The sequence below is a fragment of the Effusibacillus lacus genome (assembly GCF_002335525.1).
Classification (GTDB): domain Bacteria; phylum Bacillota; class Bacilli; order Tumebacillales; family Effusibacillaceae; genus Effusibacillus; species Effusibacillus lacus.
In genome coordinates this window covers 57,672-104,674 of record NZ_BDUF01000003.1, presented here as the reverse complement: position 1 = coordinate 104,674, position 47,003 = coordinate 57,672, and the positions used below count along the sequence as shown (strand labels likewise).

The following is a 47,003-nucleotide window of genomic DNA, read 5'->3' as shown; positions in this document are numbered from 1 at the left end:
AAAATCAGCGTACAGGAATTTGGTGTAGGGGTGGTCAACTTTTTGGTTGTCAATGTGCCTCCACGTGGTCAACTTTTATGTTATCAATCACAACAGCTTGATCTTTGATTGGAGCCTGGATGTTGGGGGATACCGATAGTCCCAATTGCCAAGCACGCCATATGCCTCCCCGATAGGGGACAGTACTTCATCTATCAGGGGTTCCGCCTCCGGTTTCGAGGTCAGGTCTCCCGCAACAATTACCAGGTCAGAGGAAAGGTCCGCCAACATCATGGCGGCCTTTTTCACTCTTTCAAACGATCCCCAGGTTCCCAAGTGCAAATCGGAGATGACCCCTATGGTGAATCCGTCCAAATGAGCGGGCAGGGATTGGATAGGAATGGCAGCGTGCACAAGGTGGATATGTTCCGGCTTGTATTGAATCCATTTTGAATGATCAAGTATGCTCACCTTAAATTCAATTTTATTTTATAATGAGAGGTGACCGCAAATTCCCAGAACCAGGGATTCGTGTCAGTCTTAGATTCGTAGAAATGTGAGGACAGCACTTATGAAATTGACGAAATATTTGCCATTTATCCTGATAGCTTTATTCTGTATTACCGTTCAAACGTTCATGCTGACCCGGCAGCAGTTTTTGCCCTTTCCCGAACCTTTCGGAAGGGAGTCGAAGCTTCCGCCCGCTTCTGTCAAACAAAGTGTCCAACCTGTAGACAGCAATCAATTTGCCTACAAGTCCGGGGCAGCCATCACTTATGTCACTCTGGATGAACATGGAAACAGCCAGGTGTTCAATCGCCCACTGCCTGATCAAGACATGCTTTATCCCAGATGGGCAAAAGAGAGGGCCTACTGGATAGGCAGCGACAACCATCTGTATGGAAGTCCATGGTCTCAGGACAAATGGGGCCCCAGGCAAATGATTGTCAAACAACAGGTGACTGCGTTTGATGTGGTAGACCGAAAGAGCCAATTCCCCCTTCTGGTCTGGAGCAATAACGATTCGGTAGAAGTGGGACAACTGATGGAACAAGGGGCCGAGTCCATCGCTTCCCTGCCCATAGCGGGCGTGACCAATCTTAAAGCGATTCCCGACAGGCAGGGCAAACTGTCCATTGGCGTTTGGGCAAAAGGAAGTGACAGTTATGAAATTTGGTATGCGCAAGCGGACCCGGCAAGCGGGAAAATGGAACGGATACTGAAGGCCAAAACGGTGCGGCTTTCCGATTACTCCAAATTCCATGATTTCGATGCAGGACTGGACTCTACTTCTTTCTATCTTTTCTATGCCATTGAATCAACCAAAACATCCAAGGTGACGCTTACTTACGTCTCCATACCGTTGCACACTTTTTCTCCCGTTTCCGAAGGGAAAGTGTCGGTCAGTCTGGCTGACGGCAAAACTACCACCGATGTATACGGGGCCTATGTATTCCCGCAACAGTCCGATCGATTGCAACTCGCACTTGTATCATCCTTTGTGAAGGACCGGTTCGATCATCTGGAACCTTATCTGATCACCTTCGAAAATGGGACCCCGGTTTCCCAAGCGCTTGTGTCCGGTATGCGGGGCATCCCAATGGAACCGGTGTATGCCAAAAACGACCTTGGTCATACACAGGTTCTATGGCTTTCACTTAACGGACGTTCCTACGATGTGTTTTACACAACGGACAGTCCCAATTACCGGGAACGTATGAACGTGCTGAGCAAGGAGGATTACATCTGGTCGCTTAAGGCGTTGCCGCTGCTAATCGGGATATCGCTTGTGGCGGTGCTGATTACCTTTAAGTGGTTCCCGCTGTCCTATGCCTATCTGTTAGCGGTACTGTTTTTCAGGGAACACCATTTTATGGCGAAGGCGCGGGTTCATTTCTGGATCGCAACGGGCCTGTATCTTATCATGAAGATCCTCTTTATCGGGGACTTTTATAAACCGCATGCGGTGAAACTGATGCCCGCTTACATGACCCAATGGTATTCTCCGTATATATTGACAGGCATGATCTTCCTTATCAGTTACCTGTCGACCCGCCTGTGGAGAAAGAGACTGGAGGACAGACATCCGCTGATGGAGTTTTCCTATTTTGTGCTGGTTGACGTGTTTGCCACAACTTTGTGGTATTCCTACTTTTTGTCGACTGTAATTTTATGAACCATTTCAGACAATAATTTCGTCAAATAGGCAGGATCAAACATGAGGCCCAAAAAATCGGGAGACGGGAAAACGGAAATGAATGAACAAATCCTCGGACACAAACAGTATTATCACTCCGTATGGGAGGATCGTTACGCTCAATTGGAGGAGTTAATGTCGGAGTACGGCCAGGATGTAATCAATCTGGCCTATTCTTACGTCAAAGACCGGATGCAGGCGGAGGATATTGCTCAGGACGCATTTCTGAAAGCATTTGCCCACCTTGACCGGTTTCAGTATCAAAGTTCTCTGAAAACCTGGATTTATCGGATCACGATCAATTGCGCCAAAGATCATTTGCGATCCGCTCTGTTCCGCAAATTGCTTCCCAGTGCGGACCCGTTGTCCCTGCATTCGCAGGCATCCGCATCTGCTGAGGAACAGGTGATGGATTCCATCTTCAAAAAATTGATTTGGGATGCCGTCTTCCAATTGCCCGTCAAGTACAGAGAGGTTGTGGTTTTGTACTATCGCGAAGGATTCCCGATCTCTGAAATCTCCGAAATACTCGGGATAAAGGAAGAAACGGCGAGAACAAGATTGAAGCGCGCGAGGGAAAAGCTGGAGACACAAATTGGCAGGAAGGTGAACGATGACAATGGACCCGTTTGAGGATAAACTGCGGGACGCACTGCAAAGCGGCCCCGCCATGCCTTTTTCCAAAGAGCTGCATGACAAAATCCTGAACAAAGCAAAACGACAGAAGCGGAACAGGCAATTTCGAATCCTGGCGGGGGGCGGAACGTTTCTGGTTTCCACCGCGGCAATGATTGTCTTTCTGCTGACTCCGCTTATCGGAGGGAAATCCGATTCTGTGATAAACAACATGACGGAAAATCAAAAATCGGCGAAAGTAGCCGAAAAACGGGATGCACAGCCAATCATTGCCTGGCGGGTTGCCTCTGTGGAAGTGGAGAAAATCCAATCGGACGGCCGGACCGTATATGCAACCATAAGAAATATGGGTGCTTTCCCCTTAACCAATAACCAGGTTCAGGGAGTCCTGTTCTTTCCCTCCCAAACCGGCGAATCCAGAGGTTCTGACACTTGGTATTATTTTGTTGACGGACCCAATCAGCCTGTGGAACCCGGAAAGACTGTCAAATGGGAATTTCGTCCGACCCCTGTCCCTTCAGCAAACGGGTTGATTGACCGGCCTCCGCATCTGACGTTTGTTTACCGTCACAACGCCCAGTCCGATTTTCCCGGTTTGCCGGCTCTGACCTGGAAGCGGCCTGCCGTCTCCTGGAAAATTCAATCCGTCAATGTGAAAGGGGAACGGAAGCAATATTTCGATATCGAAGTCAAAGTAACGAACAAGCACTCTGCGGACTTGCAGCTTGCCGATGTGATGGCCATGGTGTTTTTTCCGAAAAATCCGGCGGATGAGGATATGGATCCTTTCACTTACAAGTATTTTGTTGATTTGCACAATGAAACCATCACCCGGATCAGACCGAAAGAGAGCGCAACAGTTCATCTGCGCCTGATTGCTCCACCCGATGTGGATCTAACCGGCCGTTCCATAAGAGTGGAAATCGTTGAAAAGAACTTGACGACGGTTCGGACTGACCGATAAACCACGTACAAGACTTAATTCCTCTCCCTGCGGAACCTCGCAGGGTTTTTATATTTAACGGAAAAGTTCTCAAAAATCATATTGATATAACCATATGGTTATGTTATTTTGAGTTCATGGAAAGAAGGTGATTCCGAATGGAATTCGACAAGATGGCCGAGTTGTTCAAGGCCCTCGGTGATCCGACCCGGCTGAAAATCGTGTCCCTGCTGAGAGTGCGGGATTGCTGCGTATGTGAACTGGTCCCGATTTTCAACATCTCTCAACCGGCTGTGTCCAAACACATGAGCCGGTTAAAATCAGTGGGTCTGGTCAAAGAAACAAGAAGGGGACAATGGGTGTTCTATTCCCTCAATCGTGATAAGATTCAGGACCTCGGAACCCTGTTGGACCGTTTGCCGGATATGTCGGAAGAGCTTAAGAAACTGGAAGAGAAGGGGATGTTGGTTGCTTGTGAATAAGAGATTGTCTTTCCTTGATCGGTACTTGACCCTTTGGATCTTTGCCGCGATGGTGGCTGGAATAGGTGCAGGGTATTTGTTTCCAGGGTTTGTGACGTACCTGAATCAGTTTCAGGCGGGCACCACTTCCATTCCGATTGCCATCGGCCTGATCTTGATGATGTACCCTCCACTTGCCAAAGTCCGGTATGAAGAATTGGGCCGGGTGTTTAAAGACGGCAGGGTATTGGGGCTGTCTCTTTTGCAAAACTGGGTGATCGGTCCCATCCTGATGTTTGTCCTGGCCATCGTGTTCCTGAACGGGTATCCCGAATACATGGCGGGACTGATCATGATTGGCCTGGCCCGCTGCATTGCCATGGTCATTGTGTGGAATGATCTTTCCAAAGGCGATACCGAATATGCCGCCGGATTGGTGGCTTTCAATTCCCTGTTTCAGGTGTTTTTCTACTCGTTCTACGCCTACCTCTTTGTGACCGTCCTGCCGGGCCTGTTCGGGCTGCAGGGGATGATCGTCAACATCACAATCGGAGAAGTGGCAAAGAGTGTGTTCGTCTATTTGGGGATCCCTTTTTTGGCCGGAATGATTACCCGTTACTCCCTCGTGAAGCTGAAAGGGCGTTCCTGGTATGAAACGGTGTTTATCCCCAGGATCAGCCCCCTCACTTTGATTTCACTGCTGTTCACGATCATCGTCATGTTCTCGCTCAAAGGAGAGGTCATTGTTCAGTTGCCGCTGGATGTGGTGCGGATTGCAATCCCGCTTCTCATTTACTTTATACTGATGTTCCTGATTTCTTTCTACATGGGGAAAAAAGCCGGTGCCGATTACCCGGTGACCACAACCCTTTCTTTCACGGCTGCCAGCAATAATTTTGAACTGGCGATTGCCGTAGCGGTCGGGGTGTTCGGGATTCACTCCGGGGCAGCGTTTGCCGCCGTAATCGGGCCGTTGGTGGAGGTGCCGGTGATGATCGCTCTGGTCAATGTGGCGCTCTGGTTTCAAAAGAAATTCTTTAAAACTCCGGAACTAAAGCGGATGAAAGGGTGACGACCATGGCGGACAGGAAAAAGATCGTTTATTTTCTGTGCACGGGAAACTCTTGCCGCAGCCAGATGGCGGAAGGGTGGGGCAAGCATTTCGGGGGTGACAGAGTGGAAGTCTACAGTGCCGGCATTGAGACCCATGGTCTCAATCCACGAGCTGTGGAGATTATGAAGGAGGCAGGCATCGACATCTCAAGCCAGACATCCGATCTGATTGATCCTGAAATTCTCAATAAAGCGGATTATGTGATCACCCTTTGCGGGGATGCCAATGACAAATGCCCCGTAACTCCCCCGCATGTCAAGCGGATGCATTGGGGGGTTGAAGACCCGGCAAAAGCCACGGGAACGGAAGAAGAGGTTCGGCAGAAGTTCCGCGAAGTGCGGGATGCGATTCGGGAACGGATTCAGTTGTTCATTGAAAAAGAGATTCGATAACAAAATGCTGTCTGACCCTTGGATTTCCCCAGGCCGTAATGAAACGGTCTGGGGTTTCTTCTAACCCTTCAACGACGCCAGCCACTCGGAATAACATTCCGGGCACAGAAGTTCATCGTGTTCCCGATCCTTTTCGTACAAGGTTACGTGATGCACCTTGTCGGTCTTGTGCTCGCAATAATAGCAGGTATACTCCATTTCCGATTCCTCCCGCAAGTTGGTTCCTTGTTCCTGTTTCGCCATTCCTAGTTTTTCCCAAGAGTGCGGTTTCATTCCGTACATTTGGTGTCGATTTATTTAATCTGCGGCAAAAGGACAGACTACAAACAGTCAAATTTGGAATCTGCAGACGGGAGTTGCTGGCAAGTGCCTACACATTCAGACAATTCACTTCCCTTTGTGCTGGTGATTTTCGGGGCAACGGGAGACCTGGCGAAACGCAAACTGTTTCCGGCCCTATATGGACTTTATCGTACCAACTTGTTGCAGCACCATTTTGCTGTGGTTGGAGTGGGTCGCTCACCGATCGGACAATCTGATTTTCACCAGATGGTCCATGATGCGGTTCGGACCCATTCCCGGATTTCTGTGGAAGAGCGGGAGTGGATGAGTTTTATCGGGCGGTTTGAGTATGTATCACTGGATGTAAAGAATGCGGAGGCGTACAAGGAACTGCTGTCCGTAGTCGGGAAGAAGGAACAGGAGCTTGGACGTGCCGGGAACCGCTTGTTTTATCTTGCGATTGCTCCCGATTTGTTCGGGCCGGTTACCAACCACCTCAAATCCTCAGGGGTGGCCAGCGCCCAAGTGGGGAAACGGCTGATCATCGAGAAGCCTTTTGGCCACGATTATCCCTCCGCCAAGGCGCTCAATGAGCAAATCCGGCAGTCCTTTGAGGAGGAGGAAATCTTCCGGATCGATCATTATTTGGGCAAGGAAATGATTCAGAACATTGAGGTCATCCGGTTTGCCAACTCCCTGTTTGAACCGCTTTGGAACAATCGTCACATTGACAACATTCAGATTACAGCCAGTGAAACGGTGGGGGTGGAAGACCGCGCATCCTACTACGAGCAGGCGGGAGCTCTTCGCGACATGGTGCAAAACCACATGCTGCAAATGGTCATGATGACTGCCATGGAGCCGCCCAGCCGTCTGAATACGGAAGCGATCCGCGACGAAAAAGTGAAGGTGCTGCGCTCCCTTCGCCGCTATACGGAAGAGGAGGTCCGTCACTATGTGGTGCGGGGGCAATATAGAGAGGGAACTGTGAATGGCAAACCGGTTCCGGGGTATCGCCAGGAACCGAATGTGAATTCCGAGTCTCTTACGGAGACCTATGTGGCGGCGCAATTGTATGTAGACAACTTCCGTTGGGCAGGTGTCCCATTTTACATACGGACTGGAAAACGAATGCCGAAAAAGGTGACAGAAATAGTGATCCGGTTCAAAGACATGCCCAATATCTATTTCAATAAAAAAGGGGATCTCGGCCCCAACCTGCTCATTATCCGGATCAACCCGGAGGAAGGCATCTATATGCTTCTGAACGCAAAAAAGCAGGGGACAGACCGGGACGTGATCCCAATTGCCATGGAGTTTTGCAACAACTGTGGCCAGGAATCGCCGGAAGCCTATGAACGGCTGCTGCTGGATGCGATTCAAGGGGATTCCACTTTCTTCACACGGTGGGATGAGGTATCGCTGGCCTGGAAGTTCGTCGATCCCATCAGAAAGGCCTGGGAGCGGTTCGATCTGCCCTTGTCTTTCTATGCAGCCGGTTCATGGGGGCCGGACGAGGCGGATCGATTATTGGCCCAGAACGGCGCCAAATGGCTTCCGGTCTATGACCCGCAAGCCCAGCCCTTGGTTCAGGCGGTTGAGCAAGCCCCGCACCTGGTCCATCCGGTTGAGCAGTTTCCCGTACTGACGAGGGGGTAGATTTGTGTACAAAGTGTACGATGTATCCATGCCGATCTTTGAAGGCATGCCCGTATACAAAAATAAGCCGGAGAAACAGCCGAAGATCCGGGTGGTGCAGGATTTCGACACAGCGACCGCCAGGGAATCGAGGATTGACATGGATGTCCACACGGGGACACATGCGGATGCGCCTCTCCATATGATGCCGAACGGGGATTCCATGCGGGTATTCCCCGTGGAGCGGTTTGTCGGTCCTTGCCGCGTATTAGATCTTACCAGGACTGAGGGGGGAATCGGACGCGGCGATTTGAAACCCTTCGACATTCGGGAAGGCGAATTCATCTTGCTCAAGACCCGCAATTCTCTGAAGGACGAATTTGACCCGGAGTTTGTCTACCTGGCGGAGGACGGTGCCCGTTTTCTTAGTGATTGCAGGGTCAGGGGTGTTGGCATTGACGCTTTGGGAGTTGAACGCAGCCAACCGGGCCATCCAACCCACAAGACATTGTTTGCAGCTGACATTGTGGTGATTGAGGGGTTGCGCTTGGGAGAAGTGCCTGAAGGGGGCTACTTTCTGGTGGGGGCTCCCATCAAATTGCTCAAGACGGAAGCGGCACCTGCGCGGGTCGTGCTGATTGAAGGACTCTTAGGTTGAACGTGTTATGTTTAGGGACCGTGACAACTTCATGTCGGCGCAGGAAGCTTTGGAGTATGGATTGATCGACAAGGTAATCGAGAAACTGTAGCCCGCCCTTCCTTGCGGAAGGTGCTTCGAGTCATGGCAAGGAAGTGCCGACACAATCTCATACAGACAACACACGCCCCAGCCTAAGATAAGTTACCTAAGGCTGGGGCGTATCACTACTCCTGCAAGACCGGTTTGGGACTCGGTTCGGGAACCGGGACATGGAAGCCGGGAACCGGATTCGCATCGCTGAATCTCTCCAGTTCGTTGTATGCGGGAATGCCATGTGCCACGATATCAAGGCCTTGTTCCTCTTCGGCAGCCGTCACCCGGATTCCGATGGTCCTCTTGATCAGTTGCCCCACCAGATATGCGGAACCGAATCCCCACACGGAAACGACCCCAACACCTAACAACTGAATCAGAAGCAGATCCGTATTGCCGGTTGTCAACAGACCCTCACTCAGGTCAAACAGACCCACCGCCAAAGTGCCAAAAACCCCGTTGAATCCATGTACCGCAACAGCCCCTACGGGGTCGTCCACTTTCAACTTGTCAATCCAACCAGTTGCCAGAATTACGAGAACCCCGCCAATCAGACCAATCAGAATGGCTGATTTGGGTCCCACAAACGCACATCCGGCGGTAATGGCCACCAACCCCGCCAGGGAGCCGTTGATCGCCATACTTGGGTCCGCCGCTTTAAAGCGAGCCATACTGAAGAGAATGGCGGAAGCTCCGCCTGCTGCTGCAGCCAGGAACGTATTAAGAGCAATGCTGGACAAGTTGGCGTCCAGTGCATTTAAAGTACTTCCCGCATTAAATCCAAACCAGCCGAACCAAAGGATAAAGCCGCCGGCGGAAGCCAAGGGAATATTGCTCGGCGCGAAGACATTCGCGCTGCCGTCTTTGTTGAAGCGATTCTTTCTTGGACCGAGAATCATGGCCAGGGCCAGTGCGGCGAAACCACCCATTGCATGTATGGCCGCTGACCCGGCGAAATCCTTCATGCCCAACTGCTGGAGCCATCCGCCGCCCCATACCCAATGGCCGGAAATTGGGTACAGCAGCCCACAAACCAGTATCACAATGACAATATAAGCCGGGAATTTCATCCGTTCCGCTACGGCCCCCGAGATGATGGAGGCTACAGCCATGGCAAAGGCGATCTGAAACAGGACAACCGCTGACAATGGCAAACCGTTAGGGGTTGTTCCTTCGCTGGTTGCGTTGAACTGAAGGCCGATCAGCCCCAGCCAATCCGCTCCAAACATGAGGGCGTAACCTATCGCATAGAATGCCAAGGCGCCGAATGTCAGGTCGACAAAGATTTTCATTGTGACATTGACAGCGTTTTTGGTTCGGACCAAACCCGCTTCCAGCAAACTGAACCCCCCCTCCATGAATATGATCATGGCAGCGGCAAGTATCACCCATATGGTATTTAAACCGGTTGTTACATCCATTGGAACAACCCCCTTTTTAGTGATCAATTAGTTCTAGTATACAATTAGTGTTATGTTTGTCAACATTATATGTTATATTATATGACATAAATTATAAAAAAAATATCCCTCTGCTGCCAGAGGGAAATCGTTACTTTAATTCGTCGATGGTTTCATCAATTTTTCCGGTACGAATGTTGTAGGCTTCCTGTACAGGGTAGACAAAAATTTTTCCGTCTCCCATTTCACCCGTTTGGGCAGCTTTGATTATGGCGTCAATGGCCGGTTTCACGAAGGAATCAGAGACGACAATCTCCATTTTGAGTTTTGGATGAAGGTTTATGGAGTAGGTGTGGCCACGGTACACCCCGGTAGAATTCTTTTGTTGGCCCCGTCCTTGTGCCTGAATCACGGTAAAACCGGTGATACCCACTTCACGCAGTTCCGATATCACATCCTGCAGTTTCTCCGGACGGATGATAGCCTCGATTTTCTTCATAAAGAATCACTCCGTAACAAAAACAGTTTGTCCCCTCACACTTCCAGATATTTTGCCAGCTGTTCCCCGTCAATCCGCGTTCCAACCAGGAATTCGCCGAATTCGCCGAAGCGGGCGCTGACTTCGTCGAAGCGCATCTCCGTTACAATCTTTTTGAATTCGAGCGGGTCGTCGGAGAAGAGCGTGACGCCCCATTCCCAGTCATCGAGGCCGGTGGAACCGGAGATGATCTGGACAATTTTGCCCGCATATTTGCGTCCGGTCAGACCGTGGGCCCGCATCAGATCGCGGCGTTGTTCGAGAGACAGCATGTACCAGTTGTCATTGCCTTCCCGCTTTTTGTTCATCGGGTAGAAACAAACATTTTTCATCTTGGGCAAAATGGGGTAGAGGCGGTTTTGAATGACCGGGTCCGCATAAGGATCGACCCCTTCTTTCGGAAGGTAGTTGCCCAGTTCCACAACGGATACATAAGAGTAGACCGGAATCAGGAACTCGGCAAACCGGGTTTTGTTCAGGGCTGTCTCCAGTTCGCCCAGTTCTTCCAAAGTGGGGCGGAGGTTCATGAACAGCAGATCCGCCTTTTGCCCGACGATGGTGAACGCAGCAGTACTTCCTTCTTTCTTCTCCTCAATCGATTGCCATCCGCGCATCAGGGTAAGCAATTCATCGACTGCAGCCTGCCGCTCTTCCCGTGGGAGGGCTTTCCAGCTTGCCCAGTCAACAGTTCTATAATCGTGGAGGACATACCATCCGTCCAGTGTATGTAAGAATTCACCCATGTCGGCTTTCACTCCTTCTATGTCATTCGGGAATTAGTATACCATACTGTGAAGACGCATCCAATGATTTGGGAGAAAGGTGTCTTCACAAGAAGTTCATTTGCCTCCGAAAGGTGATTTGCGGTATAACTGAAGTGATTCTAACAAGTGGTAAAGTGGTGAAACTATGGCATTTAATGATACTTTTTTGCGAGCATGCAGGAAACAGCCGGTGGAACACATCCCTGTCTGGTACATGCGGCAGGCGGGACGCTATCAACCCGAGTACCGTAAAGTCCGAGAGAAGTACAGTCTGATGGAAATCTGCGAGATTCCGGACGTATGTGCCGAAGTGACGATTTTGCCGGTCAAACAGTTGAACACAGATGCTGCCATCTTGTTTTCCGATATCATGATCCCTGTCAAAGCCATGGGGGTTGATGTGGATATTAAGGGCGGGTACGGTCCTGTCATCGCGAATCCGATCAAAGAAATGGCAGACGTTACCCGTCTCAGGGAACTGGATCCGGAAGGCGACCTGCCGAAGACCATGGAGACGATCCGCATTCTCAAACGGGAACTGGAAGTCCCGCTGATCGGCTTTGCAGGAGCGCCGTTTACCCTTGCCAGCTATATGATCGAAGGCGGTCCATCCAAGAACTATTACAAGACCAAGCAAATGATGTACTCAGCGCCTGAAGTATGGAACGCACTGATGGACAAGCTTGGAGACATGATCATTACATATATGAAGGGGCAAGTGGCGGCAGGAGCCCAGGCGGTCCAGATCTTTGACAGCTGGATCGGCAGCCTCTCGCCAAGTGACTACCGGCAGTATGTATTTCCAACCATGAAGAGAATCTTTGAAGCGCTCAAGGAAATCGATGCCCCGACCATCTACTTCGGCATCAACACCGGGGAACTGCTTACCGTTTGGAAGGAGCTTCCGGTCAGCGTAATTGGGGTCGATTGGAGAGTGCCGCTTGATTCGGCACGGGAACGTGTGGGAACCGGGTTTGCGCTGCAGGGCAATCTGGATCCGGCGCTGCTGTTGGCCCCCTGGCCTGTCATCGAACAGAAAGCAAAGGAAATACTGGATATGGGAATGGCCCATCCGGGATATATCTTTAACCTTGGACACGGCATCTTCCCGGAAGTGCAAGGGGAAACCCTGCGGAAGCTGACGGAATTCGTTCATCAATACAGCGTTTCCAAGTTGAAATAGAGGTGCAGGTGAGGATATGAGCAACCGCATTGTTGGAGTTCTGGCAATGGATTACGGTACTCCCCGCAACCTGGACCAGGTGGAAGAGTATTACACACACATCCGTCGCGGACGCAAGCCGGAGCCGGAACTGCTGCAGGATTTGATTGACCGCTATCAGGCCATCGGTGGCGTATCCCCGCTGAACAAGATTACGGATGACCAGATTGAAGGCCTGGGCCGGATTCTGAACGGCAATGGAGACGGCGTTACCTATCGTATGTATAGCGGGAAAAAGCACATCGCGCCGTTTGTGGAGGACGCAGTCAGGCAAATGGTGGAAGACGGTATCCGGGAAGCGGTCGGCTTTGTGTTTGCCCCGCACTATTCCACGATGAGCATTGCCAAATATATCGAAGCGGCGGAAAAAGGGGTTGAGCAGTACGGCGGACCCCGGATTCACTATGTACGTCAATGGCATCTGCAGCCACTGTATCTCGATGCCATGGAAAGGCGTTTGCGGGATGCACTGTCCCATTTTTCAGAAGCGGAAAGACCCGGGGTCAAAGTGCTTTTCACAGCCCACAGCTTGCCGGAACGAATCCTCAAGATGAATGACCCATACCCGGATCAGATCAGGGAATCGGCAGCAGCCATCGCGCAGCGGGCCGGACATTCCAACTGGGGAACTGCATGGCAGAGCGCAGGACGGACCCCGGAACCCTGGTTGGGTCCCGATATCCTGGATGTCTTACGGGAACTGGCAGAACAGGGAACAGACAATGTGGTGATATGTCCATTTGGATTTGTAGCAGATCATTTAGAGGTTCTGTACGACATTGACATCGAAGCCCAGGCCTTAGCGAAAGAGGTGGGAATCAAACTCGTGCGGACCGCCATGCTCAATGCAGACGAGGACTTCCTGCGGGCACTGGCAACTGTGGTGCGACAACATGCAGCAAAGGAATGATCGACATGACTGACAAAACGGTCATCGTGATCGGCGGCGGGATCACCGGTCTGACCACCGCTTATTATTTGCAAAAGCAAGCCCGTGAAAAGGGGATCCCTTTGCGGGTTCTTCTGTTTGAGAGGGACAACCGGCTCGGGGGCAAAATCTCGACAGAGATCCATGAAGGTTTTGTGATGGAGAAGGGGCCGGATGCTCTGTTGGCCCGCAAGGTGGCGGCATTGAACCTGTGCCGTGACCTGGGACTGACCGGTGATATTGTGGGGACGAATCCAAACAACAAAAAGACATACATTCTGCATGAGGGAAAACTGCATCGGATACCGGCGGGGCTCAACGTTGGAATCCCTACCCAGTTCGTTCCGTTTGCCACAACCGGGCTGCTTACGATATCAGGCAAAATCCGTGCAGCCATGGATCTGCTGATCCCCCGCAGCAAACCTTCCGGCGATCAATCGCTGGGAGGTTTTCTGGCCCGCAGGCTGGGGGATGAAGTGGTGGACCAGATGGCGGAACCGCTGCTGGCCGGCATCTATGCAGGCAGTACCCGGAATCTGAGCTTGCGTGCCACCTATCCGCAGTTTGAACAGATGGAGAAAAAATACGGCAGTTTGATTCTCGGCATGCTGGCCCAGGCAAAGCAGGCGAAAGCGGGCAGTGCCCCGGCGAAATCCGTTCCGCAACCGAAATCGGAAGAAGGCATAGCACCCTCTTCCTCCGGAACCGGTTCTCCCGATCGAAAGCCGCTGGTTACTACGATGTTTTTCGGGCTGCGCGGCGGCCTGGTGCAAATGGTCAACAAACTGGCGGATGAGATTGGCCGTGGATTGATCCATACTTCGACCGCGGTTCGCGAGATTAAAAAAGAAACGGATGAGGCTGCTGGCGGTACTGCATTGTATCGAGTCGTGACGGAGAACGGGGAAACGTTTCAGGCGGATGCGGTGATTGTGACCACTCCGGCTTACGATGCTGCCAGGGTTTTGCCCCAGTCGTTTCCGTCTTTGGTACTGTTGGAGAAGATCCCTTATGTTTCCGTCGGCAACGTCCTGTTGGCGTTTCATGCCGCCGACGTTCCGTATCCGCTTGATGGTACCGGGTTTGTGGTTCCCAAGAAAGAAGGCCGGAACATAACGGCCTGTACCTGGATTTCTTCCAAGTGGATGCATACCGCCCCGCCGGACAAAGTTCTGATGCGTTGTTATGTAGGCCGTGCGGGAGACGAAGATATCGTCGACGAACCGGATGAATCGATTCTGGAGAAGGTGAAGCGGGATCTGAAAGATTCGATGGGCATTGAAGCGGAACCGATTTTTGTGAGGATTACCCGCTGGCGAAAGGCAATGCCGCAGTATACGGTGGGTCATCTTGAACGGTTGGCCGCTTTCGAGAAGGAAGTTGCCAAAGAATACCCTGGCCTTTTTTTCACAGGCGCTGCCTACAAGGGACTCGGTGTGCCCGATTGCATTCAACAGGGGAAAGACACGGCGGAAACCGCTTTGGGGTATTTAATGCAATAAAAGTTTACATAATGCATCTATTGTGGAAATAAGGCTGAGTGTCAGCCTTATTTTTTATTTTTTGTTTGTCGCTTCAGAAATAGAGCTGATTTTCAGTCTTATTCAGGGGATTCTCAAGGTGAGTAAACCAGAAGTAGCATATAGGGCTGAAAAACAGTCCTATTTCTGGGAGTACCTTTGAATCCTCAAAAATAAGCCTGGAATACAGTGCTATTTTTGCTTACCTTTTGCAGGTGGCATCTAACTGAAGGCAGGGAATGAGTGGAGGGAGCGGCCGTTACCATAAATTGGATTGTCGTCAACGGTAGGAAAGAAGGGGTTGTTCTCGAATATCTGTAAAGCGACAAATAAGGCCGAATCCGACCCAGTCGGTACGGGGGATCATTTTTATGGGGTGAATTGCTTAGCTGGCATAGGGTACCTCTACCCGAACCCGTCAACTAACCTCGGAGGCTAAAGGAGGAACAGCTTGTGAATGCATCTTTGAAAATCCTCACGATTGCAGGGACCGTATCCGCTTTGACTTTCCTGTCTTCATCGGCGGAAGCGGCCGGTTCGACTTCCTCTCAACCGGACTACAACGTTCACATCCAAGTGGATGACCAGCTTGTCCAATTTCCCGACGCGCAGCCGTTTATTGACGAACACCAACGAACCCAGGTTCCGGTTCGTTTCATATCGGAAAAGTTGGGATACAAGGTTGATTGGGTTGAGGAAGGCGAAGAAATTAAAGTGACCCTGAAGAACAACGACATGGAGGTTGTCTTGCGGACGGGAGATGACCGTGCGAAGGTCAACGGAAAAACAGTGCGGCTCGATACAGATGCGGTATTGCTGCAGAACAGAACCTATGTGCCGCTTCGCTTTGTCTCAGAGACTGCTGGCATGAAAGTCAACTGGGACTCGAATACGGCGACTGCCCTGATTATTACGGGCAAACAGGGAAATACCCCGATTGCGCCCGTACTTGCCTCCCGTTCCGGCTTTCAGACAAAGCAAACCGCCGCTGTCTCCAGTGTCGTGGACATTGCAAAGAAATATGTAGGGGTTCCTTATGCTTGGGGCGGGACAAGCCCCAAGGGGTTCGATTGTTCGGGATTCGTAAACTATGTGTTTGCCCAAAACGGTGTTCAATTGCCTCGAACAGCTGCTGAGATCTATAAGCTGGGCACTCCTGTCACAGAGCTCCAACCTGGGGATCTGGTGTTTCATACCACCTATGCTCCTGGCGCTTCCCATGTGGGCATTTACGTAGGAGATAACCAGTTTATCTCGGCAACAAGCTCTTCCGGAGTCAAAATTGTACCGTTGAATAATCCATATTGGGGCCCACGATATATAGGAGCTAAACGTCTCTAACCGCATATCCGACATATTGAAACAGCAAACTTCATTCATCTTCAAACCGCCTGACCGAATCAGGCGGTTTTTTTGCGCCCTAACTTCCTGAATATGCTTCGAGAGAAGCTTTTTTAACGTTTTGTGTCTGCCTCTAATTATTCAACAAATTTCCATAATTGCTTTGAAATCTTGATTTTACAGGTTTTTTTTCGTATCAGGGAATTCCCCTATGGTTTTTTCAGGGAACTCCCCTATACCGCAATAATAATTCTAAACCTATACTCGAATTAAAGTTATATAAATTTGTTTGACAAATATTTGAACGGATAAGAGGGGAGGAAAAGACATGAGCGAAACCACACCGCGCATCACGAACCCGACTTCACCACAGTCCGGCACGGAGGAAAAAGAACCTTCGCTGAAAGGCACTTTTGCTTCGGTGATGCTGTTGGGCACTTTTATCGCACTGAGTTGGCTTGGTGTGTTCTTTCTTTTTCTGAGTCGGAATTAAAAACAGCCCAAGGAGTGGAAAGGAGGTTCCGGCATGCACATTCATCGCTATGAAAAGTATTGGTTGATGTTTGGCGGCGGAATAATTATTGCATTTATTGTTGCTCTTTTTGTTAACGCGTTTGCAATGGGAATGACTCCACCAAGTGATCTTCAAAGGGTAGATCCTAAAAAGGTGGAACAAACCGCTCCCTTCGACAAACCAGGTCTCAAACAGGTTGGACCCAATGAATATGAAGCTGTGATGGTTTCGTTTGCTTTCGGGTATAACCCCAATCAAATCGAAGTTCCGGTTGGATCGAAAGTAACTTTTATCAGCACCAGTAAAGACGTAGTGCATGGTTTTCAAATTCCTGGAACAAACGTCAACATGATGGTTGTACCGGGTCATGTCAACAAAGTTACCCATACGTTTGACAAGCCGGGCGAGTACTTGATCCTGTGTAACGAGTACTGCGGTGCGGCTCACCACATGATGATGGCAAAAGTTATCGTAAAGTAAGGGGAAAGGAGTGACACCACAAATGACACAAGAAGTAAGAGTGGACCAAAAAGCGGCGAAGCTGAGCCTTTCCTATATCTTGGTTGCATTTATCGGATTCGGTATTGCAGCGATTGCGGGATTGCTTCAGGGCTTGGATCGAGCTCAATTGATTACACTGCCCACCTGGCTTAACTATTATCAGATCTTGACCGCCCATGGTGTATTGATGGGTCTGGTGTTCACCACATTCTTTATCGAAGGTTTTCTGTTCTCTGGTATTGCAAGGGTTCAAAACGGCAAACTGACTCCGCTTGGATTAAAGCTTGGCTGGGTTGGTTTCTGGGTGATGTTGATTGGCACCGTAATGGGAGTCATTACCGTTCTTATGAATGATGCTTCCGTTCTGTTTACGTTCTATGCACCGATGAAAGCGTCGCCCTTCTTCTATATTGGAGCCGCACTGATAGTTGTGGGAAGCTGGATCGGCGGCTGGGGCATGTTTGCCGAATATCGCAACTGGAAACGGAATAACCCTGGCAAGTTTTCACCCCTTTTCCTCTTTACCGCAGTGGCAACCATGACATTGTGGCAAATTTGTACCCTTGGGGTTGCGGCTGAAGTGTTGTTCCAGTTGATTCCCTGGTCCTTGGGTATGGTAGACACCGTGAATGTCCTTCTCAGTCGCACGCTGTTGTGGTTCTTCGGACATCCGTTGGTGTACTTCTGGTTGATGCCGGCTTACATGACCTGGTATCTGATCATGCCAAAAATTATCGGCGGGAAAGTATTCAGTGATTCCATTACCCGTCTGGTGTTCGTCATCTTTGTTCTTTTGTCCACTCCGATCGGGTTCCACCATCAATTGATGGAACCGGGTATTGATCCGAAATGGAAGTTCCTGCATGTTGCGTTGACATTGTCCATTGCGATTCCTTCGCTGATTACTGCATTCACAATGTTTGCCACTTTTGAGCTGGCAGGACGTGCGAAAGGTGCCACCGGGCTGTTCGGCTGGTTCCGCAAGCTGCCTTGGAAGGACGCCCGTTTCTTCTCCCTGTTCCTGGCTATGCTTTGGTTTATTCCTGCCGGTGCGGGCGGTATCATTAACGCAAGTAACCAGTTAAACCAAGTGGTTCACAATACCATCTGGGTAACCGGTCACTTCCATCTCACCATAGGTACTGCGGTTGCATTGACTTTCTTCTGTGTAAGCTATTGGTTGATTCCGCACCTGACTGGCCGGAAGATGACCCGGACAACCAACGAGCTGGGCAGACTGCAAGCGGTTCTCTGGTCGATCGGTATGATCTTCATGTCCGGTTCAATGCATACCCTTGGTTTGTTGGGCGGACCGCGCCGTACTGCCGGTACCACTTACATGAATGATCCGACAGCTCTCAGTTGGATTCCTTTTCATAAACTCGCGGCTCTTGGCGGTGCGTTCCTGTTCTTTGCAGCCATGCTGCAGGTAGGTCTTGTGCTCTATCTTGCATTCAAAGCTCCGAAAGGTGAACAGGAATATCCGATGGGCGACGTTGCAGAAGATGCAGCCGAAACTCCGCGTATCCTCGAGCGTTGGCCGGTTTGGATCTCGGTTGCAGTTATCTTGATCCTGGTGGCATACGGATATCCGATTGCCGATATGATTCAGAATCCGCCACCTGGCGCACCGGGTGTAAGAACCTGGTAAACAGTTTTAAAGAAACGGCATGCTCAAAGGGCATGCCGTTTTTTGCATGGGGTGCTCCGAACATGGGAAAACTGGGAAAGTCGTACAGGTCTACAGTTCGGAGGTTAAGATGAATACGTTCTGGAACTTTATTGACACAATCAAGTTGGGCGTATGGCTGGTTCTGATTTTCTTGTTTCACATGCTCCTGTATCTGGCACTGGGCACCGATGCCTGGTTTGTCACAACACTGCTGGCCACTGCCACTTACGCTGTGGCAATCCTTTTGCTAAAAGCGATTGCAAAACGAAGAAGGCAAGAAATTTAAAATTTCCACCCAATTGCCGGGTGGATGTTTTTTTATGGTACAATGGTTTGCGGATTTAAAATTATTCCAACCAGGGAATGGGGGATTTTTACATGGTGTGGCTGCTGCTTGCTGGGGACATTCTGATGCTGATTTTGTTTGCTTTAATGGGTCAATCGGAACATAAGACGTATACGACGTTTCAAGGCACTTTGGAGACAGCGGCTCCATTCGTCATTGCCTGGCTGATTGTGGGACTGGTCCTGGGACTTTACAAATTGCAGCACTACCGCAGTTTTGCCAGCATGTTCAAACGAACGCTGATTGTATGGATCTTGGCCATTCCGTTTGGGATGATGCTCCGCAACCTGTACCTGAACTCTGCGCTAAAAATTCCATTCCTGATTGTGGCCTTGGTATCTACACTGATTTTGTTATCCATCTGGCGCATCATTTTTGTGTGGATCTACAATCGACGCAATGCCTAGGTAAGAGGCGCCCCAACAGGGGCGCTTTAAATGTGTATCCGTGAGAAGGGTTTTGTAAGGCAAACAGAGAAATAGTGGGCGGGAGCGGTAGAGCAGGGCTTTAGGCCGGAGATGCGAAGAAGCGGAACCGCATCGAAGCGGAAGACAGAAAATTGGGAACAGAAATAAAGTCAGTCGCGGCAGTTGATTGAAAACGGGTTGGCATTATTTGGAGGAGGAGATACAAAATGTACAAAACGATCTTGTTTGAGAAATCGAATCAGATGGCGATTATTGCTTTAAATCGCCCGGAAGTGATGAACGCGTTCAATGTGGAGATGCATGAAGAGGTTTATGACGCATTGAACAAGGCGGCGGAAGACGTAGATGTGCGCTGCATTGTCTTTCGCGGGAACGGAAAGGGCTTTAGCTCCGGGGCCGATCTGAAGAGCATCAGCAGGGAAGATGTGGCTTCTCTTGATCATGGCACCTATTTGAAGAATACTTACAACCGCTTGCTTCTCCGAATGGCGGAGATTGAGAAACCGATCATTGGGGCACTGCATGGCCCGGTGTTCGGTGCAGGACTTGGGGTAGCCCTGGCATGTGATTTGCGGATAGCGGCCGCAAGTTCTTCCTACTCCATGGCATTTATCAAGATTGGCCTGATCCCCGACGCGGGTAGCCATTTCTTCCTGCCGAGGATCGTGGGACTGAGCAGGGCAATGGAACTTGCCATGCTGGGAGATACCCTTACATCCGAAGAAGCTCTGCGGTTAGGCCTTGTTAACAAAGTGGTGCCGGATGAAGAATTTGAACAGGCGGCCCAAGCCTATGCTTTTCGATTGGCTCAATCCCCAACCCAGGCGCTGGGATTGATCAAGAAGAACATGTACATGAGTTTTGAGAGCGATCTGGCAACCGTACTGGAGGCGGAAGTCAGAGGCCAATCGATTTGCGGCAGATCCAGAGACCATCAGGAAGGCGTTACCGCTTTCTTTGAGAAACGGAGACCGAATTTTACAGGAAAATAGAATTATAATCTGCTTTATGGCATGCTTTAACGGCATGCCTTTTCTTTTGCCGGAATAAACACAAAACCGGATTGATTCTCGGATTTCAACATGCGGACAATAATTGATCTAACTGTTTGAAACAAATTTTTCATAAACTTAATCCAATTATTCATGTGGAATGACATATTTTTGAAGAGTATTAATTGTGTGATAAAAGTCACACTTGGGCTTCCGGTGCGGGAATACAAAAGAGATAGAAAGTGGTTTCCTGACTCCTGGATTAGTGGGGCCGGCGCTTCGAACCATTCAAATGGAGGGAATCGAAATGAAAATGAAAGCGCTTGCATTGTTGATTTTAACAGGAGCACTTTTGGCCGGTTGTTCAGCTCAAACAGGTGACACGAACGTTGCTCAAAGCAATCAGAACTCGAAACCTGCACCAACAAATATGAATTTGCACGAAGGGATTAACCAACCCCCAGTTCCGGTTATTGTAAAGCGTACCGGTGATCATGAAGTCTATGTGGAGATGACTTCCCAGATTACGGACCTTGAGATTGCTCCCGGGGTAAAGTACAAAGCCTGGACCTTTAACGGAACGGCTCCCGGACCGGTCATCAAAGTAAAAGAAGGGGACACCATCAAATTCAAAATGAAAAATCTGGACCCGAAAGTCCCCCACAGTATGGACTTTCATGCGGTACACGCATCTCCGAGCAAAGACTTTGCCGATATCCATCCGAATGAAGAAGGCGTATTCACTTATCCGGCTATGACACCGGGCGTATTTATGTACCATTGCGGAACCAAGCCCGTATTGCTGCATATTGCCAACGGCATGTACGGTACGATTATCGTTGAGCCAAAAGACGGATATCCCACCGACAAAGAAATCAATCGGGAATTCATCATTACCCAGTCTGAATTCTACAAAGAAAACGACCTGAATGACATGACGAATGGAGTTCCATCATACGTTCTCTTCAACGGAAAGCATCCGGATCTCAGCAAGCCGTTCTATGCCAAAGTGGGAGACAAGGTTCGAATCTACTTCAACAACGTGGGTCCGAACGAAGTCAGCAGTTTCCACGTGGTAGGAACCACTTTTGACACCGTATATGTGGACGGCAATCCGAAGAACGTGCTGAACGGCCTGCAAGCTTATACTGTACCTGCATCTGGCGGTCTGGTTGTTGAGTTCAGGGTGTTGAAGGAAGGAACTTATCCGATCGTAACCCACCAGTTTAACCATGTTCAAAAAGGTGCGCTGGCCAAACTGATTGTCACCGCAGACGGCAACCCGCCGCAAACCGCTGACAAGTCCAGTCATTAAATGAAAGATTTACACCTCTCCCGCAAGGGGGAGGTTTTTTGCTGATTTGACTATTCTGCCATTCCCATATGCCGGTTCTCTTTGCAGGAGAGTTCAAGTACACGCAGTTCGTAGCTTTCAGCTCCCGATTGTACAAACGGATCCGCTTCGGCGATTCGTTTTGCTTCTTCATAGGAGGCGGCCTTAATGATGATCATACCGCCTTTGGAATCGGCAAAAGGTCCGCAGAGCACCAATTGATCTTTTTCCTCCAGGGCCTGTAAGTGTTTCACATGTGCGCGAATCAGATTCTCTGTCAGACTTTGGCCCGGGTTCTTGGTAAGCAAAATTACATAGCGGATGAACTGATTGTCCGGGGTATTCATTCGGTCCAGCCCCTTTCCGGTTTTTTCCTCTTATCCACTATCTTGACATGTGCCCCGGTTTCATGCAAACTAAATTAAAATCCAAAATAGCAAGACTTCTATCCAGAGTGGCGGAGGGAACTGGCCCGATGATACCACAGCAACCGGTGCGCGGCACACGGTGCTAATTCCAGCAGATTGACATTCTGGAAGATAGGAGGAGCGGACACCGAAGTTTGGCCCTCTCTGACAGGAGAGGGTTTTTAGTTTGCAGGGGGCGACCCTCATTAGGTAAGGGGGAGAAGCATGACGGCACGCGGACAATTGTTGCGCGAACAAATGAAGAAGAAGATTCTGATCCTTGACGGTGCGATGGGGACGATGATCCAGCAGGCGGGACTTACGGCTGACGATTTTGGCGGGGAAGAATACGAAGGCTGCAATGAATACCTGAATCTGACACGTCCCGATGTGATTCAAGGAATTCACGAGCAGTACCTGGCAGCGGGGGCCGACATCATTGAAACCAACACCTTCGGTTCCACCCGGCTGGTGCTGGCTGAATACAACCTGCAGGACAAGGCTGACGAGATCAACCTGGCGGCTGCCCGTTTGGCGGTGGAAGCGGCCCGCAAATACTCGACGCCGGAATGGCCCCGCTTTGTTGCGGGGGCTATGGGCCCCACCACCAAGACGTTGTCTGTGACCGGCGGAACCACCTTTGAAGAGTTGATGGAAAACTATTACCGGCAAGCCAAAGTGTTGATTCAGGGCGGGGTGGACATGCTGCTGCTGGAAACGGCCCAGGATACTCTCAATGTCAAAGCGGGCAGTCTTGGAATCAGGAAAGCGTTTGAGGAGCTGGGCGAGGAACTTCCGCTGATGTTATCAGGAACCATCGAACCAATGGGAACCACGCTGGCAGGCCAGAATATCGAGTCGTTCTACATCTCGCTGGAACATTTGAAGCCGATCACCGTGGGACTTAACTGTGCAACGGGACCGGAGTTTATGCGGGACCATCTGCGAACTCTGTCCGAATTGGCCCAGTGTGGGGTCAGCTGCTATCCGAACGCAGGATTGCCTGATGAGAACGGACATTACCACGAATCTCCGCAAGCATTGGCGAAAAAAATGGCCGGGTTCGCAGAACTGGGCTGGCTGAACATTGCGGGGGGCTGTTGTGGCACGACACCCGAACATATCCGCGCCCTGGCGGAAGCATTGAAAGATTACAAGCCCAGACAGGAAGCCGGAGGACACCTGCCGGCCGTTTCCGGTATTGAGACAGTGTATCTGGAAGCGGACAACCGTCCTTTGATGGTCGGAGAGAGGACGAACGTTATCGGTTCCAAGAAGTTCCGAACACTGATTGCGGAGGGCTTGTATGAAGACGCGTCGGAAATTGCCCGCGCCCAGGTGAAGAAAGGGGCGCACATCATCGATATCTGTCTGGCCGATCCGGACCGGGACGAGTATGGCGACATGGAGAATTTTCTAAACTATGTCGTCAAGAAGGTGAAAGTGCCGTTGATGATTGACTCCACCGATGTGCGGGTGATGGAGCTTGGCTTGAAACATTCGCAAGGGAAAGCCATTCTCAACTCCATTAACCTTGAGGACGGAGAGAAGCGGTTTGAGGAAGTGGCCCCTCTGATTACCCGCTACGGGGCGGCGGTAGTAGTAGGAACCATCGATGAGACCGGAATGGCGGTTACCCGGGAACGCAAGCTGGAAGTGGCCAAGCGATCCTATGATCTGCTGGTAAACAAGTATGGCGTTAATCCGCAGGACATTATCTTCGATCCGCTGGTATTCCCGGTAGGCACAGGGGATGAGCAGTATATCGGGTCGGCGTTGGAGACGGTGGAAGGAATCCGTTTGATCAAGGAATCGATGCCGGAGTGCGGCAGTATTCTTGGAATCTCCAACGTGTCCTTTGGTCTTCCGCCTGCGGGCCGGGAAGTGCTCAATGCGGTGTTCCTGTATCACTGCACCAAAGCCGGGCTGGATTATGCAATCGTAAACACGGAGAAATTGGAGCGCTACGCGTCCATTCCGGAAGAAGAACGGCGGTTGGCAGAAGAACTGCTGTTCCGTACGAATGAACAGACACTCGCCGAATTTACCGCTTTTTATCGGGAAAAGAAAGTGGCCAAAGTGAAGGAAGTCTCCAGCCTGTCCCTTGAGGAGAGGTTGGCCAATTATGTGGTGGAAGGCAGCAAGGACGGCCTGATTGACGACCTGAACGAAGCATTGAAGAAATACGCTCCCCTTGACATTATTAACGGTCCGCTGATGAAAGGCATGGAAGAAGTCGGACGGCTGTTTAACGACAACGAATTGATTGTGGCGGAAGTGCTGCAAAGCGCGGAAGTAATGAAGGCGGCCGTGGCACATCTTGAACCGTTCATGGAGCGGACAGAAACGGCTGTCAAAGGCAAGATCCTGCTTGCCACCGTAAAAGGCGACGTTCATGACATCGGGAAGAACCTGGTGGAAATCATCCTATCCAACAACGGCTACCAGGTGGTCAATCTGGGCATCAAGGTTCCGCCTGAACAGTTGATTGCCGCATACCGGGAAGAGAAGCCGGATGCGATCGGACTGTCCGGACTCCTGGTAAAATCGGCCCAACAGATGGTGACCACTGCACAGGACTTGCGGGAGGCGGGGATTGAGGTTCCCATCCTGGTCGGTGGAGCAGCCTTGACCCGTAAATTTACCCATACGCGAATTGCTCCGGAGTATAATGGACTGGTGTTGTACGCAAAAGATGCCATGGATGGGCTGGATCTGGCCAACCGGTTAAGCGACGAGCAGCAGCGCAAAGCGTTGGTTCAGGAACTGAGGGACATCCAGAATTCTTATGTGATGGAATCGGGCAAAGGAGCCGGAGGATCGAACGAATCGACGCAGGTTGCGGACAGACGCTCCGATGTCGACCGCAATGCCCCGGTTTTCGTTCCACCCGATCTGGAGCGTCATATATTGCGGGACTACCCGGTTTCTCACCTGCAGCCCTACCTCAACCTGCGAATGCTGCTTGGCAAACACTTGGGAGTAAAGGGCAATGTGGAGAAGCTGCTGGAAGAGAAGGATCCAAAGACCACCGAACTGATGGACGTCATCAATCACCTGCTGAAAGAAGCGAAGGAAACGGGGCTGATCCGGGCACATGGCATGTACCGTTTCTTCCCGGCGCAATCAAGCGGCAATGACATCCTGATATACGATCCAAAGAATCCCGCCAAAATTCTTGAAAGGTTTACGTTCCCAAGGCAGCTGCAGGATCCGTATCTGTGCCTGGCCGATTTTTTGAAACCGGTGGAAAGCGGCGTCATGGATTATGTCGGATTTCTGGTGGTAACGGCGGGCGGAGGTGTGCGTGAACGGGCCAATGAATGGAAAGACAAAGGGGATTACCTGCGGTCTCATGCCATCCAGGCCCTCGCTCTGGAGTTGGCGGAAGCCTTCGCCGAGCGGATTCATCATATCATGCGGGATGTGTGGGGATTCCCCGATCCTGCTGACATGACGATGCAGGAGCGTTTCGGGGCCCGCTACCAGGGGATTCGGGTGTCCTTCGGGTATCCCGCCTGTCCAAATCTGGACGACCAGGCTCAATTGTTTCGCTTGATGCAGCCGGAGGATATCGGGGTGCATCTGACGGAAGGGTTCATGATGGATCCGGAGGCGTCCGTTTCGGCGATGGTGTTTGCCCATCCGGAAGCAAGGTATTTTAATGTGGAATAGTCGGTAAAATGATTCAAAACCTGAATTCGACACAGCTTGACAAAATCTTTACACAAAACTGTCAACTTGATGTCGAATTCAGGTTTAATTTGTATTTCAATCTTAGTTTTGTCTGATTATAATAATCTTGTAGGAAAAAGTATCTTGGAAAAACGATCTATGCTTTCCAAAAGGGGACAGGTATTTTTGTGGCTCAATTTCGGTATCAAGCAGTCAATCGGCTTGGGCAGAGTCTGAAGGGACAAATTGAAGCTGTCGACCTGAATGCGGCCGTGGAAGAACTGCGGAAGCAGGGGCTTTATCCGATGAAGGTCAAGGCCGGTTCCGGTGGAGGACTCCTGACGAAGGAGATCGAACTGGGGTTCCTGGCGGGACGAAAGGTAAAACTGCAGGACTTCGTACCTTTCTGCCGGCAGTTTGCCACATTGATCCGTGCAGGGGTTTCCGTGACGCGATCCCTTGAGATTCTGGCTTCCCAGACGGATCACCGGGGGCTCAAGAAAGCTTTGGTGGAAGTGCACAAGGAAGTTCGGCAGGGAGTGTCGCTGCAGGAAGCATTCGCCAATCACAAGGCGGTGTTCCCCGAGATGTTTGTCAACATGGTGGGGGCCGGCGAATATTCAGGGCAGCTGGAAACGATGCTGGAGCGGATGGCGGTCTACTTTGAACGGCAACGGGCCACCCAGCAGAAACTGGTTTCCGCTTTGACATATCCGATACTGGTGTTTTTCATTGCGATTGGGGTCAGTATCTTCCTGTTGACTACCGTCGTTCCTTCTTTTGCCAAAACTTTTGCCGAGCAGGGGGTGGAACTGCCGCTGCCGACGAGAATCACGCTGGGGATCAGCCAATTTTTGACCGATCAATGGTACATAGCCCTGGGGGGAGCGGCAGTTCTGGCAGTGGCTGTCACCGGCACCCTTCGCACCAAGCGGGGACGCTTGCTGTGGGACAAGCTCCGGCTTCGGATTCCGGTGTTTGGAAAACTGTATCAGAAGGGCTTAATGGCCCGCTTTACCCGCACTTTCTCAACGCTGGAAGCAAGTGCCGTCCCGATTCTCGACCAACTGGAACTGCTCAGGAAGGTCATCGGCAACAGTCTGTTTGATCGGGTGATAACAGAAGCCCAGCAAAAACTGCGCAAAGGGGAACGTCTTTCCGACGTGTTGGACAAGCACCTCGCCCTCTTTCCGCCGATGGTGACCCATATGGTGGCGATCGGGGAAGAAACCGGGACCCAGGAGCATCTGCTGGCGAATCTGGCCGATTTTTACGAAACGGAAGTGAACGAGATGTCCTCACGGCTCAGTTCGATCCTGGAGCCGATGATGATTGTGTTCCTGGCGGTGATCGTGGGGTTGATCATTATTTCCGTTTATCTGCCGATGTTCAAAATGATGAATTTTACTCAGTAATTTCCGCACGGCAGCATCCTGCCAGCGGATTACATACTTAGCAATGTGGAGAAGGGGAGAGCAACATGGTGGATCCAAAAGTGCAAGTGGGGATGGAAAAAATCAAGGAAGAACAGGAAAAGAAGGAAAAGCGCCGAAAGCGACAGGCTGGGGTCACGCTCATTGAATTGCTGGTCGTCGTAACAATTCTTGCGATTGTATCTGGGATCGGTTTCACATTGGTGGGAAACCAGATTGATCGTTCCAGGGATAGCGCAGACCTTGCAAACGTTCGATCAATAGCAGATGCTGTGCAGAGATATCTACTTGACAATCCAAATGGTACAGGGCTTCCAGCCGATGGGGCAAGTGCAAACATAACTAGTTCACATGTCTTGGTAACTGGCGGTTACTTAGGTCAGGCTCCAGCCAACCCTTATGGTGCAACTACACAATATTCAATTGAAAGATCAGGAAAAAATATTATTGTTCGTGACGTCGATAATAGCCCAGACGACGATATCACTCTTAATAACGTATTGCCCTAATAGCACAATGCCCCTTTCATAGGGGCCATTTCTTTAAGGAAGTACACTTAAAATGAATCAATTGAATTGGCTTTTAATTCTCTATGCTGTCTTATTTGGTCTGTTAGTAGGTTCATTCCTTAACGTCGTGTCCATCCGATTTCCCAAAGGGGAATCCATTGTGGTTCCCCCTTCCAGGTGCCCCCACTGCGGTACCCGTTTGGGGATTCTCGACCTTGTCCCCGTCTTTAGCTGGCTTTTTCTTAGGGGACGATGCAGAGCCTGCAAGGGGACCATCCACTGGCAATACCCTGTTGTAGAAGCGATTACCGCTTTGCTGTGGGGAGTGGTGGCATGGAGATTCGGGTGGTCTTGGGAAACAGTCTTGGGTCTTGCTTTTGTCAGCTTCCTGATTCCCTTGGCTGTTATTGACATTAAGGAGCTTCTGCTGCCAAATGTCTTAACTTATCCGCTCTTAGCAGTAGCGATCATAGGGAGATTTGCCATCGGGTCGGAATCTTTGTGGACTTATTTCTTGGGCGGAGTACTCGGTGCAGGTTTTCTCCTTTTTCTCTGGTGGATCAGCCCCTATCTGTTTGGAAAAGAAGGCATGGGCCTTGGGGACGTAAAGTTGATGGCTGGCATTGGAGTGATGACCGGACTGTCAGGTGCCATTTTGACAATGTTTCTGGCATCCCTGTCAGGTTTGGCGGTGGGGCTTTATTTGCAAAAATCGGGTCGCCTGCAAACCGGGCAGCACATGCCCTTTGGTCCGTTTCTTTGTGGTGGAGCCATGATTGCCTATTTGTTCGGTGAATCCATAGTTGCCTGGTATCTGAACTTTCTAAAGTAAGGTGCGGTGGGAAGGGAGGGGACATCATGCAGAACCGACTGTCTGAACGAGGATACTCCCTTGTGGAAGTGCTGGCTTCCATGGTCATTGTGATGGTTCTGCTCCTTCCGGTAATGGGGTATTTCACTGACGGGTACCGCGGAGTGAAGCAGTCCGGTGATCGAACTCAGGTTGTCACGGTTGCAGGACGGACAATGGAATCCCTTTACAACTGGATGAATGGACAGTGGAAGACCCTCAGTCTTGACAAAAGCGGAAATCCACAGGATGTGAATTTTGCTGCCTTAAACATCGACGACCCACCTCCTGGGGTTCAAATTACCGTATCCTACACTTATGATTCAGATCGAAATGGATGGAATACCCGTGTTGCTTGCCGGTGGAGGCCAAATGGTGCCGATCAGGATCAAACTTATGTCCTGACTTCGTTTTACGGAGATTATGACCATGATGATTAGGATGCACAGTGGGGAAAAGGGATTGACATTGGTTGAAATGATGGCTGCTTTGACCATAGCCTTACTGGTGATTGGGATTGCTTTTACGATTCGCCAATTCAGCGAAAGGACGGAAAGAGACATTCACATTCAATCGGGTTTGCAGGAGCAGGTTCGGCTATTGGAACAGTTAATAGTACCCTTAGTGCAGGACAGCCAAAGAATCACGCCGAACGCAGACGGAACTGAAATCGTGATTGAGCAAACCGACAGCACGGGTTTTGTTACCATTGCTGAACTGTCATGGGATCCTAATGGTCAAACATTATTGGTAAAGCGATTCAGTCCTCCCTTTCAAAAAACCTTTGAACATGTAAGCGAGTTTAGTTACCAAAATAACATTGGAGTTGCAGAATTCCACGTCACGTTTCAGGACCGAAACCATTCCTTTGACACGACTTTTTCCGCCACACCGCGAATGCAACCGTAAGACAAGGAGGGAAGAACCATGCCGCATACCAGACAGAGCCGGGAATCCGGATATACGCTTGTTCTTGTGCTCATGGTCTCCCTGATCCTGATGACTTTATTGGCTGCTGTCAGCACAAGGGTAGTCTCGGAAGCAAAGAGCACCGAGTCCCAAGGTGCAAGGAAACAGGCCTACTATTTGGCAGAAGAGGGAGCAGAACTTGTTCTCAGCAAGCTTCATCAAACGGCTGAAACTTCCGGGTACCCGGATAACCAAGCAGAATTGAACAGTCTGCTTTCGAGCCTCAATCTGCCGATATCAGTAGCGGAACCTGCTGGAACCATCGATATTACCAATGCAAGATTCCTAAGCAATGGAACGGTAGAGTTTACCGCAGTAGGCACTATACCCGCTTCCAATAAAGTACAGCAAATCGTGGTAACGGTAGATATGTTCACGCTTCCTGCTGTATTTCAATATTCGATGGCTTCAGAAGGGGACGTGGACTTTAAAGGAAACCCAAATGTGACAATGATAGGTAACATATATCTGGGTGGCACAACCAATCTGAAAAACGGTTTTAAGATTGAGAATGGAAGAATTGAGTTGGGGAAGGATTCAAACCTTAACGAGAAGGATCTGGACGATTATCCTGTTACAAAAAGAGATAGCAACTTGTCATTTCCTTCTTACACCCAACTGAAAAGTACTTTGCAAGGCAGATCTGACGCTGCCGAAATCCAGACCCAGTCCATATCTTTATCGACTTTGCTGACTACGAACAAGGATGTCTTTTTATTAAATGGTGAGAAGTGGGAGTATGACAATAAAAAAGATAAATGGGAACTGAAATCAAACGAAGTGACTTTAAAACTGGACACATGGACCGACAAGAAGCTGTTTATTGCAACAACCGGGGATCTTACCATCGAAGTGGATGAGGATTTCGACGACAAGCAGTTTCGTATTTTCTTCTATGCACCAAACGGTACACTAAAAATTGATAAAAAAAATGTTCTAAAATTAAAAGGCGGGATTAGTGGTTCCACGGTTGAGATAAATGGCGGAAAAGGCAACTCCAACGTGGTCATTGAATTCGACAGAGATTTATTTTCCGAAATCGGAATCGAAGATATGCCGGGGATTTCGACCCCCAATCCCGAAGTCATCAGTCGCCGTATTCGGTAAATTAGAAGATGGTTACAGGAGGCACTCATGCAGTTCTCGTTCAAACGCCATACAGGAGTTGGGATCAGTCTAAAAGCGGATCGGCTGGAAGTGGTGTATGCCCGGGGCGGGCATGGTGTGGTTGAAGTTCTGGCCCATGAGGTGATTCCGTTTTCCAATCAAATCTATGACAATGGTCGAATCCACGATTTTGATCGGTTTGCTTCTGATCTTAACAATACATTTCGTAAGTATAGACTCCCTATCCGAAAGGTTGTCCTGAATCTGCCCAGTGCAGCAGCTGTCATACGTATGGTTGCGATGCCCAAAGTGGGACGGAAACAGATGCAAGATCTGCTTCGGTTCCAGCTTCATGATCAGATTTGGCTTCCCATGAACGATCCTGTCTATGATTTTGACTTCTTTCCACCTGAGCTGCAGCCGAAAGAACAGGTGGATGAGCAAGGGGACCAAGCGATGATTCTGCTGGTGGCTGCTCCTGGTGAACTGATCAACGGACTGGTCCGTGCCTTCAAGGAGGCAGGTATTCGCCTCGCCGCTATTGAGGTAAAAGGCCTAAGCGCTCTTCGTGCGCTAAAAGCCTTGAACAAAAAACCGGATCAAGCGGCTCTCCTGGTAGATTTCGGGACCGAGGGCGTAACGGCCCATTTCTATCAGAAGGGAAGTTTGTTGATGACCCGTACCCTCGATATGCGAGCGGATGACTACATACTACCCCAGGGTCAGGGGGCATGGGGAGAGGTGGCTGTGACAGCGGCAGGTGAATCCGCATTACAAGCTTCTTTTGGGGGGAACACAGACAGCAAGTGGGACGTTTTCGATCAGGAGAACGAAGCCCTTTTGGATTCGTTGTGCCGAGACCTTAGCTATCAAATCCAGCGATCCATATCTTTCCTGCAATATTCTTTAAAACAACGTGATTTTGCTTTGGGTACCGTTTATTTAAACAATCATGTGCCAAGTCCTACAAAAATGGCAAACAGTTTGGCGGCACAGCTTGGTATAAGCACTGAGATTCTGCAAATCCCCATCATCCGTCAATCCGTTCGGACACCACACAAAGTAGTCAGTCTACCTGCAGCCGGTGCAGCGCTGAGGGGGGTAATTTCCGATGCAGATTAACCTTTTGCCTGTACAACCTCCGAGTGTTATCTATAAAACGATCGCACTGACAACACTAGCGGGTCTCCTGGCAATAGGAAATCTGTGGTTTGTCGTGAGGTGGATTCAGCATGGAAACGAGCAGATGCTGGCAGAACAGCTACTAACCAGTGAACGGGCAAAACTTCCCGACCTTCAAAGCAAAGCGTCTGAGATCCAGAAGTTACTGGATACCGCCAAGCAATCACAAGCCCTTGATTCCTGGTCGGGCAAGCGTCCTCAATTCCTGGAAGAACTGAGTCTGTTCTCATCCCTGCTTCCTGCCAAGAGTTATCTAACTTCTGTTCATTATGTAGGGACAGGGATCTACGATCTGGAAGCCGAGCTGCCGGATATGGAATCGGTGTCGACTTTTTTGCGTCACCTGCAGATTCATCCCAAGATCACCGGTTTAACAGTCAAGGCGGCAACTCGAATTGAAGGGGAACTGAAAGCATCTGTATCCATTCCTTTGGAGGAACTGCTTAAGCCCCAATCCACACCGGGGCAGTGGCAGCAGATTCCTTCACAACCCCCGGGGTCCGGCCAACAGGTTCCCCCTGTGCAACCATTGCCCAAGCAAACGATTCCGTCAACGCCAGTCCCTGGACAACAGCCAGGTTACCCATCTGACTACGGGCAGTCCAAAGGGGGCTCTTCTTCACTTTCAAAGGTGGGGGACAAGAACGGAACTTTTTGGGCAAAGCTCAATGCTTTCTTGCCGTGGCATGCCAAAAAAGCACATGCGGAAGCACCGACAGATAACTCACATTCGGAAAACAAGGCTGAAATTCAGGGACCCGCCAACATCAATGGAACGGTAGATATTTCATTAACTCTGAAACCTCCTGCCTATCAAAAGTATAAGCTGGAAGTCCAGATTACCTTGCCCCGATAATGCCCGTAGAAAGGAAGGACAGGATGTTATCGTCTCTCACATTTCCACAGAAAATCGTACTCCTGCTGTCGGGTTGCCTGTTCCTGTCTGGTGGGGCTTTTGGATATCTGTCCTGGCAGAAGGAAAAAGCTGCCTCAGAAATAAAAGGACAAGCGGACGCTGTATCCCAACAGGTTACCCGACTGCAGCAAAAGATCCAGCAGAAAGTGGAAACCCCGGATTGGAAAAAACTGGGGCGAGCGATCCCAAAGGATTGGGAAATGCCATTGTTTTTCGCTGATTTGACTTTGGCCGCCAAGGACAGCCAAGTGACGCTGGTGAGTGTAACCCCGGCGATAACGAAAGACGAACCCACCGACAAAAAATCTGAGACCAGCACCCAAAATGGGTCTGCCAATAATTCCAAGCAGGGGAACAAGAAAGAAACAGCCTTGGCCAGTCCCCCACCTGAACTAGCGGGGATTCAATCTTTGGAAATAACGGTTTCTGCAGAAGGGAAGCCGGAGGACCTGATACAGTTCCTGGACAGGCTTCAACAGATGCAGAGGTTGATCTGGATCAATGAGTATAACGTTTGTTTTTGTAAGGACCGTGCGGCCGGTGGGTCTAACAGCGGAGGGACTAAGCAATCGTCCGGTAAAGGGGCGATGCCCAAGCTTGATTTGAAGCTGTCACTTTATTCCCATTCCCCGTGGAACAACGATGAGGCAAATACGATTGAGTGGCCGCTCCCCATTGAACCGGCCGGTAATGAACGGGCATTTGGAAGACCCTAATGGAATTGGCTGCAAAGAGAGGGCATCGATATGACACGTAAACGTCTGGGAGACCTGTTGCTGGAGTTCGGTCTGGTCACGAAGGACCAACTGGATCAGGCCCTTGCGGAACAGAAAGTGACTGGCCAGCCCCTGGGGGAAGTGTTGATCCAGAGGGGCGCCATTTCGGAGGATCAATTGATTGAAGTCATGGAGTTTCAACTGGGTGTGCCCCATGTGAACCTGGAACAATATGAGGTGGATCGCTCCATCGTTGATCTTGTGCCGGAAGAATTGGCCCGCCGTTACAAGGTATTGCCTGTCAAACGCCGGGGCAATCGTTTGACATTGGCCATGATTGATCCGATGGACTATTACGCCATCGATGACATCCAAATGACTACCGGCTTGCAGATCGATCCGGTTATTGCGACAAGGGACAGCATACAAAAAGCGTTTACCCATTACTACAGTTTGAAGAAATCAATTTCCGAAGTACTGGAAGATATTCATCCGGAAGAAATCGACGAAAGCCAGGTTCGTGGGGAAGATGCGCCGATTGTACGCATGGTCAACCAGTTGATCGAAGATGCGGTGGACAAGCGGGCGAGCGATATCCATTTTGACTCGCAGCGGGCCGGTGTGGTGGTGCGTTTCCGGATTGACGGCATCCTGATGAACCAGATGCGGCTGCCCAAACACATGCAGCCGGTGCTTACCGCCAGGATCAAGATCATGGCCAACCTGAACATCGCGGAACGGCGGTTGCCGCAGGATGGCCGTATCCAATTGCAGGTTCGGGGACGCACCGTTGACGTTCGGGTTGCTACCCTGCCTACGATTTTCGGAGAGAAAATCGTGCTGCGGCTGCTTGATATGAAGAATGCCATCACGCGGATCGACAGGCTCGGGTTCTCGGAGATAAACGAAAAAACCTTCATGAGAATGGTCAATTCGGCTCATGGAATCGTGCTCGTGACAGGACCTACGGGAAGCGGGAAAACTTCGACCCTCTATGCGGCGCTTCATCACCTGAATACGGAAAGACAGAACCTGATCACGATCGAAGATCCGGTCGAGTACCAACTTGACGGGATCAACCAGGTGCAGGTGAATCCGGCCATCGGTCTCACCTTTGCCGCGGGTCTCCGCTCCATTCTCCGGGAAGACCCGAATATTATCATGATCGGGGAAATCCGGGACATGGAAACGGCGGAGATTGCATTTCGGGCAGCGTTGACAGGCCACCTGGTGCTGTCCACCCTGCATACCAATGATGCTGCCAGCGCCGTGACCCGACTGCTGGATATGGGCCTGGAATCCTACCTGATTGCTTCCACCATGCGGGGAGTGGTGGCGCAAAGATTGGTTCGCCGGATTTGTACCGACTGCAAGGTGTCCTATGTTCCCCATGCGGAAGAGGCGGCTGTGCTGGAGAAACACGGTGTGCATGCCGACAAACTGTGGCGGGGGAGCGGCTGCGCCCTGTGCAACCGGACCGGCTACCGGGGGCGGCTGGCCATCCAGGAAGTACTGCCGTTTGACGAGGAACTCCGCACCCTGGTTACCCAACATCATCCCATCGATACATACAGGAATTGGGCCAGGAAACAGGGTTTCAGAACCATGCTGGAAGACGGTTTGGACAAAGCGGTGCAAGGTCTCACAACAATGGAGGAAGTGTTCCAGGTTGTCATTTCGGATGAGTGAGAAAGCGGGGATCATATGAAGAAAATTGACTCATTGCTGCGGGAAACTGTAGAAAGGAAAGCTTCGGATCTGCACGTGTCCGTTGGGATTCCCCCTTATCTGAGAATTGACGGACGGCTGGTGCCGATGGGACATCCGGCATTGTCCGTGGAAGATTGCGCTTCCCTCGCGAAAGAGCTGCTGGGGGAAGAAGCGTGGATAACGTTTGCCGAGACGGGCGAATACGATACCTCTTATTCCGTTCCCGGATTGGCCCGCTTCCGGGTCAACGTGTTCAGGCAGCGGGGAACGGTCTCCATGGCCCTTCGCGTCATTGCATTCGGGATTCCCACCATGGACACTTTGGGGCTGCCGCCGGTAACGCATGAAATCATCAAACGGCCCTACGGCCTGATTCTGGTGACAGGGCCCACCGGCAGCGGAAAATCCACGACGCTGGCGGCGATGATCAATGAGATGAACCGGACCATGGAGCGTCATGTCATCACCTTGGAAGATCCCATCGAATACCTTCACAATCATAATCGAAGCATTGTAGTACAACGGGAGATCGGATTGGACACGGCCAGTTTTTCAACAGGGCTGCGGGCAGCCCTGCGGGAAGATCCCGATGTGATCCAAATCGGGGAAATGCGGGACCTGGAGACGATTTCCACAGCCATTACAGCGGCGGAGACCGGGCATCTGGTACTGGCCACGCTGCACACGCCGGATGCGGCCCAGACCATCGACCGGATCATTGATGCATTCCCGGCCAACCAGCATGCGCAAATCCGTCTTCAATTGTCCAATGTCCTGGTTGCCATCTACGCGCAGCGGTTGCTTAAACAAAGGAACGGCAACGGCCGGGTGGCCGCCATTGAGGTTCTTGTCAACATCCCGGCGGTGGCCAATCTCATCCGTCAAGAGAAGGTGCATCAGATCAAGAACATCATCCAAACCGGGGCCCGGTATGGGATGCAAACGATGGAGCAGGCTGTCGACAGGCTGATCCGGGAAGGGAAGGTAGATCCCCGGGATTGTGAAAGTCTGATGTTGGAGCTGCGCCAATCCAATATACCCTTCTAGCCGGAACCGGCATTCTTGACAAAATTCTTACAACAAACAGACAGTTTATTGAAAAATGTAAGATTATGTATTATTCCGGTTGACCCTCATTTATAATAAACGTCAGGTAAAGAGTGATACAAATTCTCTTGAGCCGTATACCATCGGCGGAAAGGGCATTTATTCAGTGAACCGGTCAACAGCCAATACACGACATTTTAAATGTAATATTGTCGACGCGGTTTTCAGCATTACCAACGAGGGAATTGTCATTACTGACAGTCAAACCCATATCCTGTCGGTCAACCGTGCTTTCACTTTGATTACCGGGTATCAGGCGGATGAAGTGATCGGGAAGAAGCCGAGCATCCTGAAGTCCGGCCTGCATAATGATCAATTCTACAGCAATATGTGGAATTCAATTACCCGTCACGGGTATTGGGAAGGCGAAATCTGGAACCGCCGGAAAAACGGGGAATTCTACCCGGAGTGGCTTGCTATTCAAGCCGTGTGGAATGACCGGAATGAGGTCGTCAACTATGTGGGTGTGCTGGGCGACATCAGCCATTTCATTTCGGTATTTTCCGATATCACCGAACAGAAGCAATATGAGAAACGTCTTGAGTATCTGGCTGATCATGATGCGCTCACCGGTCTGCCAAACCGGCACCTGTTTAACAAACAACTGAAGGACACGGTTCTGCTTGCCCGGGAATTGGACAGCATGTTTGCCATTCTGTTTCTCGATTTGGACAGATTCAAGTGGGTCAATGACACGCTGGGGCACCACGCAGGCGATCTGTTTCTGCGTGAAGTGGCAATACGGCTGGTCAAATCACTGCCGCACAACGACATGGTTGCTCGGCTTGGCGGGGACGAATTTGTTGTCATTCTAAATGACATTCAATCGGAACAGGACGCCGTTGGAGTGGCGCAAAATCTCCTGGAGGCACTCAGCCGGCCCTTTGTGCTTGAGGAGAATGAGATCCACATAACGGCCAGCATCGGCATCAGTATCTACCCAAAGGATGGACGGACAGAAGAGGTCCTGATCCGCAATGCGGACCGGGCCATGTACAATTCCAAGAAGATAGGAAATACCTGTCTCCTTTACAGCCCGGACATTGAAGAAGCCTATTCCCAGCGGATGCTGCTGGAGTACGAACTGTACAAAGCACTGGAACGGGAAGAGTTTGAGATTTACTACCAACCCCAGATCTGCCTGCAAACCGACATTCTTATCGGAGTGGAAGCGTTAATCCGCTGGAAGCATCCCGTCAAAGGGATGATTCCCCCGGGGGAGTTCATACCGGTTGCCGAAGAAACGGGACTCATTGTGCCCATCGGGGAATGGGTTCTCCGCAATGCGTGCAGGCAAGCCAAAGCCTGGCAGAATCAGGGTTTCCCGCCCATCTGCATGAAGGTCAATCTGTCGCTGAGACAGACCCGGCAGGAGGGTTTCGTTGAAACAGTTAAACAAATCCTGAATGAAACGCAACTGGACCCTAAGTTTCTGGAACTGGAACTAACGGAGAGCATCGCTTTGAACGATCCGCTTCAGGTTATACAACTGCTGCATAATCTCAAGGGGTTGGGCATCCGGGTCTCGATTGACGATTTCGGTACCGGCTATTCATCCTTATCGTATTTAAAACAGTTTCCCATAGATACAATCAAGGTGGACAAATCCTTTATCAAGGACGTCCCGCACGGATCCAAGGATTCCGCCCTGGTGAAAGCCATCATTGCAATGGCGCACGGTCTGGGGCTGGAAGTGGTGGCGGAGGGCGTTGAAACGGACAGCCAACTGGAGTTTCTCCGGCAACACAATGCCAATGTTGCTCAGGGCTTTCTTTTCAGCAAACCGGTTCATGCGGAAGAAATTGAAGGAGTCTGGCTGAGAAGAATGAAGACCGTTTTGGAATAAACGAGGAGACGGGGTGCTCAACGCACTCCTTTTTCAATTCATATTGAAAATTTCAACAATTAGACTAGAATAGAACCATGACATACCGTCCGATCAGTCGGGAACCATCCTCTGGCAGGCGGACGTGAAAAACGTTGGGGAGTGAGCGGAGATGGCAAGAGCATTGAAAGACACCATACCGGTGCGTCCCGGAGAGGAACTGGACATACAAGCGGTTGAGAGATTCCTGCGGGAGCGGATTGAAGATCTTCCGCATGCTCCTTTGGAAGTGGAGCAGTTTCCCTCGGGGCATTCCAATCTGACCTATCTGCTTCGCTGCGGCGAATGGGAAGCGGTGCTGCGGCGGCCTCCTTTTGGCCAGGTGGCGCCGAAGGCCCACGACATGGAGCGGGAAAGCCGGATTCTGTCGCTGGTTCATAACGTGTTTCCACTCGCTCCAAAGCCCTATGTGTTTTGCGATGACGTATCCGTTCTTGGCGCGCCATTCTATGTCATGGAACGGCGAAAGGGAATCGTTCTTGACAGCAAATGGCCGCAGGGAGTCGACAATTCGCCGGAGACTTGCCGACGTGTATCCGAGCTTGTTGTGGATACGCTTGTAGAGTTGCATTCCATTGATTGGAAAGCGTCAGGGCTTGCTTCCATCGGCAAACCGGACGGGTTCATGCAGCGTCAGGTGGAGGGGTGGGTTGGACGCTACGAACGTTCAAAGACGGATGACATACCGGTAGTGGAAACAACCGCCAGGTGGATGATGGACAACATCCCGGCATCGCCGCAGGCAACAATTGTGCATAATGATTTCAAGTTGAACAATATGATCTTCTCCGCTGACGGCCTGTCGAAGGTGGTGGCAGTACTGGACTGGGAGATGACAACGATCGGCGATCCTTTGTCAGACGTGGCCATTGCCGTAAGCTACTGGGATGAACCGGGTGACGCCGATTCCCTGCGCAGCGGTTTCACTTCTGTTACTTCCACTCCAGGTTTCATTACACGCCATGAGTTTATTGAGATGTATGCAGCGAAAAGCGGGCGGGACATTGCTTCCATGGATTTCTACCTTACCTACGCCTATTTCAAAGTGGCTGTCATTTGCCAGCAGATCTATTTTCGCTGGAAGAAAGGGCTGACACAAGACCCGCGTTTTGAGCGCCTTGGCAAGGTAACGGAAAGCTTGATGCATCATGCCTATCGAATTGCCACACAGGGTTTCTGAGGTGGCATCGATGCGGAAAATTCATGTGGTCCTCCGGAAAGAAGACATTGATGAAGAAAAAATCAGCCACTGCATTGCTGTAGTGTTTGATGTGCTATTTGCGACCTCCAGCATAGCGACAGCCCTTCACCACGGTGCCAGGGAAGTCATTCCGGCATTCAACAGTGAAGAAGCGTTGGAGAAGGCGGGCCAGCTGGAAGAGGGGACATTCATTCTGGCAGGGGAGAAGGATGGGTTCCCTATTGATGGGTTTCACCAGCCAAGCCCCATTGCCATGATGGACGATTGTATTAAAGGGAAGACGGTGATCTATTCCACTACCAACGGAACGGTGGCAGTACGGCGGTCGGAGAGGGCGAAGGCCTTGTATGCATCATCCCTGCTGAACGGGGAAGCGGTGGCGGAGCGGATTCTGGAGCATAAAGGTGAAGAGTCGGTGGTACTGGTCTGCTCCGGTTCGAAAGGGTCTTTTTGTTTGGAAGATTTCTACGGGGCGGGTTACCAGATCGACCAGCTGCTGCGCAAACAGGAAGAAGGATGGATCCTGACCGATGCGGCGAAAGCAGCCTATGGTTTCTATGTGAATTATCCCGGATCGGACGAAGAATGCCTGCAGGGCACAAGGGTAGGCAAATTCATTTCGATGCTGGGGATGGATGAGGCCACTTTTTTCGCGGCCCAAAAAGGAGTTCTACCGGTTGTGCCCCGTTTGGAAAACGGGAGACTGATTGCCGGATGACAGGAAAGCCCTAAGGGACGAACCGGGAGTTCTTTCCTTAGGGCTTTTGTGAAGTTATTGTGCAGCAGATGCCGGTGTGGATCCGGCCACGGTGATCCAGTAGGCGTCACGAGCCATGATGATTTCTTCGTTTGTCGGGATGACAAGCACTTTCACAGGGGAAAATTTGCTCGAGATCATGCGTTCTCCTTCACTTTCCCAGTTTGCTTTCGGGTCGAGGTAGACACCTGCGTATTCAAGTCCCAGGCAGATTTTCTCCCGGATTTCAGGACTGTTCTCGCCGATTCCAGCTGTAAAGATCAAGGCGTCGGCCCCGTTCAGCCGAGCCAGATAAAGTCCGATATATTTGTGCAATTTCACCACATACAGATCAAGTGCCAACTGGGCACGCCTGTCTCCTTCTTTCGCTTTTTTCAGCAGGACCCGCACATCGTTGCTGATTCCGGAAATTCCCAGCAAGCCGCTCTTGGTGTTGAGGATATCGATAACTTCTTCTGTTGTTTCCAGACCTTCAAGTTGCTGCATGTAGGGGATGATGCCCGGGTCGATATTGCCGCTTCGGGTGCCCATGGTCAGACCGGCCAGCGGGGTCATGCCCATGGAAGTGTCATAAGACTCTCCATTGCGGATAGCGGTGATACTGACGCCATTTCCGATGTGGCAACTGATTAACCGCAGTTTCTCTGCGGGGATCTCAAGGATCTGTTCCGCCCGTTCCATCACATACCTGTGGCTCATGCCGTGGAAGCCGTACTTCCGGATTTTGTGTTTCTCGTAATATTCATATGGAATGGCGTACAGATACGAGGTTGGCGGCATTGTCTGGTGAAAGCTGGTATCAAATACTGCAATTTGCGGTATTTCCGGATACTGTTCCAATGCTGCCTGTACACCCTCCAGATTGACCGGATTGTGCAAGGGAGCCAGATGGCCGATGCTTTCGACCTGGCGGATCACTTCATCCGTGATTTTGACAGAATGCGGGAACAGGTCAGCGCCGTGGACGATCCGGTGGGCGATAATATCGATTTGATTTCCCACTTGTGCAAAAATCGGGTCCAAGGTATCTTTTAGGGGCTGGTCTTTGGTACGTGTCAGATTTCCCTGCATTCTGATTTTTTCCGAAGGCATGTCAAACAGTTTGTACTTGACCGAACTGCTTCCGCAGTTAAGGACCAGCACCTTCTGCTGCTTAAAGGTGCCCAGTTCATGAGTTTCGTCCACCGAGATGACTTTGACAATATCTCCGGTACGCAATCCGGAAGCATTGGCCTCATCGGTGTCAATATGGAACTCCAGTCGGTAATTGGGATGCACACGACAAAGCACATTTTCCAGAATCACCTGGCGCTCTCCGCTAGTTCGAACAGCGACCAGATCTTTGTCTTTGACGCCCAATTCGTCGGCATCAGAGGGATGCAGATGCAAATGACGGTAGGGAAGGATCACGCCCTTGTCGAGGTTGATACTGCCTTTCGGACCCGTTACCACAATGCCGGGAGTGCCCTCAATGTCTCCGGAGTCCCGAACCGGCGGGTCAATGCCCAATACAAAAGAATCGGTCTTGGAAATTTCCAGTTGGGAGTAGGAACGAAGCGGACCCAGTACCCGGATGTTCGGAATGCTCCCTTTTGGTCCTGTAACTGTAACCGTTTCTTTATATGCAAATTGCCCCGGTTGACGCAGGGGTTTTAATTTTTCAAAGGAATGGCCCTTGCCAAACAGGATGTCTGCATGTTCTTGTGTCAAATGAATGTGACGGCCTGATACTCCAACAGGTACTCGCATGTTTGTTCACCCTTAGTAGTGTTGGTATTGTGCAACAATTTGATTCGTCGGGATGGAATCATTCTCCTCTCCCCATTATTATGGAAAATATAGGCGGGAGCAACAGGGGGGATCTTAAAAAAGTATGAAGATTTCCCGGTCGATCATTAAATCTTGAAATGCTTTTAAATCGGGCTTTTAAATCAGAAGTTGAGTTATGTAAACTTGTGTGGTAAACTGTTATCAGAAACCATTTTTGTTTCTTCTCCTCTTACTATGTGACGAACCGGATAACTCTCCGGTTTCTTTTTTTTGTTTATGGAGTGCAACAAAAAAACCCGTACCAAATGGTACGGGCAAACCAAACAAAATTAGAAAGAGAACTCTCCGGCGCCAATCAGTGTAACACCCAGTACAACCGCGATCAGAACGAGGTTGTACTCGTATCCATTGTTTGTTGCCCAAAGACCGTTGCTGCCATGCACCTTAAGAATGGCGACCAACATGGCGCCAATCAGCAGGACGGCCGCCACGGGAAGAAAGAGCCCGGCTGCAAACAACAGGCCTCCGACAAGTTCGGCCAGCCCCGCCAAAATAACCATCGGTACCCCCGGTTTAATACCGATCGACTCCATCCAACCGGCTGTCCCTTTGATTCCATAGCCGCCAAACCAGCCAAACAGCTTCTGCGCGCCATGGCCTGCAAACAATAGTCCCACTACCAACCGAATCACCAGTAAACCTGCATTCATTACGAATCCTCTCCTTTTCAAAAATGAATGATTAATACTTACTTTATAATAGTATATTACAATACGTTAGTATTATATGCAAGCCCCATGCAAAAAATGATTGAAAAAAGAATTTTTCTAAAGCGGGGAAACAATGTATGATGGAAAGAAAGACAATTGGAGTGGAGGAAAGACAGTGAGGTACACGACGGTATTGTTTGATGTGGACGGTGTTATGCTGGGAGAAGATACATATTTTAACGCCACTTCGCAAACCATTCATGAACTGATCGTTACAGAACGTTTCTTGGGCACTGCCGCCACGGAACCGAATCCGGATCGTGAACGGCTGGCGGAGATTCGCCGGCAGGTGCTGGGGCCAAGGGACGAAGTGCTTGATTTCCTGAAAGGGCGTGGGGTGAACAGCAACTGGGACATGGTGTATTTGATGGTTTCCCATTCCCTTTTGAAAAATTTGGCCCGTGCGGAAGACAAGAGTTGGGTGCAGGACTTGTTGACCCGGGGGATCACGCTGGCAGATTTTCCGGAGATCCGTCAAAGGGTTGGGGTGAAACCGGCGTTCGCCGACTTTACGAAAGATTTTCCCGAGCATCTGGAGAAGCATCAATTTTTGCAGTATTTGAACCGGTTTGCCCTCGAATGGGCGGGAGTGGAAACCGGATCCTTCGGACGCACCAGCCAGCTTTGGGAAGAGACAAGACAGATTTTTCAGGAATTCTATCTTGGAGACGGACACGCAAAACCCGGTTATCTGGACAGAGAAGAGCCTATTGTACCGGGTGAAGAACTGCAAGCACTGCTCGCCAGGCTGACGGACCTTGGGCTGGTGCTTGGAATTGGAACAGGACGGCCCCGGAAAGAAACGTTGATACCTTTGGGAGCGCTGGGAGTGTTGAAATATATTCCGGAGGAACGCATTGCCACCGCTTCCACCGTACTGGAAGCAGAGGCGGAAACATCGATTGCGCCACTGGCCAAGCCGCATCCTTTCTCTTATCTGCGGGCTTTGCGCGGGGCAGAGCCATCGCATGCAGAGATCCTGAAAGAGGTTCTTCCTTTGAACCGTCCCGATGTGCTGATCGTAGGGGATTCGCTGGCGGATCTGCTGGCGGCCCGTGCTCTTGGCGCTTCCTTTGCCGCAACTCTGACAGGCCATGAAAGAGAGCGTGCACGGGGGATGTTTGAAGCCCACGGAGCCGACCACATTTTGCGGGATGTTCGGGACTTGGCGGCGTTGTTTTGAATAAAGTTTCCGGACGTTATGGATTCGGACAGGAGGGTGTCTGGTGAGAGTAGCGTTTCTTTCGGATATTCACGGCAATGCGGTGGCCCTGGAGGCAGTGCTTGCCGATATTCAAAGCAAGAATGTTGACAGAATCGTTGTCCTCGGCGATATCGCCTATCGTGGGCCGGAACCCAAACGGTCGGTCGAGATGGTCAAAAATTTGAACACGGAAGTAATCAAAGGCAATGCGGATGAATGGACTGTCCGCGGCGTAAGGGAAGGGGAAGTCCCCGCCCCTATGCTGGAGATGATGAACCGGGAAAGGGAATGGGCAGTTCAACGTCTGGATCAGTCGGATCTGGATTATCTGAAGGAACTGCCTGCGGAACTGACATTCAACCTTACGGATGCCGTGAGGGTTCATGCGTTTCATGCAACTCCGGAAAGTTTGTTTGAAGTGGTGATGCCGGATCAACCGGCCAATCTGCTGCAGGACAAGCTGATGAAGCAAGAAAATTCTTCGTTGTATGTTTATGCTCACATCCACCTTCCCTACGTGCGTTATCTTAACGGGAAGTGTCTTGTGAACATTGGCAGCGTGGGGTTGCCCTTTGACGGTATGCCCAAGGCATCCTATGCTTTGGTGGAGGCCGCCGAAGACCGTTATTCGGTAACGATTGAACGGGTGCCGTACGATTTGGAGCGTGTGGTATCTCAATATAACGATGGAAACTATCCAAACCTGGAGACGATGGCAAGGGTGATCCGGCAGGCGGTGAGTCCGTTTACTCATGCTTCGGAGTCTCCTGTATCAGATGCTTCTTTCTTGCGCGGGGGCAAGGGCCCTAAGTATTGATACAGATGGCACTCAATCCGGCCATTGTAGAGCTTGCGGCGCTTATCCGCTTCTTTTTCAAAAAGCTTTTCAAAACCCTTGTGGGACGTCAGAACAAAGAACGACCAGGTATCGTGGAGACTGGCCACATATCCGAGATCGCTGTAGAGGTCTTCCACTTCCTGCCGTTCGCCGAGCCGTTCTCCGTAGGGGGGATTGGTGATCATACAGCCATACAATTCGTCCATCTGGAACTCTTCGGCAGGCGCGGCTCGAAACTCGATGACATCGCCGAAGCCAGCTTCCTTGGCGTGGAAACGGGCTGTCGGAATCACGCTTTTGTTGATGTCGGACCCGTAGATTTTAAGAGGCAGATCCCATTTTGCAAGCTCCCGGGCCTCGATTCTTGCTTGCCGCCAGATACCTTCCGACAGGGTAGGCCAGGATTCCGATGAAAATTCCCGGTTCAACCCGGGAGCAATATTTCGTCCGATAAGCGCAGCTTCAATCGGAATGGTACCTGAACCGCAGCAAGGATCCGCCAAGATGCGGTCGGGGTTCCATCTGCTGAGGAGAATGATGCCTGCAGCCAGTGTTTCCTTGATGGGAGCTTCCACCGGGAGGGTTCTATATCCCCGTTTGTGCAAGCCGGCTCCGCTGGTATCGATTGTCAGAGTGGCAATATCATTGCGCAGCGCAACTTCAATTGCGAATAAAGGACCGGTTTCCTCAAATCGTTCAACGCAGTAGGATTGTTTCAACCGTTCAACGACGGCTTTTTTTACGATTGACTGACAGGCGGGAACGCTCGCCAACTTTGATTTAACCGATCTTCCTTCAACCGGGAACACGGCATCTTCCGGCAGCCAATCGGCCCAAGGCAATGATTTGGTTTGTTCGAACAATTCCTCGAAAGTTGTGGCACGAAACTCCCCAATCTTCAACACGACCCGGTCGGCGGAACGGAGCCAGAGATTGCAACGGGCGATGGCCGCTTCGTCTGCTGCAAACGTTACTTTTCCGTTTTCCACCGTTAAATCTTCATACCCCAGCTGTTTCAGTTCCCTGGCCACAACCGATTCCAACCCCATGGGAGCAGTGGCGATCAATTCAATTCGACTCATATAGGTGCTCCGTTCCAAAAATGGTTTCCCTATGTATTCTAACCTAAACTTGCATTATTTTCACAACATCGTGAAGGGGATCAGGGTTTTTACGAAATAATAACAGATATAATTGGATAATTCTTCTAAAAATGAGCGATTATTGGCTAAAATGTGTCAAAAAAGTGACGTTTTGAAAAAACTGCCGGATAAGAATTCAACAAATTATGATGAAAAACTACTTCCATTATCGTAAAATAGGATGTAGCTTGCAGGATGCCGTCCTATTTCAGGGGATTCAGACGTATAATCGTCACAAACAAAACTCGATAGGGGTGCGAGAGGAGGAGAAAGGTTCCGGAGCCAGTCCCATTTCGGCAACAAAATTGTTGAAAAAAATTCAAATCTGATATAGGAGGGAAAAACGTGCCTACGAATTGGCTGCCAGAGTCCATTAATATTATCGGAAAACAGGTGGACTCGCTTTTTGTGCTTATTTTTGGCATATCCCTGGTTGCTTTCATTCTGGTAGAATTCTTGCTTATTTTCTTCCTGATCAAGTACAAGCGCACGAAGCAAAACCAGGAGGGTCTTGCCGTACACGGCAACACCAAGCTTGAAATCATTTGGACATTGGTTCCTGCACTGATTCTAGTTGGTCTTGGGATCTACAGTACTCAAATGACCTATGACATTCAGAAAGCTTCGGCTGCTGACGCTTATGAGATTGAGGTCATCGGTCGGAAATGGTCCTGGGAGTTCAAGTATCCCAATGGCGCTTCTACCATCAACAAGTTTATGGTTCCGGAAGGAAAGGACGTTGTACTGAAGGTGACTTCCGTTGACGTGATTCACAGTCTCTGGATTCCGGATGCCCGCCTCAAGCAGGATGCTGTTCCCGGAAGGGAGACGGTCATACCGCTTGGCAAACTGCAGGGCGGCAAAGAGTATCCGGTTATCTGTGCGGAATACTGCGGAACCGCCCACACCAAGATGCTTGCAACCATGACGGTTGGCAAGGAAGACGAGTTCAACAAGTTCCTGGCTGATGCAAAGAAGGCT

At 50.5% G+C, this 47,003-nt stretch carries 47 protein-coding genes, 1 pseudogene and 2 riboswitches (1 of these 50 only partly in view); of the genes and pseudogenes, 38 read left to right on the top strand and 10 right to left on the bottom strand.

Features of this window, described 5'->3' with window-relative positions; genetic code table 11:
* Positions 1-87 precede the first annotated feature (87 nt).
* On the bottom strand, positions 88-450 hold the full coding sequence (locus tag EFBL_RS00710; protein ID WP_165912568.1) for a metallophosphoesterase: 363 nt from the start codon (positions 448-450) through the stop codon (positions 88-90).
* A 100-nt stretch (positions 451-550) separates the two neighbouring features.
* Between EFBL_RS00710 and EFBL_RS00705 the strand changes: the two genes are divergently transcribed.
* From EFBL_RS00705 to arsC, 6 genes are all read left to right on the top strand, one after another.
* Positions 551-2,155 carry a hypothetical protein gene (locus EFBL_RS00705; RefSeq protein WP_096180217.1) on the top strand — a complete coding sequence of 535 codons (1,605 nt, stop codon included), beginning with the start codon at positions 551-553 and terminating at the stop codon, positions 2,153-2,155.
* A gap of 42 nt (positions 2,156-2,197) precedes the next feature.
* Entirely contained in the window at positions 2,198-2,809 is a 612-nt protein-coding gene (locus EFBL_RS00700; RefSeq protein WP_096180216.1) for a sigma-70 family RNA polymerase sigma factor, read from the top strand.
* Positions 2,790-3,776, top strand: coding sequence for a hypothetical protein (locus tag EFBL_RS00695; protein WP_096180215.1), 987 nt, complete (start codon positions 2,790-2,792; stop codon positions 3,774-3,776). The genes EFBL_RS00700 and EFBL_RS00695 overlap by 20 nt, the downstream gene beginning before the upstream one ends.
* Before the next feature lie 137 nt (positions 3,777-3,913).
* Positions 3,914-4,237, top strand: a complete 324-nt coding sequence (locus EFBL_RS00690; protein WP_096180214.1) for an ArsR/SmtB family transcription factor — start codon at positions 3,914-3,916, stop codon at positions 4,235-4,237.
* Positions 4,230-5,288: an ACR3 family arsenite efflux transporter gene (gene arsB, locus EFBL_RS00685; RefSeq protein ID WP_269432667.1), complete on the top strand. Its 1,059-nt coding sequence runs from the start codon at positions 4,230-4,232 to the stop codon at positions 5,286-5,288. Before EFBL_RS00690 ends, arsB begins: the two co-directional genes overlap by 8 nt.
* Positions 5,289-5,293: 5 nt before the next feature.
* A complete protein-coding gene (gene arsC, locus EFBL_RS00680; RefSeq protein ID WP_096180212.1) occupies positions 5,294-5,722 on the top strand; it encodes an arsenate reductase (thioredoxin) in 429 nt (142 codons plus the stop codon).
* Between the two features lie 60 nt (positions 5,723-5,782).
* On the opposite strand, the gene EFBL_RS00675 is transcribed toward arsC, so the two are convergent.
* Positions 5,783-5,965: a hypothetical protein gene (locus EFBL_RS00675; RefSeq protein WP_096180211.1), complete on the bottom strand. Its 183-nt coding sequence runs from the start codon at positions 5,963-5,965 to the stop codon at positions 5,783-5,785.
* A gap of 123 nt (positions 5,966-6,088) precedes the next feature.
* Between EFBL_RS00675 and zwf the strand changes: the two genes are divergently transcribed.
* The 3 genes from zwf to EFBL_RS21765 are packed head-to-tail and all read left to right on the top strand — an operon-like array spanning position 6,089 to position 8,391.
* The gene (gene zwf, locus EFBL_RS00670) at positions 6,089-7,663 is read left to right on the top strand and encodes a glucose-6-phosphate dehydrogenase (protein WP_096180210.1); all 1,575 of its coding nucleotides are present in this window, start codon (positions 6,089-6,091) and stop codon (positions 7,661-7,663) included.
* 28 nt (positions 7,664-7,691) lie between these two features.
* Positions 7,692-8,300, top strand: a complete 609-nt coding sequence (locus EFBL_RS00665; RefSeq protein WP_096180226.1) for a cyclase family protein — start codon at positions 7,692-7,694, stop codon at positions 8,298-8,300.
* Between the two features lie 7 nt (positions 8,301-8,307).
* Entirely contained in the window at positions 8,308-8,391 is an 84-nt protein-coding gene (locus tag EFBL_RS21765; RefSeq protein WP_096180209.1) for an ATP-dependent Clp protease proteolytic subunit, read from the top strand.
* Positions 8,392-8,506: 115 nt separating this feature from the next.
* On the opposite strand, the gene EFBL_RS00655 is transcribed toward EFBL_RS21765, so the two are convergent.
* From EFBL_RS00655 to hemQ, 3 genes are all read right to left on the bottom strand, one after another.
* The gene (locus tag EFBL_RS00655; protein WP_096180208.1) at positions 8,507-9,796 is read right to left on the bottom strand and encodes an ammonium transporter; all 1,290 of its coding nucleotides are present in this window, start codon (positions 9,794-9,796) and stop codon (positions 8,507-8,509) included.
* Between the two features lie 130 nt (positions 9,797-9,926).
* Positions 9,927-10,274 carry a P-II family nitrogen regulator gene (locus EFBL_RS00650; protein ID WP_096180207.1) on the bottom strand — a complete coding sequence of 116 codons (348 nt, stop codon included), beginning with the start codon at positions 10,272-10,274 and terminating at the stop codon, positions 9,927-9,929.
* A gap of 35 nt (positions 10,275-10,309) precedes the next feature.
* The gene (gene hemQ, locus EFBL_RS00645; protein WP_096180206.1) at positions 10,310-11,056 is read right to left on the bottom strand and encodes a hydrogen peroxide-dependent heme synthase; all 747 of its coding nucleotides are present in this window, start codon (positions 11,054-11,056) and stop codon (positions 10,310-10,312) included.
* Between the two features lie 166 nt (positions 11,057-11,222).
* On the opposite strand from hemQ, the gene hemE reads away from it, so the two are divergent.
* The 11 genes from hemE (at position 11,223) to EFBL_RS00590 (ending at position 21,856) form a co-directional block, all read left to right on the top strand.
* The gene (gene hemE, locus EFBL_RS00640) at positions 11,223-12,260 is read left to right on the top strand and encodes a uroporphyrinogen decarboxylase (RefSeq protein ID WP_096180205.1); all 1,038 of its coding nucleotides are present in this window, start codon (positions 11,223-11,225) and stop codon (positions 12,258-12,260) included.
* A gap of 16 nt (positions 12,261-12,276) precedes the next feature.
* A complete protein-coding gene (gene hemH / locus EFBL_RS00635) occupies positions 12,277-13,209 on the top strand; it encodes a ferrochelatase (RefSeq protein ID WP_096180204.1) in 933 nt (310 codons plus the stop codon).
* 5 nt (positions 13,210-13,214) lie between these two features.
* Positions 13,215-14,729, top strand: a complete 1,515-nt coding sequence (gene hemG / locus EFBL_RS00630; protein WP_096180202.1) for a protoporphyrinogen oxidase — start codon at positions 13,215-13,217, stop codon at positions 14,727-14,729.
* Between the two features lie 341 nt (positions 14,730-15,070).
* Positions 15,071-15,199, top strand: a riboswitch (cyclic di-AMP (ydaO/yuaA leader).
* A 1-nt stretch (position 15,200) separates the two neighbouring features.
* Positions 15,201-16,088, top strand: a complete 888-nt coding sequence (locus EFBL_RS00625; RefSeq protein ID WP_231705625.1) for a C40 family peptidase — start codon at positions 15,201-15,203, stop codon at positions 16,086-16,088.
* A 328-nt stretch (positions 16,089-16,416) separates the two neighbouring features.
* Positions 16,417-16,581 (top strand): cytochrome c oxidase subunit 2A, encoded by a 165-nt coding sequence (locus EFBL_RS00620; protein ID WP_096180201.1) that lies wholly within the window; start codon positions 16,417-16,419, stop codon positions 16,579-16,581.
* A gap of 33 nt (positions 16,582-16,614) precedes the next feature.
* On the top strand, positions 16,615-17,082 hold the full coding sequence (locus EFBL_RS00615; protein WP_096180200.1) for a cytochrome c oxidase subunit II: 468 nt from the start codon (positions 16,615-16,617) through the stop codon (positions 17,080-17,082).
* 22 nt (positions 17,083-17,104) lie between these two features.
* Entirely contained in the window at positions 17,105-18,754 is a 1,650-nt protein-coding gene (locus EFBL_RS00610; RefSeq protein ID WP_096180198.1) for a b(o/a)3-type cytochrome-c oxidase subunit 1, read from the top strand.
* Between the two features lie 109 nt (positions 18,755-18,863).
* Positions 18,864-19,061 carry a hypothetical protein gene (locus tag EFBL_RS00605; RefSeq protein WP_096180197.1) on the top strand — a complete coding sequence of 66 codons (198 nt, stop codon included), beginning with the start codon at positions 18,864-18,866 and terminating at the stop codon, positions 19,059-19,061.
* Between the two features lie 92 nt (positions 19,062-19,153).
* Positions 19,154-19,528: a DUF3054 domain-containing protein gene (locus EFBL_RS00600; protein WP_165912567.1), complete on the top strand. Its 375-nt coding sequence runs from the start codon at positions 19,154-19,156 to the stop codon at positions 19,526-19,528.
* A gap of 227 nt (positions 19,529-19,755) precedes the next feature.
* Positions 19,756-20,541: an enoyl-CoA hydratase/isomerase family protein gene (locus tag EFBL_RS00595; RefSeq protein ID WP_096180194.1), complete on the top strand. Its 786-nt coding sequence runs from the start codon at positions 19,756-19,758 to the stop codon at positions 20,539-20,541.
* A gap of 313 nt (positions 20,542-20,854) precedes the next feature.
* On the top strand, positions 20,855-21,856 hold the full coding sequence (locus EFBL_RS00590) for a multicopper oxidase domain-containing protein (protein ID WP_096180224.1): 1,002 nt from the start codon (positions 20,855-20,857) through the stop codon (positions 21,854-21,856).
* A 50-nt stretch (positions 21,857-21,906) separates the two neighbouring features.
* Here EFBL_RS00590 and EFBL_RS00585 read toward each other — a convergent pair whose 3' ends face one another.
* Entirely contained in the window at positions 21,907-22,221 is a 315-nt protein-coding gene (locus EFBL_RS00585; RefSeq protein ID WP_096180193.1) for a YciI family protein, read from the bottom strand.
* Positions 22,222-22,316: 95 nt separating this feature from the next.
* Positions 22,317-22,420, top strand: a riboswitch (SAM riboswitch).
* A gap of 86 nt (positions 22,421-22,506) precedes the next feature.
* On the opposite strand from EFBL_RS00585, the gene metH reads away from it, so the two are divergent.
* The 15 genes from metH (at position 22,507) to EFBL_RS00510 (ending at position 40,259) form a co-directional block, all read left to right on the top strand.
* Positions 22,507-25,956: a methionine synthase gene (gene metH, locus EFBL_RS00580; protein WP_096180191.1), complete on the top strand. Its 3,450-nt coding sequence runs from the start codon at positions 22,507-22,509 to the stop codon at positions 25,954-25,956.
* A 188-nt stretch (positions 25,957-26,144) separates the two neighbouring features.
* Entirely contained in the window at positions 26,145-27,371 is a 1,227-nt protein-coding gene (locus tag EFBL_RS00575) for a type II secretion system F family protein (RefSeq protein ID WP_096180190.1), read from the top strand.
* Positions 27,372-27,436: 65 nt separating this feature from the next.
* Positions 27,437-27,898 (top strand): type II secretion system protein, encoded by a 462-nt coding sequence (locus EFBL_RS00570; RefSeq protein WP_096180188.1) that lies wholly within the window; start codon positions 27,437-27,439, stop codon positions 27,896-27,898.
* A 52-nt stretch (positions 27,899-27,950) separates the two neighbouring features.
* A complete protein-coding gene (locus tag EFBL_RS00565; protein WP_096180186.1) occupies positions 27,951-28,730 on the top strand; it encodes a prepilin peptidase in 780 nt (259 codons plus the stop codon).
* Between the two features lie 26 nt (positions 28,731-28,756).
* A complete protein-coding gene (locus EFBL_RS00560) occupies positions 28,757-29,188 on the top strand; it encodes a type IV pilus modification PilV family protein (protein ID WP_096180184.1) in 432 nt (143 codons plus the stop codon).
* Positions 29,178-29,657, top strand: a complete 480-nt coding sequence (locus EFBL_RS00555) for a PilW family protein (RefSeq protein ID WP_165912566.1) — start codon at positions 29,178-29,180, stop codon at positions 29,655-29,657. The genes EFBL_RS00560 and EFBL_RS00555 overlap by 11 nt, the downstream gene beginning before the upstream one ends.
* Positions 29,658-29,675: 18 nt before the next feature.
* Positions 29,676-30,824, top strand: a complete 1,149-nt coding sequence (locus EFBL_RS00550) for a hypothetical protein (RefSeq protein ID WP_096180182.1) — start codon at positions 29,676-29,678, stop codon at positions 30,822-30,824.
* Between the two features lie 27 nt (positions 30,825-30,851).
* Positions 30,852-31,946 (top strand): pilus assembly protein PilM, encoded by a 1,095-nt coding sequence (gene pilM, locus EFBL_RS00545; RefSeq protein WP_096180180.1) that lies wholly within the window; start codon positions 30,852-30,854, stop codon positions 31,944-31,946.
* Positions 31,936-32,862: a PilN domain-containing protein gene (locus tag EFBL_RS00540; RefSeq protein ID WP_096180178.1), complete on the top strand. Its 927-nt coding sequence runs from the start codon at positions 31,936-31,938 to the stop codon at positions 32,860-32,862. Before pilM ends, EFBL_RS00540 begins: the two co-directional genes overlap by 11 nt.
* A 23-nt stretch (positions 32,863-32,885) precedes the next feature.
* Positions 32,886-33,638, top strand: a complete 753-nt coding sequence (locus tag EFBL_RS00535; protein ID WP_096180177.1) for a GspMb/PilO family protein — start codon at positions 32,886-32,888, stop codon at positions 33,636-33,638.
* 30 nt (positions 33,639-33,668) lie between these two features.
* Positions 33,669-35,327: a GspE/PulE family protein gene (locus EFBL_RS00530; RefSeq protein WP_096180176.1), complete on the top strand. Its 1,659-nt coding sequence runs from the start codon at positions 33,669-33,671 to the stop codon at positions 35,325-35,327.
* A 15-nt stretch (positions 35,328-35,342) separates the two neighbouring features.
* Complete coding sequence (locus EFBL_RS00525; RefSeq protein WP_096180175.1) at positions 35,343-36,395, top strand: type IV pilus twitching motility protein PilT; 1,053 nt, start codon at positions 35,343-35,345, stop codon at positions 36,393-36,395.
* Between the two features lie 166 nt (positions 36,396-36,561).
* Positions 36,562-38,301 carry a putative bifunctional diguanylate cyclase/phosphodiesterase gene (locus tag EFBL_RS00520; protein WP_165912565.1) on the top strand — a complete coding sequence of 580 codons (1,740 nt, stop codon included), beginning with the start codon at positions 36,562-36,564 and terminating at the stop codon, positions 38,299-38,301.
* 151 nt (positions 38,302-38,452) lie between these two features.
* Complete coding sequence (locus tag EFBL_RS00515) at positions 38,453-39,520, top strand: phosphotransferase family protein (RefSeq protein ID WP_424955037.1); 1,068 nt, start codon at positions 38,453-38,455, stop codon at positions 39,518-39,520.
* 10 nt (positions 39,521-39,530) lie between these two features.
* Positions 39,531-40,259: a 2-phosphosulfolactate phosphatase gene (locus EFBL_RS00510; protein ID WP_165912564.1), complete on the top strand. Its 729-nt coding sequence runs from the start codon at positions 39,531-39,533 to the stop codon at positions 40,257-40,259.
* 54 nt (positions 40,260-40,313) lie between these two features.
* On the opposite strand, the gene EFBL_RS21040 is transcribed toward EFBL_RS00510, so the two are convergent.
* The 3 genes and pseudogenes from EFBL_RS21040 to EFBL_RS00500 form a co-directional block, all read right to left on the bottom strand.
* Positions 40,314-41,390, bottom strand: coding sequence for an acetate/propionate family kinase (locus EFBL_RS21040; protein WP_231705627.1), 1,077 nt, complete (start codon positions 41,388-41,390; stop codon positions 40,314-40,316).
* 108 nt (positions 41,391-41,498) lie between these two features.
* A pseudogene (pduL, locus tag EFBL_RS21035) lies at positions 41,499-42,047 on the bottom strand (phosphate propanoyltransferase); the annotation flags it as partial.
* Between the two features lie 350 nt (positions 42,048-42,397).
* Positions 42,398-42,778 carry a DoxX family protein gene (locus tag EFBL_RS00500; protein WP_096180169.1) on the bottom strand — a complete coding sequence of 127 codons (381 nt, stop codon included), beginning with the start codon at positions 42,776-42,778 and terminating at the stop codon, positions 42,398-42,400.
* 175 nt (positions 42,779-42,953) lie between these two features.
* Between EFBL_RS00500 and EFBL_RS00495 the strand changes: the two genes are divergently transcribed.
* Together EFBL_RS00495 and EFBL_RS00490 are read left to right on the top strand one after the other, a co-directional pair.
* A complete protein-coding gene (locus EFBL_RS00495; protein WP_165912563.1) occupies positions 42,954-44,021 on the top strand; it encodes an HAD family hydrolase in 1,068 nt (355 codons plus the stop codon).
* A gap of 43 nt (positions 44,022-44,064) precedes the next feature.
* A complete protein-coding gene (locus EFBL_RS00490) occupies positions 44,065-44,859 on the top strand; it encodes a metallophosphoesterase family protein (RefSeq protein ID WP_096180167.1) in 795 nt (264 codons plus the stop codon).
* Here the strand turns inward: EFBL_RS00490 and EFBL_RS00485 are convergent.
* The gene (locus EFBL_RS00485; RefSeq protein ID WP_096180166.1) at positions 44,793-45,962 is read right to left on the bottom strand and encodes a THUMP domain-containing class I SAM-dependent RNA methyltransferase; all 1,170 of its coding nucleotides are present in this window, start codon (positions 45,960-45,962) and stop codon (positions 44,793-44,795) included. The genes EFBL_RS00490 and EFBL_RS00485 overlap by 67 nt on opposite strands.
* Before the next feature lie 405 nt (positions 45,963-46,367).
* Between EFBL_RS00485 and coxB the strand changes: the two genes are divergently transcribed.
* A protein-coding gene (gene coxB / locus EFBL_RS00480; protein WP_096180164.1) for a cytochrome c oxidase subunit II crosses the window boundary here: on the top strand, positions 46,368-47,003 show its 5' portion. It continues 288 nt past the right edge of the window; only the first 636 of its 924 coding nucleotides appear in the window; its start codon is at positions 46,368-46,370; the stop codon falls past the right edge of the window.

Coding starts and splice junctions, on each gene's coding strand:
- EFBL_RS00485 (WP_096180166.1), bottom strand. CDS start 45,962: ATGAGTCGAATTGAATTGATCGCCACTGCTCCCATGGGGTTGGAATCG.
- EFBL_RS00705 (WP_096180217.1), top strand. CDS start 551: ATGAAATTGACGAAATATTTGCCATTTATCCTGATAGCTTTATTCTGT.
- EFBL_RS00655 (WP_096180208.1), bottom strand. CDS start 9,796: ATGGATGTAACAACCGGTTTAAATACCATATGGGTGATACTTGCCGCT.
- hemG (WP_096180202.1), top strand. CDS start 13,215: ATGACTGACAAAACGGTCATCGTGATCGGCGGCGGGATCACCGGTCTG.
- EFBL_RS00565 (WP_096180186.1), top strand. CDS start 27,951: ATGAATCAATTGAATTGGCTTTTAATTCTCTATGCTGTCTTATTTGGT.
- EFBL_RS00695 (WP_096180215.1), top strand. CDS start 2,790: ATGACAATGGACCCGTTTGAGGATAAACTGCGGGACGCACTGCAAAGC.
- EFBL_RS00665 (WP_096180226.1), top strand. CDS start 7,692: ATGCCGATCTTTGAAGGCATGCCCGTATACAAAAATAAGCCGGAGAAA.
- EFBL_RS00700 (WP_096180216.1), top strand. CDS start 2,198: ATGAGGCCCAAAAAATCGGGAGACGGGAAAACGGAAATGAATGAACAA.
- EFBL_RS00570 (WP_096180188.1), top strand. CDS start 27,437: ATGGTGGATCCAAAAGTGCAAGTGGGGATGGAAAAAATCAAGGAAGAA.
- hemE (WP_096180205.1), top strand. CDS start 11,223: ATGGCATTTAATGATACTTTTTTGCGAGCATGCAGGAAACAGCCGGTG.
- EFBL_RS00595 (WP_096180194.1), top strand. CDS start 19,756: ATGTACAAAACGATCTTGTTTGAGAAATCGAATCAGATGGCGATTATT.
- metH (WP_096180191.1), top strand. CDS start 22,507: ATGACGGCACGCGGACAATTGTTGCGCGAACAAATGAAGAAGAAGATT.
- EFBL_RS00615 (WP_096180200.1), top strand. CDS start 16,615: ATGCACATTCATCGCTATGAAAAGTATTGGTTGATGTTTGGCGGCGGA.
- EFBL_RS00515 (WP_424955037.1), top strand. CDS start 38,453: ATGGCAAGAGCATTGAAAGACACCATACCGGTGCGTCCCGGAGAGGAA.
- EFBL_RS00500 (WP_096180169.1), bottom strand. CDS start 42,778: ATGAATGCAGGTTTACTGGTGATTCGGTTGGTAGTGGGACTATTGTTT.
- EFBL_RS00605 (WP_096180197.1), top strand. CDS start 18,864: ATGAATACGTTCTGGAACTTTATTGACACAATCAAGTTGGGCGTATGG.
- EFBL_RS00620 (WP_096180201.1), top strand. CDS start 16,417: ATGAGCGAAACCACACCGCGCATCACGAACCCGACTTCACCACAGTCC.
- EFBL_RS00600 (WP_165912567.1), top strand. CDS start 19,154: ATGGTGTGGCTGCTGCTTGCTGGGGACATTCTGATGCTGATTTTGTTT.
- EFBL_RS00530 (WP_096180176.1), top strand. CDS start 33,669: ATGACACGTAAACGTCTGGGAGACCTGTTGCTGGAGTTCGGTCTGGTC.
- EFBL_RS21765 (WP_096180209.1), top strand. CDS start 8,308: ATGTTTAGGGACCGTGACAACTTCATGTCGGCGCAGGAAGCTTTGGAG.
- EFBL_RS00675 (WP_096180211.1), bottom strand. CDS start 5,965: ATGGCGAAACAGGAACAAGGAACCAACTTGCGGGAGGAATCGGAAATG.
- hemH (WP_096180204.1), top strand. CDS start 12,277: ATGAGCAACCGCATTGTTGGAGTTCTGGCAATGGATTACGGTACTCCC.
- EFBL_RS00525 (WP_096180175.1), top strand. CDS start 35,343: ATGAAGAAAATTGACTCATTGCTGCGGGAAACTGTAGAAAGGAAAGCT.
- hemQ (WP_096180206.1), bottom strand. CDS start 11,056: ATGGGTGAATTCTTACATACACTGGACGGATGGTATGTCCTCCACGAT.
- EFBL_RS00650 (WP_096180207.1), bottom strand. CDS start 10,274: ATGAAGAAAATCGAGGCTATCATCCGTCCGGAGAAACTGCAGGATGTG.
- EFBL_RS00610 (WP_096180198.1), top strand. CDS start 17,105: ATGACACAAGAAGTAAGAGTGGACCAAAAAGCGGCGAAGCTGAGCCTT.
- EFBL_RS00540 (WP_096180178.1), top strand. CDS start 31,936: ATGCAGATTAACCTTTTGCCTGTACAACCTCCGAGTGTTATCTATAAA.
- EFBL_RS00590 (WP_096180224.1), top strand. CDS start 20,855: ATGAAAGCGCTTGCATTGTTGATTTTAACAGGAGCACTTTTGGCCGGT.
- EFBL_RS00560 (WP_096180184.1), top strand. CDS start 28,757: ATGCAGAACCGACTGTCTGAACGAGGATACTCCCTTGTGGAAGTGCTG.
- EFBL_RS00535 (WP_096180177.1), top strand. CDS start 32,886: ATGTTATCGTCTCTCACATTTCCACAGAAAATCGTACTCCTGCTGTCG.
- EFBL_RS21040 (WP_231705627.1), bottom strand. CDS start 41,390: ATGCCTTCGGAAAAAATCAGAATGCAGGGAAATCTGACACGTACCAAA.
- pilM (WP_096180180.1), top strand. CDS start 30,852: ATGCAGTTCTCGTTCAAACGCCATACAGGAGTTGGGATCAGTCTAAAA.
- EFBL_RS00510 (WP_165912564.1), top strand. CDS start 39,531: ATGCGGAAAATTCATGTGGTCCTCCGGAAAGAAGACATTGATGAAGAA.
- EFBL_RS00690 (WP_096180214.1), top strand. CDS start 3,914: ATGGAATTCGACAAGATGGCCGAGTTGTTCAAGGCCCTCGGTGATCCG.
- EFBL_RS00585 (WP_096180193.1), bottom strand. CDS start 22,221: ATGAATACCCCGGACAATCAGTTCATCCGCTATGTAATTTTGCTTACC.
- arsC (WP_096180212.1), top strand. CDS start 5,294: ATGGCGGACAGGAAAAAGATCGTTTATTTTCTGTGCACGGGAAACTCT.
- EFBL_RS00550 (WP_096180182.1), top strand. CDS start 29,676: ATGCCGCATACCAGACAGAGCCGGGAATCCGGATATACGCTTGTTCTT.
- EFBL_RS00555 (WP_165912566.1), top strand. CDS start 29,178: ATGATGATTAGGATGCACAGTGGGGAAAAGGGATTGACATTGGTTGAA.